The following is a 57,671-nucleotide window of genomic DNA, read 5'->3' on the forward strand; positions in this document are numbered from 1 at the left end:
TAATACTCTGGCAATAGAACGAAATCCTAATCCTTCTAAATACAAGATGAATGCTAATCTTTTTACACGATTACTTTTGGCTGTTGATTTTCGAGCAACTGTAAAATTATAGTGACACTTTTTGCATTTGTACCTTTGCACTCCTTTAATTTTACCATTTTTTACTTTTTCACTACTTTTACACCTTGGACACTTCATGACTTTTTTGCTACAAAATTATGAAATCTATATTTAGTTAACAAGTCCTTGTTTTGCTCCAGAACATCAGCGCCATGCGCTCGGCTCACTCCATTGAAGATTCCACCCGGCAAAGCATCTACACGCACCTGTGCATAAAAGTGGTTTACCATCTCTTTTACATCCTGCTGGCTTTGAATATCAATTTTCATAAAAGGATATTTTTGTCTTTTTTTATTCAAAAAAAAGAGATACTTCCTAAAGCATCAATGATGTTCGTCATTGCGAGCAGGTATTTCTAAACGCAAATGCGCCCCAGCATTGCTTACTTCCTCAGCCGCTTGGCGTATGCTTGTTTCCTGCAGTCGTTTTTTGAGTGCATCACGCAAGCCCACCACTTGGTGATGCAAAGGGCAAGGTTTGTAGCTGCTACATTTGGGCAAGCCCAAAAGGCAACTGTTGAAATAATGCTCTCCTTCGAACAGTGCTACCACCTCATAGAGCGATTGCGCCAGTTGTGTTTCCGACATGCTAAACCCTCCTTTTTTCCCACGCAATGATTCGACCATACCCGCACGTACCAAGCGCTGCATTACCTTAGAGGCAAAAGCTTCGGGTATGCCGGTAACTTCCACTATTTCTTTTACAGCCACGCGCCTTTTTTCCATTGTACATGTAGCTACATACACAATGGCACGCATGGCATATTCACATGCTTTCGAAAACATAAGGTTTGCGTTTTGAAGTATTTTAGGGTTCGGGCTCTTCGGGCAGCTCCTCTATGTTGTCGTCGCCCAAATCGTCATTGATAATGAAATCCTCGAATTGATTCAGTTTTTTTACCCTTCCCAATGTTTTTTTCAAGCCAATGGAAAACTCCGTAGTACCCAACTTATCGATACCTGGCATAGCCGAAGGCAAGGTGTAGTCATACGCAAATTGCAAACTGATGGTAGCACTATTGAGTGCCAACAGCAGTGCTGTGCGTCCTGCCCGATGGTAGCGCAGCCCAAGTCCTAAACTACCGTTTCGAAACAAACGCCCGCTGTTTTCTGAAAAGTGATACCGATACCAAGCCCCCGCTTGATATGCCCAAGTACCTGCTTCTTTGCTCAGGTAGAAAGTAGGCGAAAGAGAGTGGCGAAAACCCTTGCTTTGCTTGAGGGGAAACAAACGGGCTTCGGCAGCCAGTTGCCAAGTAGGAGGGCGGCGGCTCGTCAGTAGCGAGCTATGGCTGACATTGGGACGGTTCAAGTCATAAGTACCAATAGACAAGAAATATCGGTCATGCACCGAGTGCAGTTCTGGGCGGCGCCATATGATGCCTGCATTCAATGCCCAAACAGAAATGAGCGCGGTGCTCAAATATTCGGTTTGCAAGGCTTGTCCTTGCGGGTCATAACCAGTGATTTGTTCGCCCGTCAGGCGGCGCCCATGCCAAGCGGCTTCCAAGCCCAAACCTATGCGGTGTTTGGCTATGCGCCATTGATAAGCAAAAGCCAAGCGCAAGCTGTTTTGTTTCAGCTGCAAGCGGTCTCCTTGGGTATCGTCCAGAAAAAGCAAACCGATAGTAGCATAATGATAAGCCGCTGTATCACCCTCTATGCGCAAAAGGGGGTATTGTACCCGCAACAGATTGCTTTGATAAGGGCTACCCAACTGCATCCATTGGCGGCGGTTCTGCAATACAAAAACGGCTTGCTCTTCCTGCAAGATGGCAGCTGGCGACAGTGCCGCTCCATTTTGTTCGTAAAGGCTCCATGGGATTTGCTGTGCCCAGACATGCCCCCCGGCTGTCGCAAAGCAGCAAAAAAACAGAAAACAACGTAGCATTGCTTTCATAAACTCTAAGGTTGAAGGTAAAATGAACCGTGCTTTTTGCTCCGCCTGTCTTGCAAAGCCTCCCCACTTACAAAAGTACCCTCCACCAGCCACATATACACCCCGGCGGGCGCCAGCTGCCCGCCTATGCGTCCGTCCCATCCGCGGTCGCGTGCTTCCTCCCATGAGGTGGTTTCATAGCATAGCACACCTTGGCGGTTGTAGATGCGCAGATGAAAGTCTTTCACGCCCTCGCCATATGCCTTGAAAAAATCATTGTTTCCATCGCCATTGGGCGTAAACAGGGTGGGAAAATCAAGCCACTCAGCGGCTTGTGCCCCTGCCGGCAAAGGCATCACTTTCCCCAACAAAACAAGCAAGATGAAATAAAATATCTTTCGCATGGCAGTGTCTTTTTTTCTTTTCCGGAAGGGACGCTTTGTCCCTTCCGGAAAGCATCAAGCTCCCAAAAGCTTTTTGATTTGCAACAGCAGGGCTTCGTCTTCTACCTGCTTGAGTAGTTGTATGACCTCAGCTTTCAGCTGGCTGACTTTATCTTTGCCTTTTTTGGGGGCGCTACTTGCTCTCTGCTCATTTTTGTTGCCCGTTTGTTCTTGAGACTGCTGCAAAAGCCTTTCACGCAGCTGTGCTATCTCTTCATCACTCATTTTGGGCACTTGGCGCAACACTTTCGCCGGCACTTTCAACTCTCCTTTCAGTATTTTATTTTTCAGCTCGGGCATTCCTTCACTCAGACGCCCCAAGCCTTCGGCATATTGCCCATCGCGCTTGATGGTTTTGTCAGACACCTTAAAGAGCTTTGCCAGTTTTTCGGCAGTACTGCCCTCTTCTTTCTGCCGGCTTGTGTCGTCGGCAGTGGCGGCAAATTGCTTCAGGTTGGCAAGATTGCCCGGCTTTTGCTTGAAGCGGTTGTATTGATAGCCCCGCAAATAAGCCATTTCTTCTTTCGTGAGATTGCGCTTGCCCAGCTGGTTGTTTACCATCCAGTCTTTGACTGCTTCTATGTTTTCAAAGTCGCGCAATTCTATTTTGAAAGGCAATTTATGCTTTTGGCAGATGCTATAGCGGTGGTGCCCGTCGATGAGCACGTAGCGCTGCGCTTGGCTGTCTTTCCACACCACCAAGGGGTCGCGGCAGCCCTCTTCAACTATGTTTTGTTCAAGCTGCCGGTATTCCTCCTCGCTCAAAGGGCGAATAAGGTCGCGCAGCTCATCCAGTATTTCGATGTGCTCTTTGATATACACTTCAGTGTGCGCTATCTCCTGTTGGGCGGTCTGCAACAAAGCCGCAAATTTTTTCTTCTTGCTCATCCGGTTTGCTGTTTTTTGGGTGTTGTCAAGAAGTGGTTTGTGCCAAACGGTTTGCCGCTTCTACTTCTTTGGCAAGTTGCATATAGTCTTCGGCGCCGTGGCAGTTGGGGTTATAGCTGAACACATCCTGGTGCATGGCAGAGGCTTCGGTCAACGCTACATTGCTTCGAATGAGGGTGTCGAACACCTTGCCTCGGTAAATTCCTCGCACCTGTTCTACAATCGAGCGCCGAATGACCGTATGGTCCACTTGAGTAAGCAACATGCCTGCCACTTCAAGTTTCGGGTTCAAGTTCTTGCGCAGTTCGTCTATCAAATTGAGGATGGTCTGCAGTCCTTTGGTAGCAAGGTATTCGGCTTGCACCACAATCAATACCTCTGAGGCAGCAATCAGGGCATTGATGGTCAAAATGGAAAGGCTCGGGGGACAATCGATGAGAATATACTCATAAGCGTTTTTAACGCCCTCTAAGGCTTCTTTGAGGCGAAAGTAACCATTGACATCATTTTTCAGGCGAAGTTCTGCCTCAGATAGCTCTAAATCCGCCGGAACGACATGCAGTCGTTCATCCAGTACCTCGACTGGCAGACTTTGTTCTTCACAGATGGCATGGTAGAGGTTTTGCGCAGGCTCTTCCATCCCCACGTGTTGTGTGAGGTTGGCTTGCGGGTCGATATCCACCAACAGCACCCGCTTACCCATGAGCGAAAGCGCCTTGCCCAAATTGAGTGTAGTGGTGGTTTTGCCCACGCCGCCTTTATGATTGACCACTGCTATGATTCTTGGTTGCATAGGGTACTCAGTTTGGCTCGTTCTGTGTTCTCAATATTAGAAAAAAAATTTGATAAACCACTCCTCTTTCAATTGAATTGTACAAAACAAAGATAGTCAAGCATAGGGAAATTTCCCGGAAAGTGGGGATGATTTATGCTTTAACTTTGAAAGTCAAAGCGCCGATTGTTCATTTTTTTCATTTCGAAAGAAAAAAAAAGACACAAAATTGAAAGACAACACAATATTGTGAATATTGTATATACTTGAGTATATATTGTAGGGGTATTTTTTACAAAAAATTTTGTTTTTATGTGTTTTTTCAAAATTTAATATGGTTGATAAAATCAACCTTTTATTGATTGACACTTCTCATAAGCGAAAATAGCGTTTTTACGCATAAGGCTTCCTTTTCTCTTGCAGGCATGTTCCTATTTTTTGAGCTTCTTTAGAATATTATTTTGTTGCAACATTGTTGCAAAAATTATATAAAACTTTGAAAATCAAAAACTTTGGTTTTCAAAGAAAAGGCTTAACTAACACTTTTTATAAGCTAACTAACACTTTTTATAAGTCGAACTAACACTTTTTATAAGCTAACTAACACTTTTTATAAGTCGAACTAACACTTTTTATAAGCTAACTAACACTTTTTATAAGTCTTTGCTTTGAACTTCAAAGTTTAAAAAAATTCCTCCTTTCTGCCTGTTTTTGAAAAGTTGGATTTTTTTAACTTAATTTTCACTTTACAAATAGCCAAGTGCCTGTTTTATATGAAGTTGGAACAGATAAACGAGCGTACGGAGATACGTCAACACAATTTCTTGACGGAGGCACGTTATGAGATGACTGCCTGCGAAATGGACATTTTGTTTTGTCTGCTCAATGAAATCAGAGAAGACGAAAGCCGCAATTTTTACCAGTTGAAGGTAAAAGACATAGAGCTGCTTACCGGGCGCCAGTGGAATTATCAGCAATGCAGGGAATCGACTTTTCGCCTCGCTGAGCGTGTTTTTGAAGTCATCAATGAGCAGGGCAACCTGCTTCAGTTCAGTTTGGTATCTACGGCTGAGTATAAGATGGGGGAAGGTATCATTGAGCTGGAGGTGTCGTCGAAGGTAATTCCTTACCTCTATGAATTGAAAAGGAACTATACAGCTTTCCGTCTGTTGGCATCGCTTCGTTTTACTTCGAAATATGCCAAGCGATTTTATTTATACTGCTCTCGTTGGAAAGATGTAGGGGGCTTTACGACCACCATCGATGAGTTAAAGATAAAGCTGAAGCTCAAAGACCCGAAGCGCAAGAAGGAGAAGTATGCGCAGGTGCGCCAGTTTGTGGACAAGGTATTGGAAGTTGCCGTTCAGGAAATCAACGAGGTGTCGGAGCTAATTGTGCAATACATGCTCATTAAAGAGGGGCGAAAATACACTAAAGTGCGCTTTGTCATTGAACGCAAAAAGGATATGGCAGAAGAGGCATTGGTTAATGAACGCCAGCTGCGTGCCCATGCCCTTTTGAAGGAGTTGGGCATTACGCGCCCCGATTATGTGAAGGCGGTGCTGAGTAGTGAGGATAAGATGAAAGCTTTGTTTAAGTGGAACTATGAGCACAAGCAAGGAAAGTTGGGAAAGGTAGGCAATCCCTCAGGGCATTTGCTTAAGGTGTTGGGCTTGGTGTAGTGGTGAATATTGAAAGCCCTTGTTTCTTTATTTTTTCCCAGAGGGACAAACTGTCCTTCCCGAAAATTAGCTGTTTTGAGTATCGAAAAAGTACAGATTGGTGAGGACATAGCCCACCAAACGGTAGTCATGGGCATGCAAGTATTGCACTATGCGGTTGGTGTGCGGCTGTAGGGGGGCGAAGTGCTCGTCTTCTATCACAATCAGGCGTGGGCGGTATTTTTGCAGGTCTAAAGAACACAGCACCTGGTAGTCGTGTTCTTCGGCATCGATGGAAAGGAAGTCGAAGTGGGAAGGACAGTGCGTGGCATCGAGGATATCGGTCAGGCGTTGGCTGCGTAGTCGGTGTATTTGTCTAATGCTTTGGGCTGCCTCTTCTTGCAATATACGCCCAACATAGCTGCGGTCTGCCGAAGAGAGTACGTCATTACTTAATTCTACAAACTCAACTTCTTGGCTTTGGTTCGATATGAAGGCGTGCACGGCGATGTCGCGCGGGCGGTAGTATTTGAAAAGACGTATCAGCCGTGGGTTGGCATCGATGCATATACCTCGCCATCCTTGACGATACAACACAAAGGAGTTGGAGATGAAAGTGGGGTGGTTGCATCCTACTTCCACATAAAAACCGCGGTAGCCAAATGGCGGTTTGAGCAGAGATTCTATGAGGCGGTCTTCGCCGGTGAAAGCGTAGCTGAGGCGGGCAGACCTGCCAAAGCAAGGACGCAACAGCGAAAGCAGGGCATAACGCAGCACACGCAACAAAGACCACAGAGGCGAGCGCCAAGTAAAGAATTGGTGGAAGCTGTGGCGGAATTCCTGCCATGCCACTGCCCATGATAAGAAAAAAGCGCGGCGGGAAGCCTTTTGATAGAGCAAATACACGCGAAGCGCCCTGACTTGTTGTTTGAGCCGTTGAACCCAAGTAGCGGAAGGCATAGGACTGTTTTTGTGTGAAGGTAAAAAATAAAACATAGAACAATGGCATACCTCAGAAATCTAAGGCAGTATTTTGCACGAATAAACAGTGGATTTGCTTGCTTATGAATGCAGCTACGATTGCTCTATTCTACACGCAAGCTGCGTGAGCAATAGTGGACTTCTATCCGAATAAATGGCGTTTTTTCCCGAAGGGGACATTTTATTTCTTTTGCTATTTTTCGTTTCTTTGACCAAAAGCTTGCCGGAAGATGAAAATAAGCGTTATTATACCTACCTACAACAGAAAAGAACAGTTGTTGCGTTGCCTTGAGTCGCTCAAAAGCCAAAGCCGCTTGCCTGATGAGGTTATTGTTAGTATTGACGGTTCTACGGATGGAACAGCCGAAGCCCTTGCCCATTGGGATTCAGGGGCTTTGCCTTTACGTTGGATAGAAGGCGCCAACGGGGGGCGGGCTGTGGTACGTAACCGCGCTGCAAAGGTTGCTCGCGGCGACCTGCTCGTTTTTTTAGATGATGATATCCGCTTGATTCCAGAGGGTATTGCCATGCATGAAGCGCATCACTATCGCTTTCCCAATAGTCTTTTGTCGGGGGCTACCTTGGAGGAAGAAGCTTTGCTGCGCACCGACATGCATCGCTACAAGGCTTATTTGAGTCGCCTTTGGTTAGCACCCTTGGCTGTGTATGCCACAGAACCGATGCCAGCAGACAGGGTATTTTTGTCAGTTGCCAACATGTCTGTGCCTCGTCAAGTATTTGAGCAGCTGGGAGGCTTCGACGAACGCTTACGCGATGCCGAAGATTATGATTTTGGAGTGCGTGCGGTGCGGGCAGGTGTACCCGTTTATTTCAACTACAACTTGGTGGCATGGCATGATGATTTCATTACTTGTGCCTCCTACATCCGTCGCATCCGACAATACAAGGTAGCACAAGAAAGGTTGTGTAACTTGAAACCGGAATTGCATGCACGAAATCCTCGTGCTTACCGCCCGGCAAGGGGCTGGCGCCGCTTGTTTTACCGTCTCTTTTCACATCCGATGTGGGTGCAATGGATAGATAGGGAAGTATTTTGGATAAGATGGCTACCTCGTTCGCTGCGCTATCGTCTTTACGATTGGGTAATTATGGCACAGGCTGTGCATTTCCCAAGCGGGCAGACGTCTTAGGCTTGATATGTGCTATCAGGGCAAGCATGCGCCTTTATTGTTTTTTTGAAAGTAACGACAGCATGAGCAAGGGGGGCTCCTTTGCTCTTGTTTGCTATTGTAACAATGCTTTTTCCAGCACTGGCATTGGCTTAATCCACAAGAGTTGGCTATTCACTTGTGTGTTTCTTGGGTAAAATTTCATGTTTTTTCTTTTTTTATATGAAAATATTTTTTTACAATTGTATGAAAGTATGATTTTATATTGTAAAAACGAGAAAGCTATGGAAAGACACCAAGTGCTTATTATTGGAGGTGGCAACGCTGGCATTTCGGTAGCTGCACAGTTGTTGCGCAAGCGCCCAAAACTGGATGTTGCCATTGTAGAGCCGTCGGAAAAACACTACTACCAGCCCGCTTGGACTCTGGTAGGAGGGGGAGATTACGACGTGCAAAAGACAGTGCGCCCGGAGGCATCGGTAATGCCAAAAAAAGCCAAGTGGATTAAAGACAGGGCAGAGGCTTTCGAGCCAGAAAATCAAGTGGTGCATCTGGCAAGTGGAAAGAAGGTAGCTTATGATTTCATGGTGGTGTGCCCCGGCATACAGCTGCGCTGGGAATGGGTAGAAGGGCTGGAAGAGACGCTCGGAAAGAATGGCGTAGCAAGTAACTACCGTTTCGACTTGGCGCCTTATACTTTCGAGTGTATTCGAAACTTTAAAGGCGGTGTTGCTTTGTTTACCAACCCTGCCACACCCATCAAATGTGGGGGAGCGCCGCAAAAAATTATGTATTTGGCATGCGACTACTGGCGAAAGCATGGAATACTTGGTAAAGCCGATGTGCATTTCTGCACAGCGGGCGGAGTGATTTTTGGGGTGAAGAAATATGCCGACACACTCATGAAAGTAGTCAATCGTTATGGCATTCATTTGGATTTCAAGCACAACTTAGTGGCTATAGACGGAGCAAGAAAAGAGGCTACTTTTGAGGTAACGCAAGCAGATGGCAGCAAAGAGAAGAAGACAATGCACTTTGACATGATACATGTGACACCGCCGCAGAGTGCACCGGACTTTATTCGGAACAGCCCACTTGCTGATGCCAATGGTTGGGTGGATGTGAACAAGCATACTTTGCAACACACAAAATATCCAAACATATTTGGCATAGGGGATGCTACCAATACCCCTAATGCTAAGACGGGAGCAGCCATACGCAAGCAGGCTCCAATTTTAGTTCAAAATCTTTTGGAGGTGATGGACGGCAAACAGCCCTTTGCTTCATACAATGGCTATGGCTCTTGCCCTCTGGTTACGGGATATGGCAAATTGGTGTTGGCGGAATTCGACTACGACAATAATCCTATTGAAACTTTTCCCTTTGACCAGTCGAAAGAACGCTGGACGATGTATCAACTCAAGAAGCACATTTTGCCGTGGCTTTATTGGAACAAAATTTTGAAAGGTACGGCATAGTGCTACAGTACGCTTATCAGAGGAACGAAGAAGCAGGCAGAGCGAAGAGCTGCCTGCTTCTTTTGTTTCATCAGAGGGGGATGCTGGTTTGCCGTAGTTTACTGCCTTCTTGTGGACTTTGTGAGGCAACGAGGGCTGTGCTTATGCGCTCTTGCATGGATTGCACGTGAGAGATTACACCAATGACTTTGCCACTGCAAGCCAGTCTTTCCAGTACATTCATCACTTCGGATAAGGTTTCTTCATCGAGGCTGCCAAAGCCTTCATCTATGAAAAAGAAATGCTGCCGGATGCCATGAGTATCTTGTAATAGTTCGGAAAGTGCCAAAGCAAGGCTCAACGATAAGATAAAATGCTGCCCGCCCGAGAGGCTTTCGATGGGGCGTGGGTATTGGTTCAGGCGGTCGAGTATTTTGATTTCTATTTTGTCTTTTTCCGTAGTGATATCGACCGAGAGTGTGTTGTTGGTGAGTTGCTCAAAATGTTTGTTGGCTAAGCGGTTGACTTTGTTTAGGTAGTTTTTGAGTACGAAATTCAGAAGTCCATTGCCCTCGGTGAGTTTGTTTATTCTTTCCCATATCTCCAGCGCTCTCCTGCTTTGCTCATAGGACTTCGTAAGCTGCTTTTTCTTATTGAGTCTTTCTTCCAAGACTTTTAAAACTTCCGAGATTGCTCCTTTCGCTTCTTGCAAATTCTTAACTATTTGTTTCTTGTCTTCATACTGTCGGCGGAGTTGTGCTCGCTCTTCAACTGATTGGGGTATGCTAAGCTCCTGCCGTTCTTTTTGGATGCCTTCCATGCGCTTTTTTAAAGTGCTGTATCTGCTAAGCAAAGCTTCTCTTTGGCGTATGTGGTTTTGAATACTTTGTTTTTCATTGAGTATTTGTTGTACTTCTTCTTCTGTGCAAAATAGCTCATTGTATGCTTGTAGCAGCTGCTGTATGTTCTGCTCGATGTCGTTTATCTCTTTTTGCAAAGTGTCGATGCCGTCTTGAATACTTTTGAGTTTTCCTTCTTCTGTGTGTTGCTCTTTTTTTATTTGCTCCAGTTGCTTTTTGGCTTGATTGCAGGCGACTTCTGCTTCTTGGTATTCCGTTTGAATTGCTTGCACGTTTTCCTCTAATTCCTCTATGCTTTTGCTTTGATATTCAGGATATTGCTTCTTGTATGTCTCTATTTCTTCTTGAAGCCGCTGCATATTATTGTGCAATTCTTGGATAACGCCCTCCAGAGTAGCGATGCGTTTTACTTTCTCTTGCTCTTCTTTTTGCATTTTCTCTTTTTGTTCATTCAGCTGCTGGAATTGCTCTGCGCTTTCTTTTAGAGTATTTTGCTTTTGTTCTACTTGCTGTGTGATATCGGTCAGTATTTTGTTGAAAATATCTTTTTTGCGGGGGAGCTCGTCTTCTGGAAGTGTGGGAAGGTCGTCGGTTTTGATTTTATTGTAGTGTTCAATGCCTTTCATGAAACGTTCTTTAAAATTATGAAAGCGGATGGACTTTTCCTGTGTGTTTGGCAGCTCTTTCAAGGCTTCTTCTAACAAAGCAGCTTGTTGTTGCAGCTCTTCGTGAGATGCTGAATGGGTGCTGAGATTTTCGATGGGGTGCTCGGTTGAGCCGCATAGAGGGCAAGGCTCTCCTGCTTTAAGGGTTTGCCTCAAACTGCTCAACTGTATTTTGTTGTTTATGTTCCTGAACAAGGCTTGTAAGCTTTGATTCAATTGCACAAAGTTGTTTTCCTTTACTGCTTTTTCTAACAGCGCCGATAAGTGCTTGTTTTCGGGTTTTTCTATTTGTTTTAGTTTGTCTTCCAGGCTTTTGTAAGTCTTTCCAAGTTCTTCACGTTGCTCGTAATATTGACAAGCGTCATCTTTTAAGTCCTGCAGTTTTTGGATAAGTATGGGTAGGTTTGCTGTTTGCAGCTGCTTAATATTTTCCTCTGCTTTGTGAATGTGCTCCGATAGGTCTTGAAGTTTTTTTTCTATGAGTCTGCGCTCAGATGACAGGTTTTGGTATTCTTGGTTTCGCAATGCTATACTCGTTTGGATTTCCTGCAGCTCTCGGTACTTTTTGATGTACATTTCCAAATGGCTGATATTTTGCTTTTTTTCTAATAGCTGCTCATAGTGCGCATTCAATGCTTGGTATTTATTTTGGTGCTCTTGTATTTTTTGCTCTCTTTCTTGTATGCTTTGAGTGAGTTGGCAGACCTTTTTTTGGTTTTCCCTCAGGTTTTCTTTCTTTTGTTCACGAATACCGAAAGGTTTTTCGAAATGCTCTTGTGCTATTTGCAAACGTGCCTGCTTTTGTTCTAGATTTTGGGGAAGTTGTGCTAGACTACTTTCTGTCTCGGAAAGCTCTTTTTGCAGCTTTTCCAGCTCTTTTTCTTTTATCTCGGCGAGGTCTATTTGTTTTACGCGCTCTTCGAGTTGTTCGGTTTCGGTTTGTTGGGCGGCAAGTTGCTTTAACAGCTGCTCTTGTTCACTTTTTTTCTGTTGAAGAACTTCTTCATTGACATCTTCGTATTCAGCCAGTCGATTTTTGTCGTTTTCAAAGCTTTGTTGGGCTTCCTCGAGCTTCTTTTTTGCCTTTTCTTTTATCTTTTCATAAATACTCAAATCGAAAATTTCTCTTAAAAAGGCACTTCTTTCGGCTGGAGGTTCTTTGATAAACCTATCGAAATTGCCTTGTGGCAAGATGATGGTGCGGGTGAAGTGCTCTATTGGAATATGTTTCAAAGCGGCTTGTTCTTCGCCTTTCTTGTCGTCGAGTGCTTGCCACGCTTGTGTTCCTTGTTTGAAACTCTGCCAAAGGGTTTTGCCCTGGAGCTCTGTACCGTGGTAGCGGTAATACTTTTTCTCTGCTGAGTTTTTGTGCTTGTCTTCTTGGAATGTAGTGTCGGTTTTATTCTTCTTCTTCTTCTTCTTTCTTACTTGTACATTGAGGCGATAGGTAAAAGCATAGATGTGCTTGTCAAAACCTCGAAAGATAAACTCTATGGCTAACTCATCGCTGTGACGGTTGATAAGGTGCTTGATGCTTTTTTGGCTGCCGCGTAGTGCTTTGCCATAAAGCGCAATGCTTATTGCCTCAAGTACGGTTGATTTGCCGGCACCTGTTTTACCGAAGATACCAAATAAGCCTGCACTGCTCAACTCGCTGAAGTCGATGTGTTGTTCTTTTTTGTAGGATGCCAGACCTTTAAAGTAAAGATAAAGGGGTTGCATAGGGCTGTGGTTTTTTTATTGAATGTCTCTCAACAGCTGACCGAAAGCCTCTCGCACTTCTTTGGGTGGGGGGGTATTGTTTGTTTGCATGTAGTATTCTTCAAAATACTCGTGCGGTTGTTTCAGCTGTGGATGGCTGTCTGTGGTTGTGGCGTCGTCTGTTTGCCAGCTGGCAGGCAGTTGCCAGCTGATGAAACAGGAAAATTCTTCTTGGAGCTCTTTAAGAAGCGAAGGGGTGGGTATGGTTTGAAAATCGACATGCGCCCAACAGTCTGCGTGGGCTTGCAGCTGCTCTTTGACTGCTTCGTTTCCTGCTGCTTTCAAAACTACCAGCTGTCTGCCAGCAGTTAAGCCTACCTCTTCAAGTTGAGGTTTTTGCTGGGGTATGAGCTCTACGACCATCACCTTCTTTTCATATTTGCTTTCGTCGAAGCTGTAGGCTAAGGGGCTGCCGCTGTAACGTATATGAGAAGCTGCGACTTCATGGGGGCGGTGCAGGTGCCCCAAGGCTACGTACTGTATATTTTCTGGAAATATATCGGCTTTGAGGGCGTGGCTGCCACCAATCGAAAGCCGGTGCTCTGCTTCACTTTCTTGCTCGTCTTCGGCGGGCTTTCCCGAGCGAATGATAAACTGATGGGCTGTCAAAAGGCAAATGCCCTTGGAATTGCACTGCCCGGCAAGTGTGTGCCAGTAATCTTTCAGGTAGTCGTAAAGGGCATTGCCCGTTTCAGATTCCAAACGGCGATTGAGGCGTATTTCATCGGCAAAGGGGGTAGCAATGACCTGTACAGGGTAGGGCACTTCCGGATGTTGAAAAACAAACAGGTCTTGCTCTACTTTGGTCAATGCCCATTCGCCTATGATTCCATCAGTTATTTCTTTGATGACTTCGCCTTTTGCCGGATGTCCATGTGCCAAAATACCGTGCCGGCTGCCCATGATGGATAGGTTTTGGATGCGTGTTGGCGAGTCATGATTGCCGGCAATGAGCAGCACAAGCCTTCTGCCGCCCTTGCTCAACTGCAAAAGTCCCTGCTGCAACACGCCCTCTGCCTCGATGCTGGGGGTGTATTTGTCGTAAATATCACCAGCAACAAGCACCATATCTACCGCTTTTTCATCGGCAATGCGGGCAATTTCTTCCAAAAATTGCTTTTGCTCTTCCAAGCGGCTTCTTCCTTTGAGTGATTTTCCTATGTGCCAGTCGGCGGTATGCAGTATTTTAAAGCTGCGCATGCTGAAATAATGCTTTTTATTGGAAGTTACTCAAAACTGCATAAACAGCAAATGTCATGGTATTATTTTTGATGCAAAGACCTACCTAAAAACCAACCGAAAGGTTATGAGATACAAATTACTGTCTCTCTTGATGTTTTTCTCTGTTTTCATGCGGATGAACCCTCTGCAAGCTCAAAATTATTGGGGTTTGCACAGCAGCAACTACAGCCCTCTGACTGGTGTGCACCTCCAACCTGCCGATATTGTGGATGCACGCACCAAATTTCAACTGCTCTTGGTAGGTGCCAATTTGGACGTCAACAACAATTACTTGGGTCTGGAGCGTAGTACCTTCTGGAAGTTCAACTATTCAGACAATGATTTTAGGCAAAATCTGGATGGCAAGTCCAAGCGTGCACTTATCAACATGGATATGCAAGCCTTGGGGTTGATGCTGAGCCTCTCACCCAAAAGCGCTTTGGCTCTGGTGCCACGGGTACGCACCTTCCTAAACTTCGATGACATAGATGAACCCACTGCCAAGCTGATTTATGAAAAATTCAACAGCCCAGAGCTATGGCAAACTAATATCTCTGATGACCATGTGTCGGCACAAGCTCACGTGTGGGCTGAGTATGGTTTGACTTATGGGCGTGTAATACTTGATGAAGGTGAACATTTCCTTAAAACCGCCGGTACGCTCAAGCTTTTACAAGGGTTGGGGTCGGCTTATATGTATGTGAATGACCTGCGCTATGAGTTTACCAATCAAGATGTTGTATCTCTGTTTCAGGCGGAATTTAGCTATGGGCACTCCGACAATTTCAGCTTATCGGAAACGCCTTCTTACCGTTTTGTAGCCAAGCCTTCGGTAGGCTTCGACTTTGGCGTGGTGTATGAATGGCGCCCTGATTATCAGATGTACCGCTATGAAATGGATGGTGAGGAAAACTTGCCTGACCGCGCCAAAAACCAATATCGCGCCAAAGTGGGGCTTTCACTTACCGACTTGGGAAGCATACGCTATAACAAAAGCTCCGATAGCCGCGACTTTATCGCGAATATTCAAAACTGGGATATATCGCAAGAAAAAATCAATGATGTTAACGATATAGACCAAATCATTAAGAGCCGTTTTACATATACCGAAGCGCAGGGCGAGTACAAAATGAACCTACCTACGGCATTGAACCTGCAGGCAGACTACTTGTTTAGCCAAGGGATAGGGCTCAACTTAACTGCCACCTGGGCGCTTAAGCAAGGTACAAAAGACATAGATAAAAACCACTACATTACCACCTATGCCGTGACCCCACGTGTCGAAAGCAAAAAGTATGGTTTGTATTTACCTTTGAGCCTTCATGACAATACCGGCTTTAATGCAGGCATAGCTGTGCGTTTGGGTCCTTTATTTTTTGGCTCACGCGATTTGCTCAGCAATGCAGCACTTAACAATGAAGTAAGGGGCGCTAATTTTTACTTGGGTTTGAGCATCCGGAGTTTTTATAAAAAGCCTAAAGACCGCGATGGCGACCACGTATCTGATAAACTGGACCAGTGCGTGAGCGTGCCCGGAGTGTGGGAGTTTCGTGGTTGTCCCGATAGTGACGGCGACCATGTGCCAGATGTCGAAGATGTCTGCCCGCAATTGCCAGGTCTGCCACAATTTAATGGCTGTCCCGATAGCGATTCCGACGGGGTGCCCGACAGTAAAGACGAATGCCCCCAACAAGCTGGCTCGCGTCAATTCAATGGTTGCCCCGACAGCGACTCCGACGGGGTGGAAGACCGTGTGGATGAGTGCCCGCTTGAACCCGGCTTTGAGCAATTCAAAGGCTGCCCCGATAGCGATTTAGACAATGTGCCAGATAAGGACGACGCTTGCCCCGATGTGTATGGCGACGTGAATCATAAAGGTTGCCCTGATACTGATGGTGATGGTCTCTATGACCATGAAGACGGCTGCCCCGAAGTGTACGGCGATATAGCCAATGGGGGTTGTCCCTATGCCGATAGCGACGGCGACGGCATCAAAGATATCAACGACAAATGTCCTGAAATTGCCGGACCCGCCGAAAACGACGGCTGTCCCTACAACGACATGGACGGCGACGGGGTGCCCGACGCCTTCGATAAATGCCCTTCCACGCCCGGACCTAAAGAAAACAATGGTTGCCCCAAACTTGAAAAAGAAGAAGAAGAAATCCTCAAAACAGCTTTCGACAACTTAGAATTCGAATTTGGCAATGCTACTATCAAAACCTCGTCCTATGCGGCACTTTTAGAGCTTGCCAATCTGCTGAGACGCAAACCGAAATGGCGTCTGCTCATCGAAGGGCACACCGACAATGTCGGAAGCCGCGCCAACAATATCAAACTCTCGGAGCGTAGAGCCCAAGCAGTGAAAGACTTCCTCGTAGAGCAAGGCGTAGAGCCCGGGCGTATTGTTACCAAAGGGTGGGGACCTGACCGCCCCATAGCACCCAACACAACCCCCGAAGGAAGACAAAAAAACCGCAGGGTAGAATTTACCATCTTGTTTGAATAGCTTTTCCCAGCAGAAAATATCGAATTTATCCCGCTCTGGCTTTTGCTTGCCTGGCGGGATTTCTATTTTTGTAGATAAACCCAAGAAAAAAATTAAACTAACATACCGCTATGAAGTACTTGGTTCTTGATTTGGAACTTACTGGACCGGATGTAGGCTATCACGACATCATTCAAATAGGGGCAGTGCTGTGTGATGCCCACTGGAACGAGCAAAGTCATTTTTTGAGCAATGTATATCCAGAAAACCCCGAAGCCTTTTCACGGCGTTCCGAAGAAGTGCACGGTTTGTCTATTTATGACCTTGAAGACGCCCCGGAGCGCTATGAAGTGCTCGAAGCGTTTGAGCGCTGGGTACGGCAAACCCTCGGACGCAATGAATATGCTTCTCTCAAAGATGTGCTCCTTTGTGGGCAAGGGATACTTACCGACGTGAACTTCTTAAAATGGGCGTTTGAGGAGGAAAACATCGAATGGCCCTTCTCTTACAAAGTCCTCGATTTGATGAGTTTTAGTTTTTTGATGTATAAAATATTGAAAAATAATGGCAAAAAAGTGCCTAAATCACACAGCTTGGATGCTGTGGCTGGCATGTTTGCCTTAAGCCGCGATACAGAAGAGCATAACGCCTTGGAAGATGCAAGAATAACAGCAGCTTGTTTTAAAGCCTATTGGGAGATTGCCGACCAGCTGAAATTGCATGAGGATTAAAGGTGTAAAATAAATAGCAAAAATATGCTTATCAGCTTTTCTGAATTGCCCTTAGTACAATGGAGTGCTGACCAAAAAGAGTATGCCATTCGTCAGTATGGCAAAATAGAAGAAGTAAGCTTTCCCAAGGTGCCCATCGAAGCCGACGTTTCTTATGTGGAAGATTTGGCGGAACGTTGCTTCTTACGTATCATGGCATTGATAGAAGACTTGGGAAAAGGCAAAGAGGAAGTAACTATTTTGGTGCGAGGCGAGCCTTCGCTTTCCTTTGCCGTCGTGCATTTGCTTCAAAAAGAAGGCTTTGTTTGTGTGGTCGATGCCAGCGAAAAACGCAAACGTCTGCGCGAAGACGGTACAGTTGAAGTCGTGTATGACTTTTACCGCTTTCGCGAATATCCCCGCTTGTCATAGCCTATAAAGAGCAAGCAGGCGCTCAATCATGCGCTCAACAGTGAATTGTTCGGCGACTGTTTCGGCAGCTCGTTGCGTAAGTTGCTGGCAAAGCTCCCTGTTCGACAACAACTGCAGGATACCTTCTGCAATGGCTTCGCTGTTGGCATGAGGCACTACCCATGCATTGTGAAGATGACGTACAAACTCATGTGCCACACCCGATAAAGTGAACACAGACGGAACACGGCAAATGGCTGCCTCTACGTAGGTTTGCCCAAAAGCCTCTACTCGTGGATTGATGGGCACATGTACATACACATGAAAAAGGCGATAGAGCGCCGCCAAATCATCTTCGAAGGGTATTTCTGTATAGCTATCAGGGGGCAGATGCTGCTGCAATAGCCGGCGGATTACAGCTGCGTAGTCGCCGCGGGCATTGGCAAGCACCAAATGAGCTTGGGGGTACTGTGTCAACACACGGGCAAATGCCGGTATGATGTACTGGATGCCTTTCAATTCTATGTAGCGTGCAATCACACCAATTACAGGAAAAGCATCGGCGGGCACTGCATGACGTCGGCGCACGGCTTCCACGCGCTCCTCGGAGCAATGGGTTAAGCTTTGCATATCAAAGCCATGATGGATAAGGTGCACTTTCTGTTTCGGCACTTTTTCCATGCTGCACAGCACTTCTTCCACATTGCGGCTGATAGCCACAATATCTGTGGCAAGGGTGTTGAGCAGACGGTCATACCAAACGGCACGTGGAAAATATTCATGGTGAAAGGTAGAATAGTGGCGGGTGTAGATGCGTTGCCGGATATTGGCAGCTTTGGCAGCACTTAAACCAAGCAAAGAGGCGTCGAAGAGGTGGGTGTGTACTACCAAAGGGCGATGCTTGCGCAAGTAGGAAAACAACTGCCACCAAAGGCGTGGATAACTGCTTTTTCCTCGCAGTGGGTAATAGGTTACGTGAAATCCATGGGTTTGAAGGAAATGCTGCAGAGCAGTTTGTGGTGTCGAATGAAGCAGCACAAAAGAGGGCTCTATGCCTTTCTTTCGCAAACCAAGAGCGGTCCATTCAAAAGACAGTGACTTATGTATGTCCGAAATAATGTACACTACCTGATGCATCATGGATAAACTAAGGAGTGGATACTGAAACCGGCAATATTTTACCATTGAAAAAGCGATGCCCACGCAGGCAAAAATCCGCAACGAATGCAGCTGCTTCTTCGGCGCTCAAAGGGGCTTGATAGCCCGGGAAGGCTTCTTGCAACATTTCGGTTTGCACTGCCCCCAATGCCAAGCTGTTTACGTAAATGCCTGCTTCTTGCCATTCTTGTGCTAAGCACTCGCTCAGCACTGCCAATGCCCCTTTCGAAGCGCTATATACCGCTAAACCCGGAAATTTTTGACTTCCCTGAAAGCCTCCCATGCTGCTGATGGTTACAACATGAGAGCCTTGCTTGAGATAAGGGCGCAATTGTTGAAGCAACAACATAGCCCCCGTGAAGTTGATATTTATTTGATTTTTTATTTCTAAATAACTTTGTATCTCAAAGTTTTTATTCACTAAATAACCGGCATTATACACCACACGGTCCAGCTGCTCGATGTTTTGTTGCTTGAACCATGCTTGCAGTCGTGGTGCTTCGCTTTGCATTTTACCCAGGTCAATGGACAGAAAAGAAAGCTGCCCGAGATATGTTTTGCTGAGTGCTTCGAGACTGCTTGTGTTTCTGCTTAGGGCAAGGACTCGGTGTTGTTGCTGGAGCAGTAGGTGGCACAATGCCAGCCCTATGCCTCTGGAGGCGCCTGCAATGAGTATGGTCATAGTGTTATGCCCGTTTTGCTTTTCCTTGCAAAGAAAAGCAAAAAAATTCTGTCTATGGACGGGGCAACTTTGCCGCTCTCTTCAAAAACGAAGCGAGGGTCCTTGTCGCCCCCGCCTTATACTGTATTTTGCTTTTCTATTTTACCATGCCTCAGCTTATTGCCACATTGGGTATGAGCGCCAAGCCGTCTTGAATGAGTTTGTTCAGATGGCTGTGCTCTTGTGCCATTGTTTTGAGTTTCTCCTCCAATGCATGTGCCAGATGTCCCATTTTTTCTTGTCCGGCAGCTACTTCCAGCATTTCCAACAACAACAACCACACTTCTTCGCGCTCCATGAAGACTTGCGCCTTTTGCCATAGTTCCTCCAGCTGCGAGGCTGGCGCTTTGCCTTCTCTTATGTCGCGCACGGCTTGATAAAGTGCATGCAACGCCCGACTTTTCTCGTCGTATTGCGGGCGGTGTGTCTTTTCTTTTGGCACAGGGTAAAAGAGCTCGAAGCCTTCTGGGTCTGCCGGTCCGGAGAATACACTCACGACCGATTCGCCTACACAGAGGTCATACACGCCCCACGAAGGTTCGAACAGTCTTCTACCTTCCATTTCTACGCTGCACTCGTCAAAGCTCAGTAAGATGATTTCGCCTCGGCTATTACGGCGCACATTCAGCAGGCGCCCTTCTACTACCACGCCACTTCGGTACTCGAGGCGGCATTGCTTGCCTTCTTCTATGCCCAGGGCACGCAGGTCGCCATAGCTCATTTTGCCTATGGGTTGGTCGCTTTGCTTGAGCAGTCCTATAGGCGTACCATATCCTTCGGCGTGGTAGTCCTTGTCGTGCCCGATGAGCAAACGCCCATGGTAACTGAGCATGGTGGGTCCTTGAGTGCGCAAGTAGGCAGGCGCTCCGCTGTTGTCTTGAAGCGCTTCGACAAAAGTGCCAGATATCTGCATGCCATTGTTGAGTTGCGCTGTGGCGGTATTTTTTGACTCAATGGCTTTGTGCAAACCATACATGCCTCCGCGCCGCAATGCCATAGTATCGGCAAACTGGTCTAACACTTCCGACAGATAATGGAAATTCGGGGTTACGAAAAGTTGAGGCTGAGGTTTGGTAATATCAAACGACACGTTGGCAGCTTCAATGCTATATGGTAGCTTTTTCACCTCGTCACTCATACACCATACACTCTCACCGATAGAAGAGAGCAGTCCTGCACCGTATATTTTGGGATTTTTTAAATCACCAATCAAGCCATATTCCACTGTCCACCAATGGAGATTGCGAATGCGCGCCATCTCAGAAGGTTCGCCCATATTCGCTTCTATTTCTTTGAGGCGTTCCTCAGCTTCGGCTATTTCATGGGGTGGAGTGTTGGGGTCTTCTTTGATGATAGACAGGTGACGGATAGCTTCGTAAAGAGCATAATCTTGTGCCGAAGAGAGGGCTTTGCTGCCTATCAGTCCAAAATAGCGAAGGTATTCGGCATAGGCGGGGTCGGCAATGATGGGGGCATGTCCGGCGGCTTCATGGATGATATCGGGCGCGGGGGTGTATTCTATGTGCTTGAGTTGACGTATGTCGGCAGCAATCACCAGCACGTTGTATGCCTGAAACTCCATAAAGGCGGCGGGAGGAATGAAGCCGTCCACCGTAACGGCAGCCCATCCTATCTTGCCCAAAATTTCATTCATTTCATCGATATGAGGGATTTTGTTTATGGTAATCCCTGTTTTTCGCAAGCCTTCTATGTATGACTCATGAGCTACATGTTGCAGGTAGTTGTAGTTCTGCCGCATGACGTAGCGCCACACGGCGTGGTCCAAAGCAGTATAGCGCTCATACTCTTGTTCCACAATAAAGGCTTTCAGGTGCTTGGGTAAGCGTTCTATAATTTTATTTGGTTTCATGGGTGCAAAATTTAAGAATGGATGCTTATTTATCTACAAATATGCATATTTTTTCTTTGAAAATCAATAAAGACAGAAGGCGACTATGTTATGTATTTAACGTGGGCGATAGGCATTTAGTGCCTCGGCGACATACTCCACTTCTTGAGGGTGGAGTTCTGGAAATAGGGGTAAGCTCACGCAGTGGGCGCAGTGATATTCTGCCCGTGGGCATTCGAAAGCTAAGCCGCGAAAGGGGGGGTGTTTGTGGCATGGCACAGGGTAATGGATGCCGTAGCCGATGCCCTTCTGTTTGAGGTAGGACAGAAAGTGCTGCCTGTCGGCTACTTGTATCACACACAAGTGGTAAGCGGGGCGGCAATTGGGGGGCTCTTCGGGAAAGCGGATATAAGGGTTGTTAATTACCCGGCGGTAGGTATCTACAATCTGCTGTTTGCGTTTCGTCCATTCTTCCAAAAAAGGCAGTTTGGCTTCCAAAATGGCGGCTTCCAGGGCGCCCATGCGGAAATTGTAACCAGTTACTTCATGATGATATTTTTGTACATTGCCTTGGTTGCGCAACGCTCGCAACAGATGACGGTGAGCGGGGTCTTTGAAGGCTATGGCGCCCCCTTCGCCTGCTGTTCCGAGGTTTTTGGTGGGATAGAAGCTGAAGGCTGCCATATCGCCGAAGCTGCCGGCTTTTTGTTGCCCTATTTGTGTGCCAAAAGCTTGAGCCGCATCTTCTATGAGCCATAGGGCATTTTCTTGACAGAAACGGGCAATGGCGTTGATATCGCAAGGGATGCCATAGAGGTGCACTGCCAACACCGCTTTGGTGCGGGGCGTCAGTAGGCGAGGGAGTTGCTGCGGGTCTATTTGCCAACTGCGGGGCTCTATGTCTGCAAAAACAGGCTGTGCACCGACTTGCAGCACAGCCGATGCACAGGCAAAGTAAGTATGGGCGGGCAGTATAACTTCATCGCCTTTTCCTATGTTCAGGGCTTTTAAGGCTAAAAACAAAGCAGCAGTACCACTATTGACTGCAAGTACATAGGGCAGCCCGCAAGCAGCTGTAAGTTGTTGTTCAAGTGGATGCACACAAGCTTCTCCGCTGAAGCAGCCGTTTTCGAGCACTTCTTCTACTTTTTGTAAAAGAAGCGCTTTTATATGGCGGTTTTGTCGGCGCAAGTCGAAGAATGGCACCCGCATACGGTGCTGCTTAACCGTAAATTTCATTGAGCAGGTAAGCCAGACGGATACCGGCTTTGAGCAGTTGGATTTCCACTGTACTCCAGTTGCGATAAAGATAGTCGTAGCCAACCTCTTCGGGGTTGCCTATGTCGTACACCTGTGAGCGCAAGGCTATGCATTCCATTGCCCAGCTACGTACGTCGCCTTGCAGCCATTTTTCTACTTGCGCTTTGTTTACTTTTAAAAGCAGGGCATGCGCTAGCTCTGTATAGCTCAACTGTTTGTCGTCGATCATTTCGCTGTCCCATACGCGATGCAGGTTCGACGAGCGCCGCATCCACTTTAGTTTTACATCATTGCCGCCGCGGTCTTTTCCAGTACCTACGTGTAGCGGTTGATGCAAGTCGCCTACCAAGTGTACCAGCATTTTAATGTATTCTATCTCCTGCTCTTCGGAGAGTGTGCCGCTTTTTAGGGTGGATACGATGAACTCAATGCGCTCAATCACATCACCGTTGGGATTCTTTTCGGCGTCTTCATAGCGCACGCTGTCGGGGATGGTTACCCAATGCCAGTCGTGTGTGTGGTCATATCTTTTATCGGAGCGAATTTCATCCATCCAAGTGCTGCAAAGTGCCAAGTCTTCGGTTTTCAGGAGCTTTTGGAGGTGCTTTTTTGCCTTCTTATTCAGAAACGACTGAGCAATGTAACCTACTACCCGGTGTCCTGTTTGTCCCCATGCTTGCGCTTCGCGAGGGGATGACAAAATAAGACCAAACAACAGTAGAAGTGAAAAAGACAGTTTTTGGCGTATGTTCATAGCGTTTCTTTTTTTGACATTCAACAAAAAACAAAGTAGCAAAAAATACAGCACTTTTATTGAACTACAGTCTTTTTGAGTACTTTTTATCTTTCCTGCTTACCAGAGTGATGTGTTTCATACTCGTTACGATTGCTTTTTACAATATCGCTTTTACTTGACAGAATTACATATGGATAATCGAAAGTTGATTGTTATTTATATGCTTTTTAAATGCTTTTGTTTTGAAAAAGTTATTTTTTTGAAAAAAACTTGCTTTGTATTGTTAGAGTTTGTATATTTGCCATATGTATAATCAAAACAAGCTGGGGTGATGAAAGCTTTCATAAAAAATCTACTGTTTATTTTGCTGGCGGGAGTTGTAAACTCTGTTGCTCAAGCACAACAAAGCGTAAGCTTCGAAGGCTTTGTAGCCTATGAGTTCGATATTAAAGAAGCTCCGGAGGCATTGAAGCAACAATTAAAGCAAACGATGATGGCGGTGTGGGTGAAAGGAAAAGAAATGAAGGTAAGTCTCGAATTGCCGCATTCGGTGCTTTCTACTTTGACCAACCTTGAAAATGATGAAGGCTTTTTCTTCATAGAAACCAAAGAACAGCTTCATGAACGTCTGGCAAAGCCTTTGGGGGGCAAGCCTTGCGTGTATCAAGAAGAAGCTCACCGTTTGCTGGTGCCTGCCAGTAAAGAAGCCAATAGCAACAACGACGGAAAGAAAAGAGTGGTTTATACCAAAGAAACCAAAGAAATACTGGGGCATCTTTGCCGCAAAGCCATCATCACCCTTGACAATGGCGAAGAAGTATATGCCTACTTGGCAACAGATATAGACCTGCCTAAGAATGCCGCTCATCACATCGATTTTCAGTTTTATGGTATTGAAGGCTTGCCTTTGGAATACGAAGTGTTAGACGAACAAGGGAGACGCATACTTGTGCGTGCTACCCACCTTGAAGCTGGTGAAGTAAAACCCGCAATATTTAAGCTGCCTTCTCAATATGAGCGCACTACACCCGATAAATTGGCTGAAATGACGGCTGAATTATATCACAATCGTTAACATTTTTTCATCATCCATCGATTTTCATTAAGACATCATTAGAGGCTCCGCCCAGTGGGGGGAGCCTCTATTTTTTATTTTGTTCCCTACTGAAATTGTCTTCTTTTAGCATTTTTGTTCGGTAAAGCCGTTATCTATGAAAATCAAACCCTCAGATTACTTCGCCCCTTTGTTTGAGGCATTGCAGGCAGAGAAAGAAGAGACAAGAAGGCGCTTCATAAGCGATGTAGCTCAAAAAACATTGAAAGAGAAGATAGAAGCAGGTATTTGCCTGAGTGCTGTTCGTCTGGAACAACTCGCCTACCAAGGCATGGATGTTTGGTATTTGCGCTTTCGGCTGCTGAATCGGTCGGTACTTGGTCATACGTGGCGTGTGGGCGATGCTCTGCGCATAGTTCTTGAATCGGCAGAAACGAAAGATTGCCGCGGTATTTTAGTACGTTGGGCAGAAGGTAAAGAAATAGAGGTAGCAGTATCGGCAACACAATTGCCCGATTTCTTGGAAGAAGGTGCCCGGTATGCCCTTGAGCAATTGCCCGACGAGCAATCCATTTTACAGATGGAGCAAGCGATGAATATCTGGCAGCAGTTGGAAAATCCAAGGCAAAAGCTTTTGTTTGAAGTGCTGAGTGGGCAGCGACAACCTTCTTTTTGTGTACCCAAAACGACGCAGGAGCTACCTTCTTTTTTGAATGCTAAACAGCACGAAGCTATAAGCAAAATACTGTCTGCGCATGAGCTATTTTTGCTGCACGGACCACCCGGCACAGGTAAAACCAACACTTTGGTACAGGCTATTAAGGCAGTAGCCGGAACCGAGAGGCAGGTGCTGGCAACGGCTCCCAGCAACACGGCGGTTGATATTTTGTGTGAAAGATTGGCAGCCGAAGGGTTGCGTGTATTGCGTATAGGACACCCTGCGCGTATCGATGAGCAATTATGGCAATTTACGGTGGATGCTCAAAAGCAAAAACACCGCGACTTTAAACGTTTGAAAGAGTGGTATCGCCAAGCAGAAGAATACCGCCATTTGGCAGGCAAATACAAACGCAGTTATGGAAAAGAAGAGGCGGTGCAGCGTCGTTTGCTCTACAAAGAGGCACGTCAGGTGCAGCAAGATGCCAAAGATTTGGAGAAAAACATACTGCGTGAGCTGGTAGAGCAGGCACAGGTGATATGTGCCACTTTGGTAGGCTGCGCCCATCCGTTGCTGGATGGCATGCGCTTCGGTACTGTGTTTGTAGATGAAGCCGCCCAAGCTTTGGAGCCAGCAGTTTGGATTCCCTTACTCAAAGCCGACCGCCTTGTGATGGCGGGTGACCACTGCCAACTGCCTCCCACTGTGCTTTCACCCGCTCCCGAAGCGCAGATACTGCAACAAACCCTTTTTGAAAAGTTAATACATGCTTATCCAGAAGCTGCCTGCATGCTGGAGATTCAATATCGTATGCATCCGGTCATTATGGAGTTTCCCAGCCAGCATTTCTATAAAGGCAAGTTACAGGCGGCACCTACCCTCAGTGCCAGCATCATGCATTGTGCTCCGCCACAAGTCATTACATTTATAGATACGGCGGGCACCGGTTTTGAAGAAAGCAAAAGTGCAGAAGGCAGCTTTTTCAATGAAGGAGAAGCGCGTGTGCTGTACAGGCATCTGGAAGAGGAGTGGGGCAGGGCGTCGTTGTCCGATGTGGTGCAGGTGGGCGTGATTAGCCCTTACAGCGCACAAGTGGCTTTGCTGAAAGAGTTGTTGCAGTCTTTGCCTTTACCAACCCGCATACAGCTGAAAATAAGTACCGTGGATAGTTTTCAGGGGCAGGAGTGTGAAGTAATTTATATCTCGATGGTACGCAGCAACGAAAATATGGACATCGGTTTTTTGAATGACATCCGGCGCATGAACGTAGCTATGACACGCGCCAAATACCGATTGGTCATTATTGGCGACAGCAGCACTGTGGGCGGGCATCCTTTCTATGAGGCTTTGTTGCGCTATGTAGAGGACATAGGTGCCTACCGGAGTGCATGGGAGTGGAGATGATAATGCTGCAGACTACTGCCCTACTAAGGGAGGGCGTCGCTTGTGGTGGCTGGTAAGTTGTTGATAGGCATTGGCTACTTCTAAAATAGCCCCTTCGCCCATCCATCGACCAAGCAGGCAAATGCTTTGGGGCATACCGCTGCGGTTGAAACCTGTGGGCAGCACCACACAGGGGTGTCCTGTCATGTTGGTAATGTAGAGCTGTGAAGAGGCAAAAGAGGGAGCTATGACTACGTCATATTTTGACATGAGTTGTTGCATTGCATGAATGAGGCGGTAGCGTAGTCTTTGTGCCTGTATGTACTCTACGGCGGGAATGAAACGAGCCATGCGGAAGTAGTTGGGCCAAGCCTGTTTGTTTTGTCTTACCAGTTCGTCGTCGCGGTTGCTGCGGGTGAGCTCGTCGAAGGCGGCAGCAGCTTCTGCCCATAGGATAAAAGTAATATCGGGATATGCAGGCAAGCTGACGGTGTCGATGCGGGCGCCGGCTTGTCGAAGAGTAGCCACAAAGGTGCTGTCGGCGGCATAGGTAGGCGAAGAGGCAGGCGTGGGTACGAAGGCAATGCGCAGACGTCGCCAGTCGCGGTCGGCACGGTAGCTGAAAGTGGTAGCCACATGAAAAGGATCGCGTGGGTCGGCTTCTGTGGCGTTGTGCAAATAGCGGTACACAATGGCGCAATCTTCTGCCGAGCGTGCTATGGGACCTATTTTGTCCATTGTCCAGCTTAAAGCCATAGCACCAAAGCGGCTGACAGCGCCAAAAGTAGGACGCAGCCCTGTAACTCCGCAGACTGTAGAAGGCGATACGATGGAACCCAAAGTCTCGGTACCTATGGCAAAAGGCGCAAGACCGGCAGCAACGGCAGCGGCAGAGCCTGCCGAAGAGCCGCTTGAACCAGTGGCAGGGTTCCAAGGGTTACGAGTGCGCCCGCCAAACCACACATCGCCCCAAGCCAAGGCGCCCAACGATACTTTGGCAATGAGGATGGCGCCGGCAGCATCGAGTTGTTCAATTACTGCGGCATCGTAGTCAATCACTTGCGAACGAAAAGGCTTAGCCCCCCAAGTGGTAGGATAGTTTTTGGTAGCTAACAGGTCTTTGGCTACATAAGGGATGCCGTGCAGCAAGCCGCGGTAGTGCCCTGCTGCCAACTCTTTGTCGGCTTGCCGGGCTTTTTGCAGCGCCAAAGCTTCGGTGTAGGTGATTACACAGTGCAGTGTGTCATCATATTTTTTGAGTCTGTTCAAGAAAAAACGTGTAAGCTCTTCGGAGGTGATTTGGCGCGATACTAGCAAAGAAGCCAGTTCCCGGATGCTTAAAAAAGCCAAATCGTTGTCATTTGCCGGTCGTTGTATTTTTGGGAAGGTTTCACCTTGAAAAATCAGCTCGTCGGGACCTATGTGTGGGGCGGTATAAGTAGGCGGAATGGGATGGAATGTAAATGCAGGAGGTAAGTCGTTGGGAATATTGTGCTTGCGCAGCGCTTCAAAACTTTGTTTTTGTTCAGCCAGACCGTCCAGCATAGAGTCGATTTCTATGGGGGTGAGCTGCAAGCCGATGAGCTTGGCAGCCGACTGCACGTCGGCAGGGGTGATGTCGCTACTCAAGCGCCCCAGTACGAAAGCAGAAGTAAGCAGTACTACAGGCAATAGGAAACGTTTCATATCATAAGCATCACTTGTTTATGAAACGCTGGCATGCAGCTGCTTAGTATTTTTGGTAGGGATAAATGTCTTTCCACAAGTCTTTTAGGCGCTCCAGTGAGTTTTTTCCTTTGCCCTTTCGAAGCGAGCCACCGACAACGGACGCCTCAAGCCGGACTTAGTAGCTCCCGGAGCATTGAGTTTGGAGCAGCCGGGTGCCTCTTTTGTTCTGCCGGTTGAGATACTTTCACCGGGCACCTATATGGTAGGGCTGCTTCACCTTTCCAATGCTAAGCGTTATTAAAAGTTTTAAAGTATTAAAAAATTACACAAGTATTTTTCTCATTTTTTTCTTACACAATAATTCTCTTTTAGAAAATTCGGGCTACTTTGTAGGTTTCCTGCAAAGTAGATTTTTTTCTATAAAATGCATCTGCACCCAATTTGTTAAGCATTTAATAGTAATAAGTTACTTACATAAAGACACGAGGAAGGTTACGCTTTGCATTCTTTTTTGTATTAATTAAGGTGCTTATTATTAACGTATTCTAAACCCAATTAATCGTTTAAGAGTTATGAAGTGTTTTGCCTTATTTAAAAAAGTAACCGTCAGTGTATGTTTGTTTTTATTAGGGTATGGTGCTGGATGGGCACAGACCCCCGCACAGTTAGCAAAGATACGGGCTGCCAGTAACTTAAAGGTACTGTATGCCTTGCAGGAACGCTTACAAGAGGAGTACACAACTCAAAGACGTTTGATAGAAGCATGGAGCACACGACACCGGCAGCCAATTCGTGGAGTCGATGAGAAAGGGCGCTATTTCGAACTGCAGCGCATTTTGCCGGACGGAACTCCTATCTACTACATTACCGAAAACCTGAACGCAGCCATAACTACTCGCACAAATACCCTTTGGAACGGTGGTAGTTTGGGGCTGAATATAGAAGGGCAGGGGATGGTTGCCCGAGAGTGGGATGGTGGTGGCGTGTTAAATACTCACCAAGAATTTGGTGGACGGGTTATTTTAGGAGATGGCGTAACTTATGCCGGGGGGGCTGGACCTAACCATGCTACTCACGTAGCCGGTACTATTATTGCGGCGGGGGTGTCTCCTAATGCACACGGCATGGCACCACAAGCGCAACTGCGTTCTTTCGATTGGAATAACGACAAAGCCGAAATGGCAGCTGAGGCTGCTGCCGGTGCGTTGGTTTCTAATCATTCTTATGGATATAACTCAGCAATGTTGCCTCGATGGATGTTTGGTTTCTATGATTCGGAGGCGGCTGCTTGGGACAATATTACTTATAATGCTCCTTACTACCTGCCGTTAAAAGCTGCCGGCAATGACCGTGGTGCCGGTTATAACGCCGGCGACGGAGGTTATGACCTGATTACCGGAGCTGCTACCGCTAAAAATGTGTTGGTAGTGGCGGCAGTCGATGATGTTCTATCTTATACAGGACCGGGGAGCGTAATCATGTCTTCTTTTTCTTCTTGGGGACCTACTGACGACGGACGCATTAAGCCCGATATTTCTGCCAATGGTGTTAATGTGTATTCTAGCGTAGGACCTGCTAACAATAATTATGCAACCTATAGTGGCACCTCTATGGCGACCCCCAACGCCACGGGGACTTTACTTTTACTCCAGCAATACTATGCTTCTTTGAATGCAGGCAACTTTATGCGCTCGGCAACACTTCGAGGCTTGGTAATCCATACCGCCGACGAAGCCGGAGCTGCCCCCGGACCCGACTATAGCTTCGGCTGGGGCTTGCTGAATGCCGAAAAGGCAGCATTGACCATCCGTGACGCAGCTACTACCGGGGGGGCACTTATTGAAGAGCGCACTCTAAATAATGGAAGTAGCTATGTGTTCAATGTTACAGCTTTGGGTTTGGCACCGCTGGAAGTTACCATCTGTTGGACCGATCCTGCCGGCACACCACCACCTTCCGGCACCGAAGACCCTGCCAACTTGATGTTGGTGAATGACTTGGATATTCGCGTAAGCGACGGCGTTACTACCTATTACCCTTGGCGCTTGAACCCGGCATCACCTACGGCTGCGGCAACCACCGGCGACAACTTCCGCGACAATGTAGAAAAGATATATATTGCATCGCCTACACCGGGAGCTACCTATACCATCATTGTCTCTCATAAGGGAACACTTAGGAACGGCTCACAGGATTATTCTTTAATAGTAACGGGTATCACAACGCTTACCCCTCTTATATCCTTTTTTACCGGAAGTATGAGCAGTACCGAAACACCTACCGCCGGACCACTTGCTGGGGATTGTCGGGCTTATACCGATGTTAGCATACCCGTAAGAATCACCAAGGCACCTTCGGTTGATAATACAGTAGCTCTTTTGTTTGGCGGCTCGGCGGTTCGAGGAGTAGATTACGATGTTGTAGGAAGTTCAACCCTTGTCTTTCCTGCCGGTAGTTTGGCAGCGCGCAACATAGTCTTGCGCTTATATGACGATTATGCTACGGAAGCAAGTGAAACCATCAGTATTTCGCTTAATATAACTGCTGGTGGTGCCAGTTTGGGTAGTTATCCTGTAATGACCCTGACCTTGCTTGACAATGACCCGGCACCAATTCCTCCTAATCTGGGAGGGGAACTTTTAGGGGAAGATTTTGAAGGAGGAGGTGCCGGATGGAGCATAGCCACAACAGGAGTGAGCAGTGTCAATACATGGAGGGTAGGCGATAGGAATCTTATTGCGGGCACCCAAAGTGCCTATGTATCACAGGGAGATAACAACTGGAGGTATAATAAAGCTGATAATGCAAGCGTATTACTGGTGAGCCCGGTCATTGATGCCACCACCATGCCCTATAATGACCTTCAACTAAGTTTCAAGATGCTTTGCAATGGTGAGGAAGTGGGGGGAACTTTTTACGATTACGGCTTGGTAGCTATTGTGGATGAAGGTATCTCGACCATTCAGGCGGTTATTGGTGGTCCTTATCAAGGCATTACTACAGTTACGGCTCAAACCCTTAACATACCGGCTCAGTTCAAGGGGACCCGCTTCCGCATAGCTTTTTGGTGGATCAATGATAATTCTCGGGGTAATGACCCTGCTTTTGTAGTGGATGATATCCAGGTGCGGGCACTGCCTTTTGCAGGCACACCCGTACAGTACAGTGTGTCTGCCAATCCGGCGGGCAACACTTACTATTTTGGTCCGAATGATACACTGTATGTGCGCGACAGCAACACGGGCAATCTGATGGTGCGCTTGGAAAACCTGTCAAGCCATAATTATGGTTGCACGCAGGTATATGTGGACAGAGAGGGTACAGGAGCCTCGAGTTTCATCGATACTAATCCCGCCAATGCAGTAACAGACAAAACCCTGCGCATCATTCCTGCCAACAACAACCCTACAGGCAGCTACCGTATTCGCCTCTATTTCTTGAATACAGAAATTGCCGGCTGGGAGACAGTTACTGGCAAGTCATTTACCACCGATATGCAGATAGCCAAATATCCGGGAGCTATTGCCTCAGCGAGCAACCCTTCGTTGGTATCTTATGCAAGCAGTTTGCAGCGTGGCAATTATGGTTTTAACGCCCAATGGATAGAAGGCACCTTCTTCAATGGCTTTTCGGGCTTTGCCGGACAAGGCGGAGGTTTTGTGCCCTTACCTGTGGAATTGCTGAGTTTGCAGGCACAGTGGACAGACAAGCAAAGGGTAGCACTTCGCTGGGAAGTAGCGGACGATGCTCATATAAGTGAATATTGGGTAGAACGCAGCATAAAAGGCAGCCAAGACTTCCTGCGAGTAGCCGAACGGAGGGCTAATAAGGCGGCAAGCCGTAGCGCGAACGGAAAGGTATATGAAGTAATGGATGATGTGGGCAATATGCCGGCAGGGGAGGCACCTTACTACCGCTTGGGCATGAAAACCACCGACGGCAAGCTGTCTTACAGTGCAGTAGTTACACCCGGAGCACGCACTTTCGACTTTGCGGTATATCCCACTGTAGTATCTGGCAACATAACCATAGAACTGCCTTACTTATCCGAAGAAGTGCAAATCCAATGTATAGACGTTCATGGGCGTAGCTTTGATATTGAACGGGTCAGCTTGTCGGGAGAAGGAAGACGCATAGCCACCTCTATGGAGCACCTGCCGGCAGGTGTCTATGTGCTGCAGTTGCGCTATTCGAACGGGCAGGTTTTGCAAAAGAAAATTGTGAAGCACTAAGATACATTGCCCTCCGCTTTTTTGACAGGTAAAAGCTCTCTCAGTAGCGGGAGGGCTTTTTTTATAACTTTGTTTCTGCTACAAACAATTGCCTTGCTTTATGCTTGTCCGTGCCGTTTTTTGTTTGTGTTTTCTTTGCCTGTCCTTCGTATTGAGTGCGCAAGAAATAAAGTATGAACGAGAGCGGGGTATAAAAGAAGAAAAAGTGCCGCGGCTTGCCTATGCATGGATACGTTACTGCCTTTCTTCGGTGAAACTCAAAGCTTCAAAATGGTACTATGAAGAAGGTCTAAAGGCATACAGCTATGAATATAAGTTTCGTTTGGGGCGCCAGCGCTACAGTGTAGAATTCGACAGCACAGGACATTTGGCAGACATAGAGCTTTTGGTTCATTTCTGTGATTTGCCCGATACTCTACAGTCTTCTATTTGCAATTATCTCAAAACACAATATAGCGCCTACAAAATAGAAAGGGTGCAATGGCAATACACCGGCGATGCATCTTGTTTATGCACAATGTTCCAGAAGAGAGAAACTAAGCCGGATGCTTGTGCCGATGTAGCAGTGGAAATGGAGGTCCTTCTTCGTACACATAAAGGGGAGAAGGTACGTAAGGAGTTGCTTTTTGACCTTCATGGCAATCTCTTGAAACAAAGAAAGATAGTAGAGCACAAGCCTGAAAACATGATTTATTGAGCATGAGAAAACACTATATTTTTTTGCTTTACCTTTTCATAGTTTATCCCGTTTTGGCACAAGATATAGACAGACGTCAGGCATTGATAGGAGTGCTGAATTTACATACCCGCTTGAATGATTATTGGAATTTTAATAGCAAGTGGGAGCATCTTGCCTTTTATACTCCTTTGCAAAGCGAGCGTCAAGATGTGGAGCTGTTTGTAAGTCGCGGTATTTCACTGTCCCAATCGCTGGGAGGCGGCGTGATGCTACGTTATGAGATTCAAGACAGGCGGTGGGTGTATCGTTTTATTCAACAATGGGTACATAAGGGGGAATTCTTCACTTGGCAATATACCCATCGGGCTCGGCTCGACCAAACAACGAGTGATGGTGAAGTTATACGCTGGCGTTTGCGTTATCTTTGGGCAATGCAGCGCGCTTTAAGCGGGCATCGCCTCGATGCGGGCGAACCATATGCTAAAATCACTGCCGAAGTTTTAGGGTTTTACTATGGCAAACCCGAAGCAATAGAATATCGTTTGACAGCTGCTATAGGGCTACTTCATAGCCGGCAGCATAAGTTTGAGCTGGGCTTGGATTGGCGCTACCGAAACACCTTTGTCGCCGGCGGGCAGGAGATGATAGCCATTAAAGGGGCGGGTTACTTTAGTTGGTAGCACAGCTTTTGCAAGCAAGTATCTGTTTGCCCATTTGTTTTTGTCTAAACACTTCATAGTAAGCAGCGGGAAGTTTCAAAACCAACTTTCCCAAAGCAACAAACTTCGCTACTAAAGGCAATACCAAAGCCGATTGGCGGCTTACAGGCAATTAAATCGAAGCCTTTTTAAATAAAGCAACCAATGCACACCCACCAAACTGTTTTAGCTTATGGGTTAATTCAAAAGGTGCCTTCACAAATGTTTTAAAGTTTTGTAAAATAAGAACGATTATGTTAAGTATCCTCTTTTGCTAACCTTCTTAATAAAGGGAGTGAAGCAGTCCCATGGTGCTCCTGTATGAAGAGACCCTATCACTGTGTTTTTTCAAAAAAATGATAAAATTCAATGCCTTTATTAAAGCTAAAAAACAGAGAGACCCATCTCAGGACAAGTCTCTCTGTTTAAAGAAGGGACTTTCTATCTATTAGTTCACATTTTCATTGGCGGGCAGAGGGAAGGACTCCCACACATCATCGCCGGGACGGTCAATAGGCAATTGATTGAGTCGCCCATAACGGCGCATATCTATCCAGCGATGCCCTTCGGCAAAAAGGGCGTAGCGGCGTTGTTTGAGCATCTCGTCAATCAATGCGCTTTGAGTGGTGCTACCTGCATAATTGCTTAAGCCGGCAGCATTACGTACAACATTCAAAGCGTTGATGGCATCAGTGGTATTGTTCAACTGAATGTTGGCTTCTGCATAGATAAGCACCAACTCTTCGGCACGAATGATAGGAATAGGCGCATCATTAGAACGATACACCCAAGTATCATAAGGGCTACTAAGACCATCGGCGTTGAAAGCATCGATTCGTGTGCGTATCTTGCCTGCATCGTCGTTGGGGTCTGCCCGTTTGTCTCCTGCTTCGGCATCTGACACAAACGACGGGTGTGCGGCACGCACCTCGCCCCCATTGTTCAGAGGCAAGTACAGCGGATTCAGTTCGTCGCCGCCGGAAGTAGAAAAGAAGTGCTTAGGTCCTTTTTGCAAATCTACCGACTGCAGGTCACTGAGGCTTATGCTCCCGTTTCCATCAACATCTAAGAAGGAACCGTTGAGCGCCGTAAGGGCTCCAGTCCAGTCTTGCCGGTAAACAGCTACCCGAGCTGCCAAAGCACGGTTGAACTGCCGGAAGGTAGCGGGGGTATCAAAGCCGTTAAAACCACTGCTCAAGTCAAAGGCAAAGTCAGTGCCCGCATTGCTCAAGTCATTTGCGGCTTCGTTAAGCAGGTTGGCAATGTACTGAAAAGCCTGCGTTTTGCTCACTACGGGTCCCAGATTGTCGGGGTCTTTTACGTCCACCCGTATGCCGTTTTCGTTTTGCATGTTCAATACCAGCAGTAACTGGTAAGCAATAATGGTTTTGGCAAATCCTCTATAACCATTTTTTTGCGCAGCGCTCAAAGGGGCGGTGGTGTTGTTCACGCCATCAAGCAAATAATAGCAATTGCGGATGACACGGTAACGTTCGTAATAAGGACCCGTCGTGTAGAAGGTGTTGTTGTCTAAGGTACTGTTCCCTTTTCCTAAGAGGTCACCAGTAAATCGAGGGTCGGAAGCCGAATAGCGGTAGTACACAGCATCGAGAAAAGGAGTGCTAATTTTTGCTTCATAGTAGGTGTGTTTTGCTATTTTGAAAAGTAAAAAATTTTATTTCATAAAAACAAAAAATCGCAGCACAAATGTGTTGCGATTTTTTTATAAGCAAAACTTTGATTTTATCCCTGTGCAAACAATTTTTTATAAGCCTCTTCGGTTATGAGCTCACAAGCAATGCGCAAACGCACCTCATGCCCTATGAGATAAGCGCCATTTTGAAGCAGGTTGTTCCACGTCAAGCCCCATAGTATGCGGTTCAGCTTCCCTTCGGCTGCAAAACCCAGACGGTCGTTGCCCCATGGGTCCATCTGCAGCCCCTTGTACTGTGCATGCAAGGTAAAAGGCAATGCCCTGCCCTTTATTTCGAGCATGCCTTCGATGTCATAGGTGCGATTGCCTTTAGATACAAAGCGCCTACTTTCAAAAGTCATGTACGGAAAATGCTCTGTATCGAAAAAATCGGCGGAGCACAAATGCTTGTCCCTAGGTTCATGATTGGTAAAAATGCTTGCCGTTTCGATACGCGCACTAAGTTGGGCTTGTTCAAACTCTAAAGATGGTACTTTCAAGCTTGCCTCGAAGCGCTGAAACACCCCCACCACCTCTCCTATTACCATGTGAGGGACAGCAAATTCTACTACGGCATGCGTTGGGTCCACTTTCCAAGTCTTCATAGGAAATGTATTTTAAAATTTTTACATAGGTTAAACAAACAACTAATGTACCAACATCAATTTAACTTGCTTTGTTTCTTTGCTCTACTTGATTTACTGCATAAAAAACTGGGGAGCCTTATAAACTTCCCCAGTGCTTTAATCGCGATGTTACCTAAATAGAACGCATTTCTTCGGGCTGGCGCATAGATGGCACTACCCCGAAAAGCGCAGGCATCGATTGTCGGTGCACGAGAACTTTGTCCGCTTCAAATTCTATGAAAGTATGGGATGCCGCTTTTGTCATCGGCTTCCACATAGCGAATCTGCTGCTTTCTGTGCCTAAGAGTCGGTAACACTTCCTCTTACCAACAAGAAAGCTAAAAGCCAGCTAAACATAGCTTTTTCACGCTATTTTAAAAATAATTCATAAAAAACAAAAAAACTCAATGCATCCCCAAATCATTAGTCGGAGATGCATTGAGTTACAGAAAAAGAGCATGCCCAAGCTGTAATGTTTTTAAGCGTGCCGGGCACGTCGTTGCAGATAATACACAGCCAGACAAGCCAGCAAACCGTAGCCTACTACCTGCACAGCAAGCGTAAGCCAAGCGCCAACAGTTTCCCGCGGCGATGCTCCCATAATCCCCACCACACGGTAAATCTCGAGGAAAGGCGTCAGGGGCAGACACCGGGCAACCTTCTGTATTGCCTCGGGCATTTGGCTCAACGGGTAAGTAAAGCCGCTTAACACAAAGGCAGGCGTAGCTACTACCATTAGCACTTCGGTAGCCTTCAATTGATTAGGCAAAGCGGCACTCACCAATATGCCCAAAGCAGAAGCTGCCAAAACCATCAGCAAGGCAGCTGCCGACACCTCGGGCAGATGCGCAGGCAAAGGCACCCGGAAGATACCGAAAAATACAGCATACAATAACCATATGCCAGCAGCCATCAGCAAATAGGGTACGGCTTTCACCGATACCCAATAAAAGGCGCTCTTTTGCAAGGGAAGCAGCTCGGAGTGCCAACTGCCACGCTCCCACTCTGCCGCCATGCTCAACGCCAATGCCAGCAACAGCACTTGCTGCAGAATGCTTGCCAGCATACCCGGATACAAGAAGAAAGCATAGTTGGCACTCTCGTTGAAACGACGGTGATAAAAAACACGCACAGGCTGAAGCTCCTGCAAGGCAATAGCCTCTGCCTTGCCCTGCTTTTTAAGACTTTCTACGCTCATGCCTGCGTTGAAAGTACCCAAAGCCTGCTGTAAAGCCCGAGTGGTATAGTTGGCAGTCAGTATGTTTGCAGTATTGATTTCAACCAGCACTTCCGGCTGGCGTTTGTAGAGTATGTCTGCCTCGAAGCCATCGGGGATGACAATCAGCGCATGCACCCGAGGCATCCACTCGGCGGCTTGACTGCGTGAGGGCAAACACGCCACAAGCTCAAGCGTTTCGGTGTCATCTATCATGTCCATGAGCTTGTGGCTCAAAGGCGAATGGTCTTCGTCTATTACTGCTACGGGCAGATTATTTACTTTGCCGTCAAGGATGGTCTTGCGAAGTGTTTGTTCTTTAGCTTTGAAATTCAAATTATTTTGAATAGCCTTCTCTACAAGGAAGGCTTCCTGTGCAGTAAGGCTGCCTTGGGCAAAAACCCTTGCACCTACGCACAGCATGAGGATGAGGATTTGAGCAGTCTTTTTCATCGTTTCAATTTTTTGATTAAAATAACAACAGTTAATTATGCAACTTTTTGTATAAAATTTTTTACTCATCCTGCGCAAGGTTTTTATATACCCGGTAAAGCACCTCGCGGCATATCAAGATTTTTTCTGCTTCTATGCCCGAGATAGCCTCATTCAGTGTCTTTTGCGCCATATCCATAGCATCCTTTTCAAGTGCTTTGCCTTTTTCGGTAAGAAATATTCTTTTGATACGGCGGTCAGTTTCATCGGCGCGCCGCTCCACCAAACCTTGGGCTTCCAGCTTGTCTATAAGCCGGGTGATGCTGGGCTTGTCTTTATAGGTTTTGACGGCAAGCTCTTGCTGTATTTGCCCATCTTCACGCCACAACTCTACGAGCACAGCCCACTGCTCCTGACTGATATCCAAGCCGTGTGCCCTGAAGTTACGCAACAGGCGCCGCCCAATAGCCGTAGAGGTGCGTCCAACCAACAGGTTATACAAATCTTCTACTAGAAATTCCATTGCAATTCACAATGGTTAAATATGCAACTACAAAGTTATAACATCGCTTCAAAAATTCCAAGAGCCAGCTGTATTTTTTTATGGCGCCCACAAGTGAAAAACACAAGAAAAGGTTTGTTGCGAAGGTCGGCGAATCGTGAATTTGTCGTGTGTTTCAATCTTTTTAAAATGAAAATATGCTTTCGGTCTATCGTTTGTCTTGGGATTTTACTAACTTATCAATCCAAACACAAGAAAAGAAAAAAGGAATTCAATCATTTAAAATTTGAAGTGCTATGCTTAGAGTCAATGTACTACTTCAGTTTATTCTCACAACATTTAGCTTATCGCTGTTTGCGCAATCTAAATTTGAACTTCCTCCACTGGATTACCCTTACAATGCGCTCGAAAGAGCCATAGATGAGCAAACTATGATAATACATCATACCAAACATCATCAAGGATATGTAAACAATTTAAACAAAGCCATTGAAGGTACCGATGCTGAGAATCTTTCATTAGAAGAGATTTTAAAAAATGTCTCAAAATACTCTGATGCTGTGAGAAACAATGCAGGTGGGCATTACAATCATTCTTTGTTTTGGAAAATACTTACTCCTAAAACAAACACACAACCATCCAAACGTTTCTTAGAGGCTGTAAATAAGCAGTTTGGTGGGATGGACAGTTTAAAAATTAAACTAACCAATGCCGCCTTATCGCGATTTGGTTCTGGATGGGCTTGGTTGAGTTTAGATGAGAACAATAAACTATTTATTAGCTCTACTCCCAATCAAGACAATCCTTTGATGGATGTAGTAGAAAAACAAGGCATACCTATCCTCGGCATCGATGTATGGGAACACGCTTATTACTTGCGTTACCAAAACAAAAGAAACGATTACTTAACAGCCCTTTGGAGTGTCATCAATTGGGAGGAAGTAAGCAAACGATACGAAGCCATTGTGCCCAAAGGGAAATTTGATGATTGGCCAGAGCTAAAAAGTTTTCATGAGGTAATGGCACAAACCTTCCACCCAAGCGAAGAAGGCAACTTAGAACCAATAAAAACTCGAATTGGTGAATTGGTAGAAAAAGCAAACATATTAGCAAAATCAAATATTCCTCAAGAATTTAAAAGTAAAAAGATAATACAAGCACTAAATCAATTGGTAAGTGATAGCAAAAAACTTCAAAAAACAATACAATCAGGGGCGAGCGATGAAAAAATAAAAAAAGATTTGAGCAAATTGCATGATGTATTTCATCAAATAATTGGTTTGTGTAGCAATGAAGGGCGCCATTAAAAACCTATGTTTCAAAGTTTAGGAATAGAGTTGTTGCGAAATGAAAAATTGTTTCTCGACAACTCTATTCCTATTACCGCTCCTGACAATCGCTCGTTTTGTAAAACTTTTTGAGCACTCATGGTATTTGTTTTAATTTGCTGCAGAAATCTGAATATTTTTTTAGACCTTTGAAACTTTCTGTTAGCATCAGTTTGTTAACTTTGCGGCGAGTCTATCAAGTACTGCCAACTGTTTTCTTCACTACAAAAAACGAAAGATAAAGATTTTGTAAATGCCATAAGTCCCGTGCTGCTGCTTCGAACACATAGAGCTCTTTTGCGCCTCCTCGCCGTCTGCTACTTGGCAGTTATGGGGCTGTATGTATTTCAAGGGCAGTTGTGGCAAATACATTACCTACTACATAAAGAAACCATTGCGCGTGTATATTGCGAAAACCGCAACAATGCCTTGATGCACTGCGAAGGCAAATGCTATCTGCACAAAAAGTTGTTGGCTGCAGAAGCCAATGATGCACAAAAAGCGAGCACTTTGCCGGAAATTTTCTTTCTTCCTTGGTTTTTCCAAAAAATAGATATCTATCTAGAACTTCCTGCGGTTGAAGCGGTAAAAGAAAGCTATCCGCTTTATTTAGCAAGCCCACGGAATTTTGCTGTCGACGTATTTCCTCCTCCACCAAAAGCATAAGTCTTTTCCCTGTCTTTCCCTTTCCATTTCATGCAGACTCAGCGCTGCAAAGGCTTAGGCTATGCCGCTACTTTTAGCCATAGAACGCCGAAAGCATCCTTTTGGTGGCGTTTAATGGTATAGCCTTCATATGCGCACTTTATTCAACTTGTTCAAAAAAATCTAAACAAAAGCAATCATGAAAAAAATCTTGATATTTATCACAGGCTTCTTGTTTATCGCGAGCTCTTGCCAAAAAAAAGATGAGGCAACCCCTCAAACAAGTGGCAGCATAGAAATCAAATTCGACCACTTTGTAGGTAACCAGCGCTTTTCGCTCAATCAAAGTTATACCAACAGCGCAACCAATGAGCAGTTCACTCCTACCCTTCTGAAGTATTTTGTAAGCAATTTCCATTTTATCAAGGAAGATGGAAGCAGCTATGTGGTTCCTGTTGAAAAAAGCTATTTCTTGATAGACGTCAAGGACAATAGCCTGCAAAGCATCCGCATCGACAGCCTGCCCGCGGGGAAATACGTTGCCCTCGAGTTCATCATTGGGGTAGATAGCCTCATGTCCACCAAAGAGCCAGAACAACGCCCATCGTCACTGGACCCCGCTGGCGCTGCTCAAGGGATGTACTGGAGCTGGAATCCGGGTTATATCTTCGTAAAATTTGAGGGTACTTCACCACAATCGCCAAGAGATGGCAACGTATTTAAATACCATATTGGTGGATACGGTGGCTACAGCACCCCCACCATCAACTGTATCAGAAAACGCCGTATAGACTTCGGCAAGAGTGTAAGTATAAACGGGCAAGATACGCCTTCTGTGCACCTAATTGTGGATATTTTGAAGTTTTTCAATGGAAACTTCAGCTTACGCATAGCCGACAATCCTGTGGTGATGTTCAACCCCTTGGGAACAAGCATTGCCGACAACTACAAAGAGATGTTTAAGCTGGACCATATCCATGAATAAAAAAACAGGGGGCTTTATATGCCCCCTTTCTTCAAAAGAAAAGCACAAAGAACGATGAACACTCACCATAAAATGCGGTGGCTATTGTATCTTTTCTATGGGTGGCTACTCACCCTGCCCATGGCTTGCCAGCGGGCAGTCGAAGAACTGCCCATCCAATGGCAACAACCACCGCACTTCCCGAAACCAGCCTATAACTTTGAACGCAATCCTATCACGACGGCAGGCTTTCAGCTGGGCAAACGCCTATTCTATGATACGCGCCTTTCGCGCGACAACAGCATCAGCTGTGGCAGCTGTCACATACAGTCGTCTGCTTTTACTCATCACGGGCATGACGTTAGCCACGGCATCGATGACCAACTGACACTGCGCAATGCCCTTCCAATAATGAATTTGGCATGGCATGATGCCTTTGGCTGGGATGGCGGTGTGTTCAGCCTCGATTTGTTTGCCATCTCGCCCATAGAAGCGCACAACGAAATGGACGAAACGCTCGAAAATGTACTGAACAAATTGAGGAAAGACCCGGAATATCGCAACCTCTTTCGACGTGCCTTTGGCAGCGAAGAAATCACTACTGCTCGCTTCCTGATGGCACTGGCACAATTTCAGTTGATGGCGGTTTCTGCCAACTCAAAATACGACCGCTATTTACAGGGGCTTACTGCTTTCAGTGCATTGGAAAAAGAAGGCTTACGCATATTCGAGCAGAAATGTGCTGCTTGCCATAGTGGTGTGCTGTTTACCGACCTGCAGTACCGCAACAACGGCTTGCCTCCCCGCAGGGTGCGCATTGAAGGCGTAGATAGCACAGACACCGGGCGCCATCGCGTCACGCTCTTGCCCGAAGATATGTTCAAATTCAAGGTGCCCTCGCTACGCAATTTGCGCTACACTGCTCCGTATATGCACGACGGACGTTTTGCCACACTACGGGAAGTGCTGGACCATTATAGCCATGGCGTGATGGACTCCCCCACACTGGACCCACTACTGCGCCAAGCAGGGGGCACAGGCATTCCTCTCAGCGAGGAAGAAAAAACAGCCTTAATGGCATTTCTCGAAACACTCAACGACGAGTCCTTTGTGCGCGACCCCCGCTTGTCTGAATTCTAAACCCTCAACCGCTCACCCCTCTATGCGTTACTTATTGATTTTCTTTGCCATCATAGTGCTGCCAATGACTCAAGCCCACGCCTGCGAGATATGCGGCTGTGGAGCAGGCAGCTATTATTTCGGTATTATGCCACAGTTTCATCGCCACTTTGCAGGATGGCGCTACCGGCAAGCCAGCTTTCAGTCTCATGTTTCTTCTGATTATTTGCGTACCCAAGAGGTCTTTCACATTGCCGAGGCGTGGGGGCGCTTCTATGTACATCCCCGAGTGCAGCTCATGCTGTTTGTGCCCTATGGGCAACACTTGCGCCAAGAGGTTCAACAAAGTACCACCAGCCGCTTACAAGGTTTGGGCGACATCATGGCAGTAGGCATGTACCGACTGTGGGATACAGCACAAGACACTGCCAAGCTTAGAAATTGGAAACATGCTTTATGGCTTGGCGGCGGCATCAAAACCCCTACGGGCATGTACGAGGCAAAAGGAGACCGCTATACTGACCCAGCAGCCAATCCCAACTTTCAAATAGGCACAGGCAGTTGGGATTTTCTACTGTCGGCACTTTACACTTTCCGCTTCACACGATGGGGCATCAGCAGCCAATGGAGCTACAAATACAACAGTGCCAACCGTGACCATTATCGTTTCGGGCACCGCTTTACACAAAATACAGAGCTATTTTACATTTACCAATGGCGGCGGCTGGGCGTCATGCCCCATGCCGGGCTTTACAGTGAATGGATACAAGCCGACCAGTCAGGGACAAAAAAGGTAGCAAATACAGGCGGCTATCTGCATACAGCAGTGGCAGGCTTGGATTTGTTCTTCAAGCAGAAAGTACAAGTAGGCTTTACCTATCAGGCGCCCGTTTCACAAAATCTTTCAGCGGGTGAAGTGCTTGCCCAAAACCGCTACCAAGTGCAAATAGGTGTTCTCTTTTCTTCTTTCAAAAAGAAAAAAACATAATGAGCTTATGGCAGCTTTTCCTTTGCAAGACAAAAGGACACCACAAGCGTGGTGCCCTTTTTGTTTTTAGCAGCTTTCGTCTATTCGAACCTTGTTTACTGTCCCTGTCCCAAAGAGAAAGCCCGCTGTCCATCGAAGGTATAAAGATTCTCGGTCTTGATGACGTCGATGCCCGCTTGCAAAGCTCGCTGCAACAAAGCTGGCACTTCGGCGGCATCTACTGGTTCGGCAGATTCAAAGCGGCAACGCCAGTGGTCGGTGCAGAAGGTTTCATCGAAACCGTTGGGCCAGACTTTCACGCCACGGTTGGTAATCATGCTCAAGCGCAAGTGGTTGCCCTGAATTGCCTGCAGCTTTTCTGCCAGCTCGTCGGCGCGGGTGCCGTCCCAGTCCACAAACACATCTACCCCCAGCAGCTCTTTTTTGCGAGGACGTCGCTCATATTTGGGGATTTGAATCTGCAAACCGTCTTTATAGCTAACCGGCTTGAGTTGTTGCGGCTTTTCACCCAAGTGGGCAATGACTGCTTCGGCAAATGCACGAGTAGATACCTTTTGAGTGCTGCGCCCCTCGCGGTAAATATCGGCAGTGTGAATGCCTTTTTCAATCACCCGCAACCATGCATTTTGAATGGTTTCGGCATAGCTGCCCAGCCCCAAGTGGTTGAGCATCATGATTGCCCCTTGAAGCAGCCCCGAAGGGTTGGCTATGTTTTGCCCGGCAATATCGGGGGCAGAACCATGAATGGCTTCAAACATGGCGCACTGCTCGCCTATATTGGCAGAACCCGCCATGCCCACCGAACCAGAAATTTGAGCGGCTACATCGGACAAGATGTCGCCGTACAGATTGGGCATCACCACCACATCGAAGCGCTCAGGGGTATCTGCCAGACGGGCAGCACCGATGTCCACAATCATGTGTTCGGCTTCTATGTCGGGATATTCGCGGGCAATTTCATCGAACACGCGATGAAACAAACCGTCGGTTTGCTTCATGATATTGTCTTTCGAGAAGCAAGTTACTTTTTTGCGCCCCTGCTGACGCGCCAAAGCAAAAGCATATCGAATAACACGCTCGCAGCCCGGGCGGGTGATAAGTTTGAGGCACTGCACTACATCGTCGGTTTGCTGATGTTCGATGCCAGCGTAGAGGTCTTCTTCGTTTTCACGCACGATGATAACATCCATTTCCGGATGCTTGGTTTCTACAAAAGGAGCATAGCTGCGACAAGGACGCACATTGGCAAACAAAGCCAAAGACTTGCGAATGGTTACATTCAGGCTTTTGTATCCGCCCCCTTGGGGTGTAGTAATCGGTGCTTTCAGGAATACTTTATTGCGCCGGATGGTCTCCCATGCTTCGGCACTGATGCCCGAAGTATTGCCCGACAAATATACCTTTTCGCCAATCAACACTTCTTCCCATTCGATGGGTACACGGGCGGCTTCCATAATGGAAAGAACGGCTTCCATGATTTCGGGACCAATGCCGTCGCCTACACAATAAGTTACTTTCTTTGAGATGCTCATACAATGTTTTTTTGATTAGCTGCAACAAAGGTAGCTTTTTTAATTCATAAATTTTTATTTAAATTTTCAATGTTCATCATAAATAGATTTTATGAACTACACCTTACATCAATTGCGCATTTTTCTGGAAGTAGTAGAAAGAGGCAGCATCACGGCTGCCGCCGAAGCTTTGCACTTGACTCAGCCGGCAGTATCGGTGCAGCTCAAAAATCTGCAGCAGCAATTTCAGTTGCCTTTGTACGAGGTGGTACAACGCCGCATACAAATCACGGACTTTGGAAAAGAGATAGCCGCTTTAGCAAGAGAGATGCTTTCCATGAGCGAGCAGATAGCCCAAAAACAAGCGCTCTACATGGGTTTAATAGAGGGTAATTTGCGCTTATCGGCGGTGCACACAGGACAATACATAGTGCCTTTTCTCATACGGGGTTTTAACCGTTGCTATCCGCAAGTGCAAATAAAACTATGGATAAAGGACAAGGAGCAAGTAGTGAAAGACCTTAGCCAAAACTGTATAGACTTTGCTTTGCTCACCTTGCCGCCGTCATCCATGCAGCTCAACAGCCTGCCTTTCATGCCCAACTACTTGGTGCCCGTCATTGGGCAACAATCGCGCTGGCAAAAGCTGCGCTTCGAAGACATCGTGCCCCAAGCCCCCGCCCTATTGCGTGAAGAAGGCTCGGGCACCCGTCAGATGACCGACGCTTATTTGAAAAAGAAAAGCATTGCCATCAAGCATTTTACCGATTTCAACTCTTCGGATGCTATCAAACAAGCCATCATTGCCGACATGGGTTGGGCTATTTTACCGCTGGTGAGTTTACGCAACGAATTGTTGCTCGGGCAGATACAGCTCATAGAAACGCCCGACTTTCCACTACGCACCGAGTGGCAATTTGTATGGCACAAAGAAAAACGACTGTTACCGGTAGCACAAGCTTTCCTTCGCTATGTAGAAAGCATTCAAAATCAGTTTTTCGATGAGCATTTTGCTTGGATGCGCCCTTTTTTAAAAGGATGACACCAAGCTATAGTAAAGTGGCAAGCCCACAGTGATATTGACAGGAAAGGTTACGCCCAGTGCCATGGGCAAAAACAAACCGGGATTGGCTTGTGGCACGGCAATACGCATGGCTGCCGGCACGGCAATATAAGAGGCACTGGCTGCCAACACGCTTACCAAAAAGCGGTCCGAAACCACATCGGTGAAGTAAGCACTGATATAGGCAAACAAAATACCGTTGAGCAAAGGCATCAACAAGGCAAAGAAGAAGTTAAACCATCCATAGGTAAAAAAAGCCCGCAGGTTTTTGCCCGTAGAAATGCCCATGTCGAGCAGGAAAATAGCCAAAAAGCCCTGAAAGATGTCTTGGGTAAAGGGGCGAATGCCTGCGGCTTGCTTCTCGGAGGCAAGCAGCCCAATGATAAGGCTCCCCAAAACCATCAATACGCTGCCATTAGTAAGCGCGTGCTGCACCGCTACACGCTTTTTTACCCTTTGGCTGCTGTCGCTAAAAAAATTGATGAGTAACAAGCCCACAACAATGGCGGGCGCTTCCATCATAGCCATGGTGGCTACCATATAGCCGTGCAGCTGCTGTTGCATGCTTTCCAAAAAGAGGGTGGCTGTCACAAAAGTAACAGCACTTACCGAGCCGTAAGAAGCCGCTACTGCACCGGCATCATAAGGGTTTAAGCGACGGCGTAAAATAAAAAACGAATAAAGCGGAATGATAATCGCCGAAACAAGCCCCAGCCCCATAACCCCCAATACATCCCAAGAAAAATGTTCGTGAGCAAGTTCTTGCCCTCCACGAAAACCAATGGCAAACAGCAGATACAAAGAAATAAACTTGGAAGAATTGTTGGGGATTTGCAGGTCGCTTTTGAGCTGAGTAGCCAATATCCCCAAGAGAAAAAATAGAAGGGCGGGGTTGGTAAAGTTGCTAAGAATCAAATCCGGATTCATGATAAAAAATTATTTGTCTTGACCAATGGGCAAAGCTATAAAATTTGCAGCACATTACACGGTTGCTTCACCACAGAGGACATCTATGAGCACAATGGCAAACACTCACGCCTCCGCGCCCTGCTTCATTTCCCTTCTGTTTTGTCCCCTTTCACGCTGGACATCCTGCTTGTCCTTTCGAGCACAAGCGAGCAATCTCTTTGCTTTTTATGGCTTGCTTTGGTTGAGGGCTCTCATTTGCTCCGCTCGTTCGAGATAACGAATTGCGTGAGAGAGAAATGACATGCCGAGTGATAAACAACGGGTACTAAAAAAACAAACGTTGGGCTCATTTTTTCACCACCATCACCCGTGTGCTGTTTTTTGTTTCAAAAATTTGAAAAGGGCAAAGCTCGTTGTATCTTTTTTAGCAAAAAAGACACACATGGAAAACTTCCTTTTTCAGGTCAATGCTTTTACTGGGCGCCCCTTTGCAGGCAACCCGGCAGCAGTATGCCTTACTGCTGCCCCCCTTGCCACTGAATTGATGCAGGCAATTGCTGCCGAGATGAACCTTTCCGAAACTGCTTTTATGCATCCTTTAGCCAAAGGCAGTTATGCCCTACGTTGGTTTACGCCCACCACCGAAGTAGCCCTGTGCGGGCATGCCACACTTGCCGCAGCACACGTTTTGTTCAGCGAAGGCAAGACAAAGGAAAAGCAACTTTTTTTTGAAACACAAAGTGGTTTGTTGTGTGTTTCAAAAGAAGCGGAGCGCTACCACATGCTTTTTCCGGCTCTGCCCTGCCAAAGCATAGACATACCCGAAGGATTGGGGCAGGCGCTCAACAGCCCAGTAAAAGCCTGCTTTCGCAGCACCTTCGACTTAGTAGTAGAACTGGACAACGAAGCAGCGGTGCGCGCCTGTGTGCCCAACTTCCACTTGCTTGCCACTTATCCTTACCGAGGCATTATCATTACGGCAGCAGCGCAACCTCCTTTCGACTTTGTGTCGCGTTTTTTTGGTCCCAACTGCGGAGTGAACGAAGACCCGGTTACGGGCTCGGCACACTGCGCCTTGGCTCCCTTGTGGGCGCAACGCCTACAAAAAACATCTCTACGTGCCTTCCAAGCTTCGAAGCGTGGGGGCATCGTAGAGATGGAACTGCTCGACAAGCAGGTAATACTCAAAGGGGAAGCCGTCACCATATGGAGCGGACGCCTGCAAGCGCAACTGCTGTCCTCTTAACTCAGCAGGCTTTGCAGTTTCATTGCCACGCTCATGTCGCCCTGTACTTTTATTTTTCCCGACATGAAGGCGCTCATGGGGTTCAGCTCTCCTCGCAGCAGTGCCTGCATGTCTTCGGGGTTGATGAGTATGGTGCAGGCAGCTTCGCGGTCTTCTTCACTCACCACATTAGTGCCCGATGAGCCGTCGATGAACAGTTTTTTGGAACCGAAGTCAAACTTCAAACTGGTGCCCAAAGAACCTTGGGCGGCACGCTGCCGTATGGCTTGCATCACTTCCTCTACTACTGCTGCCGATGCGGCAACTTCTTGGGCTGTTTGCGGGCGCGGTCTTTCGTATTTCTTGTCGTCGATGAGCATTTTGGCAAGAATCTCACGCATGATTTCCGAGCTGCCCCCTCCTATGGTCAGTATGCGCACATCGCGATAAACCCGCGCTACTTTGTAGTCTTCGATATAACCGTATCCGCCAAACATCTGCAGGCACTCGTAAGCAGCTTTGTTTGCCAATTCGGTGGCTTGCAGCTTGGCAATAGAGCACTCTTTCACCGCATATTTGCCTTCATTTTGCAGACGGCTACAGTAATACACATACTGTTTGATGACCTCGGTCTCGGCATGCAGCTGTGCCATGCGATGACGCAACACCTGAAATTTGTTGATAGGACGCCCAAAAGCCTGCCGTTCGCTCATGTATTTGAGGGTGTAATCGATGAGGGCTTCGGTGCCCGCCACTGCTCCAATAGCTCCCACCAGGCGCTCTAACTGCAAGCCGTCCATCAGATAGAAAAAGCCCTTGCCTTCTTCACCTATGAGGTTGCCGACAGGCACCTTCACGTCTTCAAAAAAGAGCTCGGCAGTGTCGGAAGCATGCCAGCCCAGTTTGTTGAGTTTGTTTTTAGAGATACCGGGGCTGTCGAGGTCCACCACTATCAAGGAAAAGCCATGAACGCCCGCTTCGGGATTGGTCTTTACCACCAACACGACGTAGTCGCCATAAAAACCATTGGAAATAAAGGTCTTTTGCCCATTGATGATGTAGTGGTCGCCTTGACGCACGGCACGGGTTTGTATATTTGCCACATCAGAACCGGCACCGGGTTCGGTAATGCCTATAGCAGAAATCATCTCGCCCTTAATGACCGGCACTAAATACTTTTGTTTGAGTGCCTCCGAACCGAATTTATACACATAGGTAGAAGACATGTACTGTGTGACTGTGGGGATAACGCCAAAGCCGCCAGAAAAGAGTTTAGAAATCTCTTCGCAAAAGACCACGCTGTAGAAGAAATCCAAGCCAGCACCTCCGTATTGTTCGGGATAGTGCAGACCTAAAAATCCCTGTTCGCCAAATTTTTTCCATATTTCTTTGGGTACTCTCTGTTGTGCCTCCCACTCGTCTATGTAAGGCAGCACTTCTTTTTCCAAAAACTGTTTCAGAGCATCACGAAACAGCTCGTGTTCTTCGGTAAAATAATATTCTTTCATTGCGTTTTTTGTTTTTATTTCACAACCATATAACCGTTTCTTCTTTCATGAGCCATTCCTCATAATAGTCGCCATAACGAGCATCTATTTGAGGGCGGCGTATTTTCAGTGTGGGCGTCAACAGGCTGTTTTCTACGCTCCACGTTTCGGAAGTAAGCACTGCCTTCGCCAGCTTCTGATAGGTAGGCAGAGGGTTGTTGATGCGCTGGAGCAGTTCCACAATAGCAGCCTCTACTATCTTGGGGTCTTCTTTTTGCCCCATTTCCGAAAGCGATATAAGCACCAGAGGTTGCATTTGTCCTAAGCCCACTACACACACCTGTTCGGCATAGGGTAACTTGCCAAATTGCTCTTCATAAGGACCCGGATAAATGAACATACCTTTGGCAGTTTTGAAAGCATCGCTCAGGCGTCCGGTGATTTTCAAGAAACCTTCTTCGTCTATTTCGCCGCAATCGCCGGTGTGCAGCCACCCTCCACGCAATACCTCTGCCGTTTTTTCGGGGTCTTTGAAATAGCCTTCCATGAGCCATTCGGCACGCATGAGTATTTCGCTGCTGTCGGGGTCTATTTTCAGTTCTACGTCGGTAAGAGGCTTGCCCACAGTGCCCGCTTTGTTGCGGTTGCGCGGCATAATACAGCAGCCAGCACAGTTTTCGGTCATACCATACACATCGCGCACGAAAACGCCCAAATCCATAAACCACTGTTTCACGGCGTCGGGGGTTTGGGCGGCACCTGTCAAAGCAAGTTCTACCTTTGCAAGCCCCAGTTTTTTGCGTATAATTTTTTTGAGTAAGCTGCCTATCAGTGGCAGGCGGGTAAGGGTATTGTATTTCTTTTCGCCAAAGCGCTCCAGAATGCCCAAGCGAAATTTCTGCCAGATGCGCGGCACGCCAAAGAAAAGTGTGGGTTGAGTGTCTTGCAGGTTTTGCAGAAAAGTATCTATGGATTCAGCAAAAGAGATGGTGCCACCTAAATACAGACAAGACATTTCTATAGCCATACGCTCGGCAATATGATTGAGCGGCAGATAAGAGAAGAAACGCCCTTCGCTCAGACTAAACAGCCCTATATCGTTGTGGCGCAGTTCGCTTTCGAGAAAAAGCGCCGGCGAGCGAAACTTCAGCATCACGCCCTTGGGGGTGCCCGTCGTGCCCGATGTAAAGAGAATGGTCCACAGGTCGTCGCGGGTAGGCTCATACACCTCTTGCAGAGGTTCATGGCGGCGCAACAACTCATCCCACGCTTCGCCGTCTTCTACTTTCGAATTGCCCGGATAGTGCGGGAAGTGTATGATTTGGATATGTTTGGGCACGGCTTCGCGCACTTTCTGCCAATAGCCGTCGTCGAGCTTGCCCACAAAAAGGTGGGTTACTTCGCTTTTTTCGAGCACGATACGCAGGTCGTGTGCCGCCAGGTTGGCATAAAAAGGCACCGATACCGCCCCGCTCATCATAATGGCAAGGTCTGAGAGTATCCAGTGATAGCAATTTTTCGACAGAATGCCCACCAAGCTGCCCTTTTCTACGCCCATGGCTTTGAGGGCAGCCGCTATGCGCCGAGCTTCGTCGCCGGCTTGTGCCCAAGTGATGGTTTTCCATTCCTTGCCGAAGGGCTGCCGCATAAAGACGGCATGGGGTTTTTCTTTCTCCCACTTCAGGAAGTAATGCAATTGAGTGGGCAGGGTCTGTACGTCAGGGGTTTTGAGGGTTGTTGCCATGGCTTTTCCTTGTTTTAGTTGAGTTTAAACATATCGCCTCGTAAGCGCTGCCCCCCGTCTATGTAGATGGTTTCACCGGTAATGTAGGCAGCCATGGGGGTAAGCAGGAAAGCGGTCAGGTAAGCCACCTCTTCGGTGGTACCCAAGCGCTTGAGAGGTATAGTTTCGGCAATGCCTTGTTTGATGCTTTCGGGGTACTGCTCCAGTCCGGTCGATTGTATGATACCGGGTGCCACGGCATTGACACGGATGCCATAACGGCTCCATTCTACTGCCAGCGTTTTGGTCATATTGTCCACACCGGCACGTGCCGCGCCTGTGTGCATCATGCCGGGAAAACCACGGTAGATATTGGCAATGATGTTGACGATGCTGCCGCTTTTTTGCGGAATGAAAAAGCGGTTTGCCATGGTGTAGGTCATATTCCATGTGCCATTGAGGTTGTTATTCACCACGGCATGGAATCCCTTAGGGGTGATTTGTTCGGCAGGGGCAGGGAATTGCCCGCCGGCATTGTTCACAAGAAAATCGAGACGTTTATAGCGCTGGGCAATGAAGTCAGCCAAAGCTTCCACTTGTTCGGGCTCGCGTATGTCGCAAACACAGTAACACACTTCTCCAAAGGGGGCAAGGCTTTCAGCAGCTGCCCGCAGCTTTTCTTCTTTTCTTCCGCTGATGCATACGGTCGCGCCCATGTTTAGAAGTTGTTTGGCTATGGCATAGCCTATACCACTGCCTCCGCCGGTTACTACAGCTATTCTTTCTTTCAGTAAGTCGCTGCTAAACATAAATTTACAAATTTTTCACAGATAAATTCAACATCTGCCTTGCCTCGGCTACTGTAGCCGGTTCGCGCCCCAGCGTACGCACTAAGCGGGCGGCAGCTTCTACCAGCTCGCCGTTCGATTTTGCCATAGCACCCTCGGGCAAATAGAAGTTGTCTTCTAAGCCTACACGTATGTGTCCACCTATGGTAATGGCGGCAGCTGCTAGTGCCCACTGCTTGCGCCCGATGCCAATGACCTGCCAATGTGAGCCGGGCGGTACGCTGCGTGCCTGATGCAAAAGGTTTTCGGTGGTAGCAGGAATACCTCCAAGCACCCCCATCACAAAACTGAAGACATAGGGCGGCTTCAAAATGCCCATGTCTATGAAAGGCATGGCATTGTTGATGTGCCCGCAGTCAAAGACCTCCATTTCGGGCAGGGTGCCCGCTTCGTTCATGCGCTCCAAGAAGAAGCGTATATCTTTGAATGGGTTTTGAAAAACAAAGTCGTGATAAAACTGCTTGGTTTTGGGCGAATAGATGGCATAGTTCATAGAGCCCATATTCAAGGCTGCCATATCGGGTTTCAGTGCCGAAATGTGGTGGATGCGTTCTTCTTTCGAAATACCGATGGCACCTGTAGAGAAGTTGATGATAACATCGGGGCAGCGCTTGCGCACTTCTTCGTAAATGCGACGATAGGTTTCTATGTCGTAGGCGGGGGCGCCGTTGTCTTGGCGGGCGTGTATGTGCAAGACCGACGCACCGGCTTCGACGGCACGTCTGCCCTCTTCGGCTATTTCTTCGGGGGTGTAAGGAATGTAGGGGCATTGGTCGCGTGTTGCCAGCACCCCGGTGAGAGCTGCAGTAATGACTACTTTTTTGTCAGATGCCATAAGTATTGCGTTTTTGGTAAGTTTATTCTCCTATCCATTGAGGTTTTCGCTTTTCGCTGAATGCACGGATGCCTTCCTGTGCATCTTTGGTTTGCAGCAGCTGCATGAGCTTGTGGTTCAAGGCTTCATGAGAGAGCTGCTCCAAATGATGATAAGCGTCGATGCCTGCCTGCATAGCCAAGGGGGCACCTTCGCGCAGCTGTTCCACCAGTTGCCGCATCGTAGGTTCCACTTCTGCGGCTTGCGCCACCAGATGGGTTACCAAACCATAAGGCAACAGTGCTTCGGCAGGGCGCGCTTCGCCCAACAAACACCAGTTAAGCGCCTGTCGCGCAGGCATAAAGCCGGCAAGGGCTTTCATTACCTGCAAAGGGAAAAGCCCGCGCTTCACCTCGGGCAATGAAAAGTGCACTTGACGGTGAGCTACTACAAAAGTGCTTGCCGTCACCAGCAGCATGCCACCGGCAAGCACATTGCCCGTGATGCCCGTAATCAGGGGTTTGGTGAATTGCTCGAAGAGCTCATGCACCACCAAAGGACGCTGGGCAGGCGGCACCGTCGAATGGTGTTCTATGCCTCCCATCATCGCTTTGAGGTCGGCACCGGCACAAAAAACCGGTCCCCGAGCCGTCAGCATCACAAAGCGCAGCCGGCGGTTGTTTTGGGCATAAGCCAAAGCATAAGCCAACTCGTTCAACATGACCGGATTCAGGGCATTGTGCCGTTCGGCATGGTTTAGGGTCAGCCATAGGCAGTCGGCTTCTTCACGGCACTCAATAAAGTGCCAACGAAAGCGCTGCAGGGCGTCCTCGGCTATTTCGGAAAAATAGGTATTCATGACTCTTTTGCTTTTCCTTCGGTTTGTTCTTGTTTTAGGGGCTCTATCTGAATCAGGCAGGTGCCTGCTTCTATGTTGGCTCCTTCTTCCACGTATATCTCCTTCACAATGCCCTCTTCCAAAGCATGCATTTGGTTTTCCATTTTCATGGAAACGAACACCAAGAGAGGTTGCCCTTTCTTCACGTGGTCGCCTGCTTTCACCAGCAGACGCGTAACCTGTCCCGGCATTTCTGCCTGATAACTGCCTTCGGGAAGTTCGGTCTTTAATTCGGGGAAACGGGGCAATAAAAAGGCTTCGATGCTGCCCTGCATGGCTTGCCATACTACATAGCGATGCTCCACAGCGTCGGTTTCTATGATGGTGAGGGCAAAACGCTGCCCTTCCCATTCGAAAACAATTTCTCTGGGCAGAAGCTGCAGCAGGCGGGCGTGTCCTTCCCATCCTTCGCCTTTGCAGCAGAAAAGCCCTTCGGCAAGGGGGCTACATTCTACCGTGATGATTTGGTTGCCTAACTTCCAGCCGTAGGGCAAAGTAGCTTGGGGCACATTGCGCCAATTAGGCACAAGCGAAGGTAGCAGCCCTCGTCCTTGCACAGCAAAGCTTACACGATGCAGCGTCAAGCCCACTGCCCACGTTCTTAGCAAAGCGAGGGGTGGCGTCTCTCCTGCTTTCGTGAGTGTCTGCTTTCTTTCCAAAAAGTGGGTATCGTATTCGCCCCGCACAAAATCAGGGTCGAGGCAAAGCGCTTTCAGAAAAGCTAAATTGTGGCGTATGCCCAAACAAAGGATTTGCTCCAGTGCATAATGCAGCCGCTGCAGCGCTTGCCTGCGGTCGGCAGCGTGCACAATGACTTTGGCAATCATAGAGTCGTAGTAGGGCGATATATCGCAGCCGCTTTCAATGCCGCTGTCTATGCGTAGATAAGGCAGCTGAGGCACTTGCCAGTAATGGATGGTGCCTGTAGAAGGGCGAAAATCTTGTGCCGGGTCTTCGGCACACAAGCGGGCTTCGATGGCGTAGCCCTGCTGGCGCAGCTCTTCCTGACGGTAGGGGAAAGGCTCGCCCGCGGCAATGCGTATCTGCCATTCCACCAAATCCAAGCCAGTGATGGCTTCGGTTACGGGGTGCTCTACTTGCAGGCGGGTATTGACCTCCAGAAAATAAAATTCGCCTTTGCCTACATAGATAAACTCTACGGTGCCTGCATTGTCGTAATTGAGGGCATGTGCTGCCCTTAGAGCAGCTGCCCCCATTGCCTGCCGTTCTTCTTCGCTTAAAACAGGTGAGGGCGACTCCTCTATGATTTTTTGATAACGCCGCTGAATGCTGCACTCCCGCTCGAAAAGATGTACGATGTGCCCATGTCGGTCACCTAAAATCTGAAATTCAATATGGCGAGCTGCCTCGAAATAGCGTTCAAGCAGCAATTCGTCATCACCGAAGGCATGAAGTGCCTCGCGCTTTGCTGCCGCAAAAGCAGCTTCGAAGTCTTCGGGTGAGCGTACGATACGCATGCCCTTGCCACCACCACCTGCCACTGCCTTCAGCAATACAGGGTAGCCTATGGAAGCGGCTGCTTGTTTCATCTCTTCACAAGAAGCACCGACTTTGCGAAAACCGGGCACCGTAGGCACGCCCTGTGCTTCCATCAGGGCTTTAGCTTTGGCTTTTGAGCCCATTTGTTCGATAGCATCGGCATTCGGACCAATGAAAAGCAGGGGTGCCCCGCCAGCTTCCACCCGTTGTTGCGACAGCCGTGCTACCGTACGGGCAAAGTCCGCATTTTCCGACAAGAAACCATAGCCGGGATGAATAGCATCAACTCCCGCCTTCAAAGCGATGTTTACTATTTTTTCTATGTTCAGATAACTTTCCGAGGGGGTGTTGCCTCCCAACGCATAGGCTTCGTCGGCTTCTGCCACAAAAGGCATGTAGCGGTCGGCGTCGCTATAAACAGCCACAGTAGCAATGCCCATCTTGCGGCAGCTGCGCTGAATACGACGGGCTATCTCACCACGGTTTGCTATCAATATTTTGCGTATGTCGTGTATCATGATGTTGGATAGTTACATGCGGAACACACCATAAGTGTTGGAAGGTCGAATGGGGGCATTGTTTACTACCGACAAACAAATACCCAAATAATCGCGCGTGAGGCGTGGGTCTATGACGCCATCGTCCCACACTTGGGCGGTGCTGTACCATGCATTCGAGGTCTTTTCTATCTCCTGCATCAAATGTTGGCGCAGCATGGCGGCTTGTTGTTCGTCGAAAGGGATGCCCGCTTTAGCTGCCGACTGCCTTTGTACGATTTCCATTACGCCGGCAAGTTGGTCGGGTCCCATCACTGCAATGCGACTGTTGGGATAACTGAACAAGAAGCGTGGACGGTAGGCACGCCCCGCCATGGCATAGTTTCCGGCTCCGTACGACGCCCCTACCATCAGCGTGATGTGGGGCACCTCACTGTTCGATACGGCATTGATGAGCTTGGCACCGTGCTTGATGATGCCTTCCTGCTCATACTGCTTACCTACCATAAAGCCAGTGATGTTTTGCAAGAAAAGAATGGGCTTTTCTTGGCGGTTGCACAGTTCAATGAAATGCGCTCCTTTGTTGGCAGAGTCAGAGAAAAGCACGCCATTGTTGGCAATGATGCCTACCGGGTAGCCGTGTATTTCAGCCCAGGCAGTAACCAACGTACGCCCCCACAAAGGTTTGAATTCCAAAAAACGCGAATCATCGACAATGCGGGCTATCAGTTCGCGTATATCGAAGGGGTGCTTGGGGTCAGGTGGCACTATCTGCACAATTTCATCGGCAGCATAGCGAGGCGGTAAAGGCGTATGCTTGGGGGTAAAGTGTGTGCGCGGCGGGCGCAACTGCCCTACAATTTCACGTGCCAAACGGATAGCATCCAGCTCATTATCGGCGAGGAAATCGGCAACGCCCGACTGTGTGGCATGCATTTCAGCCCCCCCTAAACTCTCTTCATCCACCACCTCACCGGTTGCCATCTTCACCAAAGGCGGACCAGCCAAAAATACCTTTGCACGTTCGCGAACAAAGATGGTATAATCGCTCATGCCGGGCACGTAAGCCCCTCCTGCAGTGGCATTGCCCATCACTACCGAAATGGTAGGGATGCCCATCTTTGAACGTTGGGTAATTTCCCGAAAAATTGCCCCGCCATAATTGAATATTTTGGCTTGTTCGGGCAAGTTGGCACCCCCCGACTCCACAAAATTAATGACCGGCAGCTCATTTTCTCGGGCAATCTCGTTGAGGCGTAAGCTCTTTTGTAGGGTAGGCAGGTCAATGGCACCGCCCTTCTCAGTTCCTACGTTGGAAATCACCATCACCCAACGCCCACACACACAACCGATGCCCCCCACCGTAGTGCCACCCGGTGAAGAGCTTTTGCCACCTAAACCAGCAAGCGGCAAAAGCTCTAAGAAAGGCGAACCTTCATCTAAAACATACTCGATGCGCTCGCGCGCCAACAACTTCCCTTGCTTTCGTGCCTTCTGTATGTGTTTCTCTTCGCCTTGAAAAAGACAAGAATTGTAGTGCTTTTGCAACTCATCGAGCAGTTGTTGCATTTGGGCAGCCTGCTGCCGGCTACTTTCATTGGGCTGCCAACGGCTTTTAAATACGGGCATTCTCATAGAGCATTGTTTTGAATGAGTTTTTCTATTTTAGCTTTGCCTTTTTCAGTGGCATAGGGCAAAAGCAAGTGCCACATGCGCAAGCGGGCTTCCTGCCAGTTATCGGCTTGGCGACGAATTGCCTGCTGCATAGGAAAGAAAAAGAGCACCATCCAGAGCGTATGTGCCAAGCTATTGTAGCCTTCGGGGCGGGCTTGCAAATTGCCGGCTCCTACGGCGTAATCCAGCATGCCTTTCAGATAAGCGATGTGGGCTTCTATGTGTGCACGCAAAGCGGCAGCTACTTCCTCACTTTCTTGGGCTATGTCGAGGGTGTTCAAATAAAAAAAGCGGAAACGGTAGCTAAGCTCCAAGATAGCTTGCGTCTTCTCATGAGCATGCTCGAAGGTGGGCAACTGCAAAACCGCCGATAAGAGTTTTTGGCGTTCACTTTCCAGCTGCTCATAAAGGGCTTGCAAAATGCTTTCTTTCGATTTGAAATGATACGCCAAATTGCCGGGACTGAT

At 47.5% G+C, this 57,671-nt stretch carries 48 protein-coding genes (1 of these 48 running past the window's edge); 18 read left to right on the plus strand and 30 right to left on the minus strand.

Features of this window, described 5'->3' with window-relative positions; genetic code table 11:
- The 7 genes from FHS56_RS10985 to FHS56_RS11015 all read right to left on the minus strand — a co-directional run.
- Window positions 1–198, minus strand: a 198-nt coding sequence (locus FHS56_RS10985; RefSeq protein WP_166920779.1) for an IS1 family transposase, incomplete at its 3' end; no start/stop codon positions are given.
- Window positions 195–389: a globin family protein gene (locus tag FHS56_RS10990; RefSeq protein WP_166920782.1), complete on the minus strand. Its 195-nt coding sequence runs from the start codon at window positions 387–389 to the stop codon at window positions 195–197. The genes FHS56_RS10985 and FHS56_RS10990, both read right to left, overlap by 4 nt.
- Before the next feature lie 54 nt (window positions 390–443).
- Window positions 444–905, minus strand: a complete 462-nt coding sequence (locus FHS56_RS10995) for an RrF2 family transcriptional regulator (protein WP_166920784.1) — start codon at window positions 903–905, stop codon at window positions 444–446.
- Between the two features lie 22 nt (window positions 906–927).
- Window positions 928–2,019 carry a PorP/SprF family type IX secretion system membrane protein gene (locus tag FHS56_RS11000; RefSeq protein WP_166920786.1) on the minus strand — a complete coding sequence of 364 codons (1,092 nt, stop codon included), beginning with the start codon at window positions 2,017–2,019 and terminating at the stop codon, window positions 928–930.
- A 5-nt stretch (window positions 2,020–2,024) separates the two neighbouring features.
- Window positions 2,025–2,402, minus strand: a complete 378-nt coding sequence (locus tag FHS56_RS11005; RefSeq protein ID WP_166920788.1) for a T9SS type B sorting domain-containing protein — start codon at window positions 2,400–2,402, stop codon at window positions 2,025–2,027.
- Window positions 2,403–2,456: 54 nt separating this feature from the next.
- The gene (locus FHS56_RS11010; RefSeq protein WP_166920790.1) at window positions 2,457–3,329 is read right to left on the minus strand and encodes a ParB N-terminal domain-containing protein; all 873 of its coding nucleotides are present in this window, start codon (window positions 3,327–3,329) and stop codon (window positions 2,457–2,459) included.
- 25 nt (window positions 3,330–3,354) lie between these two features.
- A complete protein-coding gene (locus FHS56_RS11015; RefSeq protein ID WP_166920792.1) occupies window positions 3,355–4,122 on the minus strand; it encodes a ParA family protein in 768 nt (255 codons plus the stop codon).
- A gap of 752 nt (window positions 4,123–4,874) precedes the next feature.
- Between FHS56_RS11015 and FHS56_RS11020 the strand changes: the two genes are divergently transcribed.
- Window positions 4,875–5,783 carry a replication initiation protein gene (locus FHS56_RS11020; RefSeq protein ID WP_166920794.1) on the plus strand — a complete coding sequence of 303 codons (909 nt, stop codon included), beginning with the start codon at window positions 4,875–4,877 and terminating at the stop codon, window positions 5,781–5,783.
- Between the two features lie 66 nt (window positions 5,784–5,849).
- On the opposite strand, the gene FHS56_RS11025 is transcribed toward FHS56_RS11020, so the two are convergent.
- Window positions 5,850–6,722 (minus strand): FkbM family methyltransferase, encoded by an 873-nt coding sequence (locus FHS56_RS11025; protein WP_166920796.1) that lies wholly within the window; start codon window positions 6,720–6,722, stop codon window positions 5,850–5,852.
- Window positions 6,723–6,973: 251 nt separating this feature from the next.
- Between FHS56_RS11025 and FHS56_RS11030 the strand changes: the two genes are divergently transcribed.
- Both FHS56_RS11030 and FHS56_RS11035 read left to right on the plus strand, forming a co-directional pair.
- Window positions 6,974–7,894, plus strand: a complete 921-nt coding sequence (locus tag FHS56_RS11030; protein WP_166920798.1) for a glycosyltransferase family 2 protein — start codon at window positions 6,974–6,976, stop codon at window positions 7,892–7,894.
- A 263-nt stretch (window positions 7,895–8,157) separates the two neighbouring features.
- Entirely contained in the window at window positions 8,158–9,351 is a 1,194-nt protein-coding gene (locus FHS56_RS11035; RefSeq protein ID WP_166920800.1) for an NAD(P)/FAD-dependent oxidoreductase, read from the plus strand.
- Between the two features lie 70 nt (window positions 9,352–9,421).
- Here the strand turns inward: FHS56_RS11035 and FHS56_RS11040 are convergent, their stop codons facing one another.
- Window positions 9,422–12,577, minus strand: coding sequence for an AAA family ATPase (locus tag FHS56_RS11040; RefSeq protein WP_166920802.1), 3,156 nt, complete (start codon window positions 12,575–12,577; stop codon window positions 9,422–9,424).
- A 15-nt stretch (window positions 12,578–12,592) separates the two neighbouring features.
- Window positions 12,593–13,816, minus strand: coding sequence for a metallophosphoesterase family protein (locus FHS56_RS11045; RefSeq protein ID WP_166920804.1), 1,224 nt, complete (start codon window positions 13,814–13,816; stop codon window positions 12,593–12,595).
- Between the two features lie 106 nt (window positions 13,817–13,922).
- On the opposite strand from FHS56_RS11045, the gene FHS56_RS11050 reads away from it, so the two are divergent.
- The 3 genes from FHS56_RS11050 (at window position 13,923) to FHS56_RS11060 (ending at window position 17,467) form a co-directional block, all read left to right on the plus strand.
- Window positions 13,923–16,346 carry a DUF5723 family protein gene (locus tag FHS56_RS11050; protein WP_166920806.1) on the plus strand — a complete coding sequence of 808 codons (2,424 nt, stop codon included), beginning with the start codon at window positions 13,923–13,925 and terminating at the stop codon, window positions 16,344–16,346.
- Between the two features lie 110 nt (window positions 16,347–16,456).
- On the plus strand, window positions 16,457–17,056 hold the full coding sequence (locus FHS56_RS11055; RefSeq protein WP_166920808.1) for a 3'-5' exonuclease: 600 nt from the start codon (window positions 16,457–16,459) through the stop codon (window positions 17,054–17,056).
- 24 nt (window positions 17,057–17,080) lie between these two features.
- Window positions 17,081–17,467 carry a hypothetical protein gene (locus tag FHS56_RS11060; protein ID WP_166920810.1) on the plus strand — a complete coding sequence of 129 codons (387 nt, stop codon included), beginning with the start codon at window positions 17,081–17,083 and terminating at the stop codon, window positions 17,465–17,467.
- On the opposite strand, the gene FHS56_RS11065 is transcribed toward FHS56_RS11060, so the two are convergent.
- From FHS56_RS11065 to FHS56_RS11085, 5 genes are all read right to left on the minus strand, one after another.
- Window positions 17,462–18,586, minus strand: a complete 1,125-nt coding sequence (locus FHS56_RS11065) for a glycosyltransferase family 4 protein (RefSeq protein WP_243844215.1) — start codon at window positions 18,584–18,586, stop codon at window positions 17,462–17,464. The two genes, FHS56_RS11060 and FHS56_RS11065, sit on opposite strands and share 6 nt — an antisense overlap.
- Before the next feature lie 7 nt (window positions 18,587–18,593).
- On the minus strand, window positions 18,594–19,286 hold the full coding sequence (locus FHS56_RS11070) for an SDR family NAD(P)-dependent oxidoreductase (protein ID WP_166920812.1): 693 nt from the start codon (window positions 19,284–19,286) through the stop codon (window positions 18,594–18,596).
- Window positions 19,287–19,437: 151 nt separating this feature from the next.
- Window positions 19,438–21,195 carry an aromatic amino acid hydroxylase gene (locus FHS56_RS11075; protein WP_166920814.1) on the minus strand — a complete coding sequence of 586 codons (1,758 nt, stop codon included), beginning with the start codon at window positions 21,193–21,195 and terminating at the stop codon, window positions 19,438–19,440.
- A 96-nt stretch (window positions 21,196–21,291) separates the two neighbouring features.
- Window positions 21,292–22,386 carry a DegT/DnrJ/EryC1/StrS family aminotransferase gene (locus FHS56_RS11080; RefSeq protein ID WP_166920816.1) on the minus strand — a complete coding sequence of 365 codons (1,095 nt, stop codon included), beginning with the start codon at window positions 22,384–22,386 and terminating at the stop codon, window positions 21,292–21,294.
- A gap of 10 nt (window positions 22,387–22,396) precedes the next feature.
- Complete coding sequence (locus tag FHS56_RS11085; protein WP_166920818.1) at window positions 22,397–23,188, minus strand: S1/P1 nuclease; 792 nt, start codon at window positions 23,186–23,188, stop codon at window positions 22,397–22,399.
- 313 nt (window positions 23,189–23,501) lie between these two features.
- Here FHS56_RS11085 and FHS56_RS11090 point away from each other — a divergent pair, with 313 nt between their 5' ends.
- Together FHS56_RS11090 and FHS56_RS11095 are read left to right on the plus strand one after the other, a co-directional pair.
- Entirely contained in the window at window positions 23,502–24,245 is a 744-nt protein-coding gene (locus FHS56_RS11090; protein ID WP_166920820.1) for a hypothetical protein, read from the plus strand.
- 136 nt (window positions 24,246–24,381) lie between these two features.
- Complete coding sequence (locus tag FHS56_RS11095) at window positions 24,382–26,286, plus strand: AAA domain-containing protein (RefSeq protein ID WP_166920822.1); 1,905 nt, start codon at window positions 24,382–24,384, stop codon at window positions 26,284–26,286.
- Window positions 26,287–26,298: 12 nt separating this feature from the next.
- On the opposite strand, the gene FHS56_RS11100 is transcribed toward FHS56_RS11095, so the two are convergent.
- A complete protein-coding gene (locus FHS56_RS11100; RefSeq protein WP_166920824.1) occupies window positions 26,299–27,951 on the minus strand; it encodes an amidase in 1,653 nt (550 codons plus the stop codon).
- 554 nt (window positions 27,952–28,505) lie between these two features.
- Between FHS56_RS11100 and FHS56_RS11105 the strand changes: the two genes are divergently transcribed.
- The 3 genes from FHS56_RS11105 (at window position 28,506) to FHS56_RS11115 (ending at window position 33,524) form a co-directional block, all read left to right on the plus strand.
- On the plus strand, window positions 28,506–32,165 hold the full coding sequence (locus tag FHS56_RS11105) for a S8 family serine peptidase (protein ID WP_166920826.1): 3,660 nt from the start codon (window positions 28,506–28,508) through the stop codon (window positions 32,163–32,165).
- 100 nt (window positions 32,166–32,265) lie between these two features.
- A complete protein-coding gene (locus tag FHS56_RS11110; protein WP_166920828.1) occupies window positions 32,266–32,862 on the plus strand; it encodes a hypothetical protein in 597 nt (198 codons plus the stop codon).
- A 2-nt stretch (window positions 32,863–32,864) separates the two neighbouring features.
- On the plus strand, window positions 32,865–33,524 hold the full coding sequence (locus tag FHS56_RS11115) for a DUF2490 domain-containing protein (protein WP_166920830.1): 660 nt from the start codon (window positions 32,865–32,867) through the stop codon (window positions 33,522–33,524).
- A 466-nt stretch (window positions 33,525–33,990) separates the two neighbouring features.
- Here FHS56_RS11115 and FHS56_RS11120 read toward each other — a convergent pair whose 3' ends face one another.
- The 4 genes from FHS56_RS11120 to FHS56_RS11135 all read right to left on the minus strand — a co-directional run bounded on the left by FHS56_RS11120 (window position 33,991) and on the right by FHS56_RS11135 (window position 38,032).
- Complete coding sequence (locus FHS56_RS11120) at window positions 33,991–35,145, minus strand: RagB/SusD family nutrient uptake outer membrane protein (RefSeq protein WP_166920832.1); 1,155 nt, start codon at window positions 35,143–35,145, stop codon at window positions 33,991–33,993.
- A 140-nt stretch (window positions 35,146–35,285) separates the two neighbouring features.
- A complete protein-coding gene (locus FHS56_RS11125; protein ID WP_166920834.1) occupies window positions 35,286–35,840 on the minus strand; it encodes a YceI family protein in 555 nt (184 codons plus the stop codon).
- A 499-nt stretch (window positions 35,841–36,339) separates the two neighbouring features.
- On the minus strand, window positions 36,340–37,530 hold the full coding sequence (locus tag FHS56_RS11130; RefSeq protein ID WP_166920836.1) for an ABC transporter permease: 1,191 nt from the start codon (window positions 37,528–37,530) through the stop codon (window positions 36,340–36,342).
- A gap of 61 nt (window positions 37,531–37,591) precedes the next feature.
- Complete coding sequence (locus FHS56_RS11135; protein WP_166920838.1) at window positions 37,592–38,032, minus strand: MarR family winged helix-turn-helix transcriptional regulator; 441 nt, start codon at window positions 38,030–38,032, stop codon at window positions 37,592–37,594.
- 275 nt (window positions 38,033–38,307) lie between these two features.
- Here FHS56_RS11135 and FHS56_RS11140 point away from each other — a divergent pair, with 275 nt between their 5' ends.
- The 5 genes from FHS56_RS11140 (at window position 38,308) to FHS56_RS11160 (ending at window position 43,055) form a co-directional block, all read left to right on the plus strand.
- Window positions 38,308–39,318, plus strand: a complete 1,011-nt coding sequence (locus tag FHS56_RS11140) for a superoxide dismutase (protein WP_166920840.1) — start codon at window positions 38,308–38,310, stop codon at window positions 39,316–39,318.
- Window positions 39,319–39,768: 450 nt separating this feature from the next.
- Window positions 39,769–40,005 (plus strand): hypothetical protein, encoded by a 237-nt coding sequence (locus tag FHS56_RS11145; RefSeq protein WP_166920842.1) that lies wholly within the window; start codon window positions 39,769–39,771, stop codon window positions 40,003–40,005.
- Window positions 40,006–40,183: 178 nt separating this feature from the next.
- Window positions 40,184–40,969 (plus strand): MbnP family protein, encoded by a 786-nt coding sequence (locus FHS56_RS11150; RefSeq protein WP_166920844.1) that lies wholly within the window; start codon window positions 40,184–40,186, stop codon window positions 40,967–40,969.
- A gap of 54 nt (window positions 40,970–41,023) precedes the next feature.
- Window positions 41,024–42,088: a cytochrome-c peroxidase gene (locus FHS56_RS11155; RefSeq protein ID WP_243844216.1), complete on the plus strand. Its 1,065-nt coding sequence runs from the start codon at window positions 41,024–41,026 to the stop codon at window positions 42,086–42,088.
- Window positions 42,089–42,110: 22 nt separating this feature from the next.
- The gene (locus tag FHS56_RS11160; protein ID WP_166920846.1) at window positions 42,111–43,055 is read left to right on the plus strand and encodes a transporter; all 945 of its coding nucleotides are present in this window, start codon (window positions 42,111–42,113) and stop codon (window positions 43,053–43,055) included.
- 95 nt (window positions 43,056–43,150) lie between these two features.
- Here FHS56_RS11160 and FHS56_RS11165 read toward each other — a convergent pair whose 3' ends face one another.
- Window positions 43,151–44,587 (minus strand): NADP-dependent isocitrate dehydrogenase, encoded by a 1,437-nt coding sequence (locus FHS56_RS11165; protein WP_166920848.1) that lies wholly within the window; start codon window positions 44,585–44,587, stop codon window positions 43,151–43,153.
- A gap of 91 nt (window positions 44,588–44,678) precedes the next feature.
- On the opposite strand from FHS56_RS11165, the gene FHS56_RS11170 reads away from it, so the two are divergent.
- On the plus strand, window positions 44,679–45,608 hold the full coding sequence (locus tag FHS56_RS11170; protein WP_166920850.1) for a LysR family transcriptional regulator: 930 nt from the start codon (window positions 44,679–44,681) through the stop codon (window positions 45,606–45,608).
- On the opposite strand, the gene FHS56_RS11175 is transcribed toward FHS56_RS11170, so the two are convergent.
- Window positions 45,597–46,556: a sodium-dependent bicarbonate transport family permease gene (locus tag FHS56_RS11175; RefSeq protein ID WP_166920852.1), complete on the minus strand. Its 960-nt coding sequence runs from the start codon at window positions 46,554–46,556 to the stop codon at window positions 45,597–45,599. The two genes, FHS56_RS11170 and FHS56_RS11175, sit on opposite strands and share 12 nt — an antisense overlap.
- Before the next feature lie 424 nt (window positions 46,557–46,980).
- On the opposite strand from FHS56_RS11175, the gene FHS56_RS11180 reads away from it, so the two are divergent.
- Entirely contained in the window at window positions 46,981–47,784 is an 804-nt protein-coding gene (locus FHS56_RS11180) for a PhzF family phenazine biosynthesis protein (RefSeq protein ID WP_166920854.1), read from the plus strand.
- On the opposite strand, the gene FHS56_RS11185 is transcribed toward FHS56_RS11180, so the two are convergent.
- The 8 genes in view from FHS56_RS11185 to FHS56_RS11220 are tightly spaced (at most 22 nt apart) and all read right to left on the minus strand, a layout consistent with a single transcriptional unit that may run on beyond the window.
- The gene (locus FHS56_RS11185; protein WP_166920856.1) at window positions 47,781–49,271 is read right to left on the minus strand and encodes an acyl-CoA dehydrogenase family protein; all 1,491 of its coding nucleotides are present in this window, start codon (window positions 49,269–49,271) and stop codon (window positions 47,781–47,783) included. The genes FHS56_RS11180 and FHS56_RS11185 overlap by 4 nt on opposite strands.
- Window positions 49,272–49,290: 19 nt before the next feature.
- The gene (locus FHS56_RS11190) at window positions 49,291–50,994 is read right to left on the minus strand and encodes an AMP-binding protein (RefSeq protein ID WP_166920858.1); all 1,704 of its coding nucleotides are present in this window, start codon (window positions 50,992–50,994) and stop codon (window positions 49,291–49,293) included.
- 14 nt (window positions 50,995–51,008) lie between these two features.
- Window positions 51,009–51,782 (minus strand): SDR family oxidoreductase, encoded by a 774-nt coding sequence (locus FHS56_RS11195; RefSeq protein ID WP_166920860.1) that lies wholly within the window; start codon window positions 51,780–51,782, stop codon window positions 51,009–51,011.
- A gap of 4 nt (window positions 51,783–51,786) precedes the next feature.
- Window positions 51,787–52,656 carry a BKACE family enzyme gene (locus FHS56_RS11200; RefSeq protein WP_166920862.1) on the minus strand — a complete coding sequence of 290 codons (870 nt, stop codon included), beginning with the start codon at window positions 52,654–52,656 and terminating at the stop codon, window positions 51,787–51,789.
- A gap of 22 nt (window positions 52,657–52,678) precedes the next feature.
- Window positions 52,679–53,494 (minus strand): enoyl-CoA hydratase-related protein, encoded by an 816-nt coding sequence (locus FHS56_RS11205; RefSeq protein ID WP_166920864.1) that lies wholly within the window; start codon window positions 53,492–53,494, stop codon window positions 52,679–52,681.
- Window positions 53,491–55,551 (minus strand): acetyl/propionyl/methylcrotonyl-CoA carboxylase subunit alpha, encoded by a 2,061-nt coding sequence (locus FHS56_RS11210; RefSeq protein WP_166920867.1) that lies wholly within the window; start codon window positions 55,549–55,551, stop codon window positions 53,491–53,493. Before FHS56_RS11210 ends, FHS56_RS11205 begins: the two co-directional genes overlap by 4 nt.
- Before the next feature lie 12 nt (window positions 55,552–55,563).
- Window positions 55,564–57,165, minus strand: a complete 1,602-nt coding sequence (locus tag FHS56_RS11215) for an acyl-CoA carboxylase subunit beta (RefSeq protein WP_243844217.1) — start codon at window positions 57,163–57,165, stop codon at window positions 55,564–55,566.
- Window positions 57,162–57,671, minus strand: the 3' portion of a protein-coding gene (locus FHS56_RS11220) for a TetR/AcrR family transcriptional regulator (RefSeq protein ID WP_166920869.1). The gene runs 114 nt beyond the window's last position; the window shows 510 of its 624 coding nt (coding positions 115–624); its start codon lies beyond the right edge, outside the window; its stop codon occupies window positions 57,162–57,164. Before FHS56_RS11220 ends, FHS56_RS11215 begins: the two co-directional genes overlap by 4 nt.

This window comes from Thermonema lapsum, from assembly GCF_011761635.1.
Taxonomy (GTDB): Bacteria; Bacteroidota; Bacteroidia; order Cytophagales; family Thermonemataceae; genus Thermonema; species Thermonema lapsum.

What these genes read in the sequence shown, in the direction of transcription:
- FHS56_RS11000 (WP_166920786.1), bottom strand. Translation starts at nt 2,019, where the DNA reads ATGAAAGCAATGCTACGTTGTTTTCTGTTTTTTTGCTGCTTTGCGACA.
- FHS56_RS11160 (WP_166920846.1), top strand. Translation starts at nt 42,111, where the DNA reads ATGCGTTACTTATTGATTTTCTTTGCCATCATAGTGCTGCCAATGACT.
- FHS56_RS11110 (WP_166920828.1), top strand. Translation starts at nt 32,266, where the DNA reads ATGCTTGTCCGTGCCGTTTTTTGTTTGTGTTTTCTTTGCCTGTCCTTC.
- FHS56_RS11050 (WP_166920806.1), top strand. Translation starts at nt 13,923, where the DNA reads ATGAGATACAAATTACTGTCTCTCTTGATGTTTTTCTCTGTTTTCATG.
- FHS56_RS11140 (WP_166920840.1), top strand. Translation starts at nt 38,308, where the DNA reads ATGCTTAGAGTCAATGTACTACTTCAGTTTATTCTCACAACATTTAGC.
- FHS56_RS11175 (WP_166920852.1), bottom strand. Translation starts at nt 46,556, where the DNA reads ATGAATCCGGATTTGATTCTTAGCAACTTTACCAACCCCGCCCTTCTA.
- FHS56_RS11180 (WP_166920854.1), top strand. Translation starts at nt 46,981, where the DNA reads ATGGAAAACTTCCTTTTTCAGGTCAATGCTTTTACTGGGCGCCCCTTT.
- FHS56_RS11185 (WP_166920856.1), bottom strand. Translation starts at nt 49,271, where the DNA reads ATGAAAGAATATTATTTTACCGAAGAACACGAGCTGTTTCGTGATGCT.
- FHS56_RS11170 (WP_166920850.1), top strand. Translation starts at nt 44,679, where the DNA reads ATGAACTACACCTTACATCAATTGCGCATTTTTCTGGAAGTAGTAGAA.
- FHS56_RS11210 (WP_166920867.1), bottom strand. Translation starts at nt 55,551, where the DNA reads ATGATACACGACATACGCAAAATATTGATAGCAAACCGTGGTGAGATA.
- FHS56_RS11200 (WP_166920862.1), bottom strand. Translation starts at nt 52,656, where the DNA reads ATGGCATCTGACAAAAAAGTAGTCATTACTGCAGCTCTCACCGGGGTG.
- FHS56_RS11030 (WP_166920798.1), top strand. Translation starts at nt 6,974, where the DNA reads ATGAAAATAAGCGTTATTATACCTACCTACAACAGAAAAGAACAGTTG.
- FHS56_RS11090 (WP_166920820.1), top strand. Translation starts at nt 23,502, where the DNA reads ATGAAAGCTTTCATAAAAAATCTACTGTTTATTTTGCTGGCGGGAGTT.
- FHS56_RS11195 (WP_166920860.1), bottom strand. Translation starts at nt 51,782, where the DNA reads ATGTTTAGCAGCGACTTACTGAAAGAAAGAATAGCTGTAGTAACCGGC.
- FHS56_RS11010 (WP_166920790.1), bottom strand. Translation starts at nt 3,329, where the DNA reads ATGAGCAAGAAGAAAAAATTTGCGGCTTTGTTGCAGACCGCCCAACAG.
- FHS56_RS11070 (WP_166920812.1), bottom strand. Translation starts at nt 19,286, where the DNA reads ATGACCATACTCATTGCAGGCGCCTCCAGAGGCATAGGGCTGGCATTG.
- FHS56_RS11125 (WP_166920834.1), bottom strand. Translation starts at nt 35,840, where the DNA reads ATGAAGACTTGGAAAGTGGACCCAACGCATGCCGTAGTAGAATTTGCT.
- FHS56_RS11045 (WP_166920804.1), bottom strand. Translation starts at nt 13,816, where the DNA reads ATGCGCAGCTTTAAAATACTGCATACCGCCGACTGGCACATAGGAAAA.
- FHS56_RS11055 (WP_166920808.1), top strand. Translation starts at nt 16,457, where the DNA reads ATGAAGTACTTGGTTCTTGATTTGGAACTTACTGGACCGGATGTAGGC.
- FHS56_RS11060 (WP_166920810.1), top strand. Translation starts at nt 17,081, where the DNA reads ATGCTTATCAGCTTTTCTGAATTGCCCTTAGTACAATGGAGTGCTGAC.
- FHS56_RS11020 (WP_166920794.1), top strand. Translation starts at nt 4,875, where the DNA reads ATGAAGTTGGAACAGATAAACGAGCGTACGGAGATACGTCAACACAAT.
- FHS56_RS11040 (WP_166920802.1), bottom strand. Translation starts at nt 12,577, where the DNA reads ATGCAACCCCTTTATCTTTACTTTAAAGGTCTGGCATCCTACAAAAAA.
- FHS56_RS11015 (WP_166920792.1), bottom strand. Translation starts at nt 4,122, where the DNA reads ATGCAACCAAGAATCATAGCAGTGGTCAATCATAAAGGCGGCGTGGGC.
- FHS56_RS11150 (WP_166920844.1), top strand. Translation starts at nt 40,184, where the DNA reads ATGAAAAAAATCTTGATATTTATCACAGGCTTCTTGTTTATCGCGAGC.
- FHS56_RS11205 (WP_166920864.1), bottom strand. Translation starts at nt 53,494, where the DNA reads ATGAATACCTATTTTTCCGAAATAGCCGAGGACGCCCTGCAGCGCTTT.
- FHS56_RS11085 (WP_166920818.1), bottom strand. Translation starts at nt 23,188, where the DNA reads ATGAACATACGCCAAAAACTGTCTTTTTCACTTCTACTGTTGTTTGGT.
- FHS56_RS11025 (WP_166920796.1), bottom strand. Translation starts at nt 6,722, where the DNA reads ATGCCTTCCGCTACTTGGGTTCAACGGCTCAAACAACAAGTCAGGGCG.
- FHS56_RS10995 (WP_166920784.1), bottom strand. Translation starts at nt 905, where the DNA reads ATGTTTTCGAAAGCATGTGAATATGCCATGCGTGCCATTGTGTATGTA.
- FHS56_RS11080 (WP_166920816.1), bottom strand. Translation starts at nt 22,386, where the DNA reads ATGCGGGTGCCATTCTTCGACTTGCGCCGACAAAACCGCCATATAAAA.
- FHS56_RS11035 (WP_166920800.1), top strand. Translation starts at nt 8,158, where the DNA reads ATGGAAAGACACCAAGTGCTTATTATTGGAGGTGGCAACGCTGGCATT.
- FHS56_RS11130 (WP_166920836.1), bottom strand. Translation starts at nt 37,530, where the DNA reads ATGAAAAAGACTGCTCAAATCCTCATCCTCATGCTGTGCGTAGGTGCA.
- FHS56_RS11190 (WP_166920858.1), bottom strand. Translation starts at nt 50,994, where the DNA reads ATGGCAACAACCCTCAAAACCCCTGACGTACAGACCCTGCCCACTCAA.
- FHS56_RS11155 (WP_243844216.1), top strand. Translation starts at nt 41,024, where the DNA reads ATGAACACTCACCATAAAATGCGGTGGCTATTGTATCTTTTCTATGGG.
- FHS56_RS11115 (WP_166920830.1), top strand. Translation starts at nt 32,865, where the DNA reads ATGAGAAAACACTATATTTTTTTGCTTTACCTTTTCATAGTTTATCCC.
- FHS56_RS11215 (WP_243844217.1), bottom strand. Translation starts at nt 57,165, where the DNA reads ATGAGAATGCCCGTATTTAAAAGCCGTTGGCAGCCCAATGAAAGTAGC.
- FHS56_RS11075 (WP_166920814.1), bottom strand. Translation starts at nt 21,195, where the DNA reads ATGAAACCAAATAAAATTATAGAACGCTTACCCAAGCACCTGAAAGCC.
- FHS56_RS11095 (WP_166920822.1), top strand. Translation starts at nt 24,382, where the DNA reads ATGAAAATCAAACCCTCAGATTACTTCGCCCCTTTGTTTGAGGCATTG.
- FHS56_RS11135 (WP_166920838.1), bottom strand. Translation starts at nt 38,032, where the DNA reads ATGGAATTTCTAGTAGAAGATTTGTATAACCTGTTGGTTGGACGCACC.
- FHS56_RS11105 (WP_166920826.1), top strand. Translation starts at nt 28,506, where the DNA reads ATGAAGTGTTTTGCCTTATTTAAAAAAGTAACCGTCAGTGTATGTTTG.
- FHS56_RS11165 (WP_166920848.1), bottom strand. Translation starts at nt 44,587, where the DNA reads ATGAGCATCTCAAAGAAAGTAACTTATTGTGTAGGCGACGGCATTGGT.
- FHS56_RS10990 (WP_166920782.1), bottom strand. Translation starts at nt 389, where the DNA reads ATGAAAATTGATATTCAAAGCCAGCAGGATGTAAAAGAGATGGTAAAC.
- FHS56_RS11065 (WP_243844215.1), bottom strand. Translation starts at nt 18,586, where the DNA reads ATGATGCATCAGGTAGTGTACATTATTTCGGACATACATAAGTCACTG.
- FHS56_RS11005 (WP_166920788.1), bottom strand. Translation starts at nt 2,402, where the DNA reads ATGCGAAAGATATTTTATTTCATCTTGCTTGTTTTGTTGGGGAAAGTG.
- FHS56_RS11100 (WP_166920824.1), bottom strand. Translation starts at nt 27,951, where the DNA reads ATGAAACGTTTCCTATTGCCTGTAGTACTGCTTACTTCTGCTTTCGTA.